The sequence below is a fragment of the Parabacteroides sp. AF17-28 genome (genome assembly GCF_003479205.1).
Lineage (GTDB): Bacteria > Bacteroidota > Bacteroidia > Bacteroidales > Tannerellaceae > Parabacteroides > Parabacteroides acidifaciens.
This window is the reverse complement of the sequence record NZ_QUGV01000027.1, coordinates 1-57,671: the sequence shown is the minus strand read 5'-3', so window position 1 is coordinate 57,671 and position 57,671 is coordinate 1. Positions and strand designations below refer to the sequence as shown.

Sequence of the window (57,671 nt, the reverse complement as noted above, 5' to 3'; positions counted from 1 at the left end):
TAGAAATCAATGAAGGCGAGATCAAATGGGACACATTCCGTTCGGGTGGCGCCGGAGGGCAGAACGTGAACAAGGTCGAATCGGGTGTCCGCCTGCGCTATGTATGGAAGAATCCGAATACCGGCGTGAGCGAAGAAATCCTGATCGAATGTACCGAGACGCGCGACCAGCCGAAGAACAAGGAACGGGCGCTTACCCGTCTGCGTTCGTTCATCTACGACAAGGAACATCAGAAATATCTGGACGATATTGCCGACAAACGGAAAACGATGGTCTCCACCGGCGACCGTTCGGCCAAGATCCGTACCTACAATTACCCGCAAGGACGTATCACCGACCATCGTATCAATTACACGATTTACAATCTTTCAGCCTTTATGGATGGGGATATACAAGGATGCCTCGATCAGCTGATCGTGGCAGAGAATGCTGAACGACTGAAAGAGTCTGAACTATAACATTATTTTTAGACTAATTTTTTACACGTAACAACATGAACAAGCAGCAATTATTCGAAAACATCAAGAAAAAGCAATCCTTCCTTTGCGTAGGACTGGATACTGATATAAAGAAGATCCCGCAGCATCTGCTGGATGAAGAAGATCCCATTTTCGCATTCAATAAGGCAATCATCGACGCTACGGCCGACTATTGCGTGGCCTACAAGCCGAACCTCGCTTTCTACGAAAGCCTGGGTGTGAAAGGTATGTTGTCTTTTGAAAAGACAGTCGCTTATCTGCGTGAAAACTATCCCGACCAGTTTATCATTGCCGATGCGAAGCGCGGCGACATCGGTAACACATCCGAAATGTATGCCCGTTCGTTCTTCGATCATATCAAGGTAGACGCCGTAACAGTGGCTCCGTATATGGGCGAAGACAGTGTGAAACCGTTCCTGATCTATCCGGAAGCGTGGGTTATCCTGCTGGCGTTGACCTCCAACAAAGGCTCACAGGATTTCCAGATGACGGAAGATGCCAACGGCGAACGCCTGTTCGAGAAAGTACTGAAGAAATCGCAAGAATGGGCTACCGACGAACAGATGATGTATGTGGTAGGCGCAACGCAAGGCAAGATGTTCCTCGACATCCGTAAACATGCTCCCAATCACTTCCTGCTGGTACCGGGCGTAGGCGCTCAGGGCGGAAGCCTTGCCGAAGTCGCACAATACGGTATGAACGATCAATGCGGACTGTTGGTCAACTCCTCCCGTGCCATTATCTATGCAGACAAAACAGAGAATTTTGCGACCGTAGCACGCGCTGCGGCAGAGGCCGTACAACGCGAAATGGCAGGTTATCTGCATGATAAAGGAATTATTCCTTGTAAAGCATAGGCTATCCCAATAATTTTCACCATTTTTGCAAAATGCCTTGGTGCAAGTCAGGTTATTGCATTTGAAATATATATAAAAAAATAAGTAATGGAGTTTTCAGCCCAACAAATAGCAAGTGTTTTAGGAGGAACCGTTGAAGGCAACCCTGAAGTGAAAGTGAACAACTTCTCTAAAATAGAAGAAGGTAAACCGGGAACATTATCGTTCCTGGCCAATCCCAAATACGAACATTTCATCTACAACACTGAAGCAAGCATTGTTTTGGTAAACAATGATTTCACTCCTTCCGAACCGGTGAAAGCGACCTTGGTAAAGGTTGCCAATGCCTATGCTTCGCTTGCCATACTGCTGAATATTGTGGAACAGGCGAAAGCGAAAAAGGCTGGAATAGATGCCACAGCTTTTATTGCCAGCTCAGCAACAGTCGGCGAAGACTGCTATGTCGGGAACTTCGCCTATATCGGTGAAAATGTGAAGATCGGCAAGAACTGCCGGATCTATCCGCACGCTTACATTGGCGACAACGTAACGATCGGAGAAAACTGCACGATCTATCCGCACGCAACTATCTATAACGGATGTGTGATTGGCAACAACTGTATCCTGCACGCCGGAAGCGTAATCGGATCAGACGGCTTCGGATTTGCTCCCGAAGGCGATAATTACAAAAAGATTCCCCAGTTGGGCAATGTCGTTTTAGAAGACGATGTCGAGATCGGCGCCAATACGACGATCGACCGTGCCGTTATGGACTCGACTATCATCCGCCGGGGCGTGAAACTGGACAACCTCGTGCAGATCGCCCACAATGTGGAAGTCGGCGAAAATACGGTTATGGCAGCCCAGGTTGGCATTGCCGGTTCCGTTAAGATCGGCAGCCATTGCATGTTTGGCGGACAGGCCGGATTATCCGGTCATATTCATGTAGCCGACCATGTCGTATTCGGTGCACAATGCGGTGTGATCAGTGACGTAAAAGAACCGACGACTCTGCTGGGAGCTCCGGCCATCAACGCAAAGGCGTTCATGCGCTCGAGCGCCATCTTCAACCGTTTGCCGGATATGTACCGCCAGATGGGACAGATGCAGCGTGAGATTGAGCAATTAAAAAAAGAACTTAATAAATAAATCAGATAAACGTATGCAGAAACAGAAGACGCTTGCCACGAGTTTCTCTATGCAAGGAAAAGGGTTGCATACGGGGTTGGACATTCAAATCACATTCCACCCTGCGCCCGAAAATCATGGATATAAGATAAAACGTGTTGACCTGGAAGGAGAACCTGTAATCGATGCCGTAGCCGAAAATGTAGCCGGAACCCAGAGAGGGACCGTGCTCTCCAAAAACGGCATTCAGGTAAGTACCATTGAACATGCGATGGCAGCCTTATATGCCTACGAAATAGACAACTGCCTGATAGAAGTGAACGCTCCCGAATTTCCGATCCTGGACGGCAGCTCACGTTTCTTTAGCGAAGAGATACAAAAAGCCGGTGTCGTAGAACAGAACGCACCGAAAGATTATTACATAGTAAAGCATAAAATCGAAGTAAAGGATGAAGAGACCGGTTCTTCGCTCATTATCCTTCCGGATGATAAGTTCAGTGTCAATGTACTGATTTCTTTCGATTCGCCCGTGCTTTCCAACCAATTCGCCACCTTGAACGATTTAAGCGAGTTCCCGGCTGAATTGGCGGCTTCCCGTACATTCGTATTTGTCCGCGAAGTGGAAATGTTGCTGCAGAACAACCTGATCAAAGGCGGAGACCTCGACAATGCGATCGTGATCTACGACCAGAAAGTGTCTCAGGAAGTACTCGACAACCTGGCGGACAAGCTGAACATCCCGCACAAGGATGTGAAAGACCTGGGCTACATCAACAACAAACCGTTAGTGTTCGACAACGAACCGGCACGCCATAAGCTGATCGACGTGATCGGCGACTTAGCATTGATCGGCAAACCGATCCGGGGCCGGGTGATTGCAACCCGCCCGGGACATAAGGTCAACAACCAGTTGGCACGTATGATCCGCAAGGACATCAAGCTGAACGAAGTACAGGCTCCGATCTACGATCCGAACAATGCGCCGGTGATGGACATCAACCGCATCCGCGAGTTGCTCCCGCACCGTTACCCGTTCTTGCTGGTCGACAAGATCATCGAGATCGGCGGCAACTATATCGTAGGTGTGAAAAACATCACAAGCAACGAACCGTTCTTTACAGGCCATTTCCCACAGGAACCGGTTATGCCGGGCGTATTGCAGGTGGAAGCGATGGCACAGACCGGAGGACTGCTCGTTCTGAATTCGGTTGACGAACCGGAACGCTACTCTACTTATTTCATGAAGATCGACGGCGTGAAATTCCGCCAGAAGGTTGTTCCGGGTGACACGCTGATCCTGCGTCTGGAACTGCTGGCTCCGATACGCCGGGGTATTTCCACCATGAAAGGTTATGTCTTCGTAGGCGATAAGTTAGTGAGCGAAGCCGAATTTATGGCACAGATTGTCAAAAACAAATAATTATATAAGGTAATGAGTATATCCCCCTTAGCAGTCGTTCATCCCGAAGCAAAGATCGGTCAGAACACAACGATTGACCCGTTTGCCGTAATCGAGAAAGATGTCGTAATCGGTGAAAACTGCCGTATTCATTCGCATGTAACGATTCTGGACGGCGCACGAATCGGTAATAATTGTAATGTATTTCCGGGAGCCGTGATCGCCGGCATTCCCCAGGACTTGAAGTTCAAAGGAGAACAGACAATCGCCGAGATCGGCGATAATACGACGCTCCGTGAATGTGTGACTATCAATCGCGGAACAGCCTCCAAAGGGAAAACGGTCGTAGGCCGCAACTGTCTGATCATGGCTTATTCCCATATTGCCCACGACTGCGTGCTGAAAGATAATATCATTATCGGTAACGCTTCGCAGATTGCCGGGGAAGTAGAGATTGACGACTACGCCATCGTGAGCGGCGGTAGCCTGGTCCACCAGTTTTCACGCATCTCCAAACATGTAATGGTACAGGGCGGTTCACGCATCGGCAAGGATATTCCTCCTTACACGCTGATCGGACGCGACCCGATCGTCTACTGCGGTATCAATATCGTAGGCTTGCGCCGTCGCGGTTTCACCAATCAGCAGGTATTCCTGATCCAGGATATCTACCGGACACTTTACACGCGCGGCCTCAACAATACGGAAGCATTGAAAGCAATCGAAACGGAATACGAACCCAGCGAGGAACGTGATTTGATCCTCAACTTCATCAAATCATCTCAGCGCGGTATTGTCAGAGGTTCGATTGATGAGTAAATAATGTGATAATATGGCAATGTGCCAATGTGCCAATTAAATTCATACTCCCATTGGCATATTGGCACATTATTTTATTGGCACATTATTTTTATTTTACTACTTTTGAACCAACAAAAAACTAATAACGATTATGGTATTTAGATTTCTAATTCTATCAGATGAAGTTGACGACTTCAAACACGAGATAAAAATCGACTCGGAAGCTACATTCCTGGATTTGTACAATGCCATTATGGACTCTGTTGGGTACACAAAAGATCAGATGTGTTCTTTCTTCATCTGCGATGACGACTGGAGCAAGAATACGGAAATCACCCTGGTTGAGATGGACACCACTTCCGAAGTGGACAATTATATAATGGAAGATACACGTCTGGAAGAACTCCTGGAAGACGAACACCAGAAGTTGCTTTTCGTCTTCGATTATATGACCGAACGCGCTTTCTTCATGGAACTCCGCGAGATCATCCCCGGAAAGGATCTGGACAAACCCGTATGCAGCAAGTCTATAGGCGAAGCGCCTGTGCAAATCATGTCGTTCGACGATATGGACCCGAAAGCCGGCAACACCGAAATCGGCGAAGATTTCTATGGTGATTCCGAATACGATATTGATGAACTCGACAAAGAAGGTTTCGACGGACTCGGCGACGGACCGATGGACAATCCGTACGACGACGAGCGTTTCTGATTAATGAACTCCCTTGTCATCCTATTGGGGCCGACAGGAGTCGGCAAGACGGAACTGAGCCTGCGCATAGCAGAACATTTCGGTTCACCGATTATTTCTTCCGACTCCCGTCAGCTCTACAAAGACCTCCCGATAGGCACGGCCGCCCCTACGGCTGAACAAATGGCACGTGTACGGCATTATATGGTCGGCACCCTGTCACTCACCGATTATTACAGCGCAAGCAATTTTGAAGAAGATGTGATGGTCCTGCTCCGGGAACTTCACCGCACACATCCGACCGTCGTCATGACGGGTGGCAGTATGATGTATATCGACGCTGTTACGAAAGGAATCGACGACATCCCTACCGTCACACCCGAAATACGGGTTGCCATTTACAAAGAATTTGAAGAAAAGGGCCTTGCCCCTATCCTTGCCGAATTAAAGGAAGCCGATCCCATACATTATGAAGAAGTAGACCGCAACAACTACAAACGCGTGATCCATGCCGTCGAGATCTGTCGGATGACCGGCAAACCCTATTCATCTTTCCGCACCAACACCCGCAAAAAGCGTCCGTTCCAGATCATACAGATCGGGCTGACCCGTGACCGCGAAGAGCTGTACGACCGCATCAACCGCCGCGTAGACCAGATGATGGCCGACGGCATGCTGGAAGAAGCACGCCGCGTCTATCCTTTCCGTGAGCTGAACTCCCTCAACACGGTCGGCTACAAAGAACTGTTTAAATATTTGGACGGTGAATGGACTTTGGACTTTGCCATAGAAAAGATCAAACGCAACTCCCGCGTTTACGCCCGCAAGCAGATGACCTGGTTCAAGCGGGACACTGATATTAAATGGTTCCACCCGGATAACGAAGAAGCAATACTCGCTTATTTAAATCAAAAAAAATTCTAAATAATGCCGGAGTTCTGATAGAACTTCGTCGTTTCGTTGGCAAATATATGTAAATATTTACACCCGTAAATTATTCTTGCAAATAAATACTGGTTATTAATCAAAATTAACATAAAAAGTTTCATTCTCACTTCCGGTTTTTACTCAAGTCGCATACCGACTTTTATCAATCCGATTATAACAGTCAGAATACAGCCATTTTGGCTTTAGTTCTATCAGAACCACGTATAAAACAAAAACATAAATCGCCAAAAATATTCTCTCCTTTATTGTATTCGAGATATGATGGCATAAAAAATCGGACAGTATTCTTTTTAATCTATAATCCTATGTTGAAAAAGTTAAATTTAGTAAGTACTATTTTGCTAACGGGAGCTTTGGCTGTTCCGGGAGGAGCTTGGGCAGATACAGCCCCGGTAAAGCAAGGTGTCAGCATTTCCCAACAGAATGGGAAAGTAACATGTACAGTGGAAGACTCTTTCGGCCCTGTGGTTGGAGCTTCCGTAGTAATAAAGGGTACGACTAACGGAAACGTATCTGACAGTAATGGTCAGGTCGTTTTAGAAGGTCTGAAACGAGGCGATATCATCCAAGTCTCCTTTATTGGCTATATGACACAAGAGATCCCCTACACCGGACAGGCCAGTATCAAGATTGCCTTGAAAGAAGATTCACAGGCCTTGGACGAAGTAGTAATTGTCGGCTATGGTGTACAACGCAAAGAGAGTCTGACAGGAGCTTTGCAGACACTCAAAGATGAAAAACTGACCGACATCACGACTCCGTCGGTTGAAAACATGCTGAACGGAAAAATATCCGGCGTTTTTGTTGCTCCGGGCTCGGGACAGCCGGGTGCAAAAGGCGCTGTAATGGTGCGTGGTAAAGCCACGTTGAGCGGCTCGACAGCTCCCCTATGGGTAATCGATGGCGTAATTGTCGGAGATGGAGCCGGTCTGTTGAATCCTGCGGATATCGAGACCATGACCATCCTGAAGGATGCAGCCTCTACCGCCATCTATGGTTCCGAAGGTGCTAACGGTGTAATTCTTATAACAACCAAATCAGCCAAAAGCGGTAAAATGCAGATCAACGCTTCTGCTAAATTGGGTGTCAGCACACTGAACAACGGTAATCTGAAAATGATGAACGGTGCCGAGTTGTATGACTATTACAATTCTTTCAACAACCCGGAAATGGTCAATTTCACACGTTGGAATCCGGAATTACGTAATTCCAATTTCGACTGGTGGGATCTCGCCACACACGCCGGATTCACACAGGATTACAATTTATCCATTTCCGGTGGGAACGAAAACTTAAAATCCTACTTGTCTGTAGGTTATTATGATGAAGATGGTGCCGTAAAAGGGTATGATTATTCACGTTACACGTTCCGCTACCGTTCCACCTATACCCCGTACAAATGGCTGACTATTAAACCTTCTATTTCCGGCGCCATGCGCGATGTAGAAGATGCGCAATATTCGGTTACTGCCATGTACTCCATGCTTCCCTGGGATAGTCCTTATGATGAAAAAGGGAATTTAGTTCCGGACCGTTATCAGGGATGGGTGAATAGCCAGCAGACAAACTATCTGAACGACCTCTCGTATGGCAACCATACGGATTATAAAACATACGAATTCCTCGGTAATCTGGATTTTGACATCAAGATCACAGATTGGCTGACATTCCGTTCAACCAACAGCTATCAGTACACGAACTACTATTACCATTCCTACTCTGATCCCCGCAGTAACGGAGCCTTAGGCGTAAACGGACGTATCGAGGAATATCAAAGCAACACAACCCGCCGCTACACCAACCAGTTGCTGAACTTCAATAAGATATTCGGCAAACATTCGGTAGAAGCCATCTTGGCCTATGAGTTCAAAGACTATCAAGGCAAAGCGACAAAAGCTATCGGTACGGGATTCGCCCCGGGCTTTGAAGTACTGGACGTAACAGCCCTGCCCGAAAAGGTCGGAGGCAGTTTGAGCGAATCGGCAAGCCAGTCTTTCTTTATGCGCGCCAACTATTCGTACGACAACCGCTATGTAGCTGAATTATCTCTCCGCCGTGATGGGGCCTCTAACTTCGGAACAGATGCTCGCTACGGTAATTTCTACTCCATCAGTGGCGGTTGGAATATCCACCGGGAACATTGGTTTAATGCGGATTGGGTAGATGCATTAAAGCTGCGTGCCTCTTACGGTACGATGGGTAACAGACCGGGTGAACTTTATCCGCAATATGCCCTCTATTCCGTCTCCGCCAACTACGACGGCGTACCGGGAACACTGATCAGCCAAGTAGGCAATCCGGATCTGACATGGGAACAAACTTCCACATTCGGATTGGGTCTGGATGCAAATCTGTTTGACAACCGACTGCATATCGTACTCGACTATTATAATAAATACACAACTGACGTACTTTACCGGACACCGATATCCGGTATTACAGGTGTAACCAGCCGCTGGCAGAATGTCGGTGAAATCAGTAATAAGGGTATCGAATTGACCATCGGCGGAGATATCATCCGTTCGAAAGACTGGAATTGGAGCTTGGAAGCCAATTTGGGACACAATAAGAATACTGTTGAAAAATTGTATGGCGATGATCCTGATTTGGAAATCATAGGAGGAGGCGGTATCGGTATTGCCGGTGAAGCAGACAAAATCCTCAAAGTAGGTTACAGCAGCGATGCATTTTACATGCAAGAGTGGGCAGGCGTTAACCCGGAAACCGGAGCTCCACAATGGTACACGACAGACAAAGATGGCAGCCGCGTCATCACGGAAGATTATGCGAAAGCTGACCAGATAATTTGTCCGCCCTCCACTCCGAAGCTCTTCGGTGGATTCAACACCACGTTAAACTGGAAAAACATAGATTTGAATGCCGTATTCGGTTATTCGATCGGAGGTAAGATTTATAACTATTCACGTCAGGAATATGACTCCGACGGTGCTTATACCGACCGTAACCAAATGAAGCTGAAGGACGGTTGGAGCCGCTGGGAAAAGCCCGGTGACATTGCAACACACCCGGTTGCATCCTATAACAACCAGTCCGGCTCGCAGAAAGCATCTACCCGTTATCTGGAAAACAGCGACTTCTTGAAACTCCGTTCATTGACGATCGGCTACAACCTCAGCTTGCCGCAATATTACATTCAAAACATGCGTATATTCTTCGCTGGGGAAAACTTGTTCACCATAACCGGTTATTCCGGTGTCGATCCTGAAATTCCTGCTAAAGACGGTACGACCGTAATTGGTTCCGTAGGACCATCTGTTTACCCGTCTACCCGCAAATTCATGTTTGGTCTTAATTTAACATTCTAACACGCAAAGCACGTATGAAAAAGATTATATCAAAATTTCTTATAGTAACTGCCTGCGCAGGTGTAGCATTGACTTCCTGCGACATCGAACGGTTGCCGAATGGAAGCATGGCTGCCGAAGACATTACTTCGGACCCGAACACTTATCTCGACGGTCTGGTACGTGGCGCATACGCCCAATTGAAAACATGGTCCGACCCGATGCACCGTTTAGGTGAGTATGCCGGCGACAATATGATGATTCGCGGTTCTTCCACGGATGCCTTCTACGAATTCATATCCTATTCACGCACGGCCAATAACTACCGTTTGCAGAGTTTCTGGGATTCCGGCTACAAAGCTATCGCCCAGACTTCCAACGTCATCAAAATGATCGAAGAAGGACAAAGTACCGAGATCGATAATAAATTAGGCGAATGTTACTACATCCGGGGCATGATGTATTTCTATCTGACCCGTGCCTTCGCCCGTCCTTACTATCAGGCTCCGGACAAAAACTTAGGTGTCCCTATCGTCAACGGTACGCCGGACGACTTGAACAACTTGCAATTGCCCGACCGTGCAACCGTCACACAAAGTTACGCACAAGCGATCGCCGACCTCCGAAAAGCAGAAAACATGCTGACAGTCAACGATGGTCCCGCCTATGCCTCCAAAGGTGCGGCACAAGCCATGCTGTCGCGCGTATATCTTTATATGAGCGGTACCTATTTGAATCCGAACACGCAATATGCCGATTCTGCCGCTTATTATGCAACACAAGTGATCAATTCCGGCGAATACCAGTTATTGCCGCGCGAAGAGTTCATGTTCTACAACACCTATGTTCCAGAAAACAACAAGGAATCCATCTTCGTCGTTAAACGGGTTGCTTCCGAATTCTCCGGCGATGACCACTATTACGGCATCGGAGGTATGTATGCCAATATCGGAGGTATGGGCTGGGGTGAAATGTTTGCAAGCGCCAAATATATAGACTTGCTGAACGAAACCGGTCGTAACGACTGGCGTCCGGATCAGAAAAAGATTGTCGATGCCCGTGCGAACTTTATCGAACCGCAATATGTCGAAGACGACAACGGTAAATACACCGAAGTATTCCGTTTCATCAAGAACGTTTACGACGCAAGCGGCAAGCATACGAACTACAACTACGTACAGGCCGCATTGAACAAAAACGGGAACCAATACACCTGCTCGGAAACAGTTGGAGACGTAACAAACACTTATCCGATGACGCCGGTCAATGAAGCCCAGCAAATCTATTCAATCAAGTATTCCGACGGTAACACCTACACCGGTGTAATCGACTACCAGATGTCACTAAACCGTGTCTATCCGGAATTCTACATTACAAAATGCTCACGTGAAGGCGAAGACTCGCATCTGTACTCTCCGCTCATCTCCCGCCTGGGCGAACTTTATCTGAACCGGGCCGAGGCTTACGCAAAAATGGGACGTTACGGTGAAGCATTAAGCGACCTCAACACGATTCGCGAACGCTCTATCCCCGGCGCAGGTTATTCTTCACTGGATGCAACGACCGCCCCGACCTTGATCGATAAGGAACGTCAGTTGGAATTGGCCTATCAGGCAGAACGCAGCTACGACGTATTTCGTAACGGCGAAGCACTGACACGTCATTATCCGGGTCCGCAAAACGCGATGGAAGACATACCGGCAACAGAATACCGCGTAACCTATTTCATCCCGCAAACGGCTATAAACTCTTATCCGAGCGGTAGCAAACTGACACAGAATCCGTTGGATAACAGCGGAGTTATCCTGAACTAAATCTTTATATATAAGAGAGTATGCCTGACACACTTGGCATGCTCTCTTTTCTTTTCCGCACAACCCGGCATCACCCGGTAATTAATCCGCCATTTTGCCGACACCAACCGGCTTTTCTTCAGCAAAACAACACTATTCAGGTATGCACAAATGATGATTTAACGGTTCATTATTTCTTAAAACTTAAAAACTCGTCAAGATCGGCTGCGAAATGGTATTGCAGTACTTCATGGGGTTATAGTGCCGTAAAGGAATGAATAACCCGGCAGATAGAATGAACGATGCGGGATGTGTGCTACTTCCATACCTACCCGCTATTCATGTTACAGCCGTGAAACAAAAGAAATCCAACTGTAACAGAGAAGGAAGACAGTTGTGACATGCAAAGAATACAACCGTAACATGCAATAGAGGACCGGTGTTTATCCGTTATTGATTTGCTATTTGCCAGATATGAAATATTAGTCCTGCAGTTCTTCCCTGTTTACTTTTTAAACACCAGGTAGACAGCCGCCACCAGGAACAGGAACGCTAACGCATGGTTCCATTTGAATGATTCGCCTTTGAAGGCAATCGTGCTGAATCCGACAAAGACAACCAGCGTAATCACCTCCTGGATCACTTTCAACTGGATCAGGTTAAACGGGCCGCCGTTATCACGGAATCCCATCCGGTTCGCCGGAACCTGGAAACAATACTCGAAGAAAGCTAAAAACCAGCTAAACAAGATAACGCCGATCAACGGCAGATGCTCGAACCAACTGAACTGCTGTTTCATCTTCAGATGTCCGTACCAGGCACACGTCATAAAGACATTGGACACGACCAATAACAGAATAGTATAAAATCCCTGCATAATTTATTTTAGTTTGTGAGGCAGATAATCCTCCTGAATATTCGACATACTGCTCCAAAGGCTGTAGCGCGCCTCCGGGTTAATCGCTTCCAGACACGACAAAACCTCCTTCATATCCGAACGGCTGGAACCGGATTCGTACGGACAATTCTTGATCTGCTTCCTGTAACCCCGCCACGCCGCAATGCGGATCAGCTCCTTCTCCTCCACTAAGCACATCGGGCGAATAATCTCCATATCGAACTTATCCATCTTCAGACGCGGAGGCATCGTCCCGATTGCCCCCTGATGGATCATATTCATCAGAAGCGTTTCGAGAATATCGTCCTGGTGATGTCCTAATGCAATCTTGTTGCAGTTGTGCTGCCGGGCAATGTCGAACAAGGCTTTGCGCCGTGTCCAGGAACAAAGGAAACAGGGAGATTTGCGGGTGTCGGTCGAGGCGTCGAAACTCGTCTCGTGCACGAAAAAGGGAAGCCCGTGCTCTTCGGCGCATCCCTTCAGGTAGTCGAGATCCGAACGGTACGGGATGTTCGACATGACAATATGCGTCACGACCACTTCGAACCGGGGCCGGAAGATTTTGGAACGCCGTCCCAGCAGGTCTACCAGCGCCAAAGAGTCCTTGCCGCCCGACAGTCCGATCAGGATACGGTCGCCATCCGCAATCAGGCCATATTCGAATATTGCCTTCTTAACCTTCTCTTCTACTTTTCGAAACAGGAGTTCTTCTTCCGTCAGCTTTGCCATACTCTTTTTTAATCGGGCACAAAAATACATATTTATCCCGCGAATTGCATCCTCTACTAAAAATATTATTATCTTTGAAACGGTATAATTATATCATACAATTAAGGTACTATGAATTGGTTATCACATAAACTGTTTTATACAATAGGAATTACGTTACTCTGCGGCGGGCTGCATGCGCAAAGTCTGGCCGAAGCAAAGAAATTATATAATGAAGGGAAATATGCGGAAGCCAAGCCGGCTTTTGAAAAGCTGGTCAAGCAGGCTCCCAGTAACTCATCTTATAATCATTGGTACGGTGTCTGCTGTTACGAGACCGGAGATTTGGCGGGTGCCGAAAAACACTTGCAAGTAGCTGTCAAGCGCAAAGTGCAGGAGGCTTATAACTATATGTCCAAGATTTATTACGAGACATATCGTTTCGATCAGGCAGCCGAAATGCTGGAGGACTACATCGACCTGTTGGCAAAAAAGAAACAGGACCCGCAAGCGTTCGAGGCAAGGCTCGACCTGGCGAACAATGCCCAGCGCATGATGGAGAAAGTGGAAGACGTGCAGATCATCGACAGTCTGGTTGTCGATAAAGATGATTTCCTCTCCGCCTATATACTGAGTGAAGAAAGCGGAACGCTCGAAACCTATAAAGATTTCTTCCAGACGAACGAGCCGGTGGGCTCGACGGTCTATAAGAACCAGAAAGGCGACAAGATATACTACGCCCATCCTACAGACGGCGACCGCTACTGCCTCTTCACCCAATCCATGCTGATGGATGAATGGGGAGACGAAAAACAGTTACCGATGAACATCAACAGTAACGATGACGACAACTATCCGTTTGTCCTTCCCGACGGTGCCACGATCTATTACGCTTCCAAAGGGAACGGCTCGATAGGCGGTTACGACCTGTTTGTCACCCGCTATAACATCAATTCCGATACGTATCTGGCCCCGGAGCAGTTGGGCATGCCGTTCAACTCGCCTTACAACGACTATATGATGGTGTTCGACGAGGTGAAGGGATTGGGTTGGTTCGTTTCCGACCGCTTCCAGCCGGAAGGCAAAGCCTGCGTCTATCTCTTTATTCCGAACCCGGAGCACAAGCGGGTGGAGAGTGAAGACATCGATCTGAAGCGGGCCCGCGCGGCGATCACCTCTATCCAGGATTCCTGGAAGGAAGGTTCCGACTATGCCGAGCTGATCCGCCTTTCCCATACGGAGATTCCTTACGGGGAAGAAAAAATAGAAAAGGATTTCGAGTTTATCATCGGCAATGACATTGTCTACTATAAGTTAGACGATATCAAAAGCCCGGAAGCAAAAGGATATTACGAAAAGGTGGTCGCCCTCAATAAGCAGATCAAAGAGCTGAACGGAAAGCTGGACGGCCTGCGCGCGTCATACGCCCAAGGGAACAAGGCCCGCAAAGACCAGTTGAAACCGACCATCCTCGAAGCGGAAGAGCAACTGAACTCGCTCATGGATCAACCCGGCGAACTGGAGAAGAAGGCTCGTAATGCAGAAATCAAATATTTGACAAACAAACGATAATACGACTCTTATGTTATTCGAAACGCTTATCATCGCTTTCCTAATGATTGTAGCCATCGTGCTCGTCCTGCTGGAAATATTCATGTTGCCGGGAATCACGGTGGCAGGTGTAGGAGGATTCCTCTTTGCAGCCGGAGGACTGATCTATGCCTACTCGGTAAGCGTATGGATGGGAAATATAACGTTAGGCGTTTCGCTTTTGGTGTTTATCGCTTCATTTGCATGGCTGCTGCGCTCCAAATCGTTCAACCGGGTGGCTCTGAAAACGGATGTAGACTCGAAGTTAGTGTCCAGCCGGGATTTGGGAATCGTACCGGGTGACGAAGGGATAACGCTTTCCCGCCTCGCTCCTATCGGCAAAGCCCGTATCAAAGGGATCACGGTGGAAGCCAAGTCGATGGACGAACTGATCGACGAAGGCACGCCGGTCGAGGTGATGCGCGTAGACGGTTACAACGTACTGGTAAAAAGGAAAAATAATTCATAATTCATAACTCATAATTCTATTCACATGGAAATGACCTTTGTTCCGATAGCCCTACTGGGCGCAGCGATACTGCTGTTGGTAATATTCTTTTATTATGTGCCGTTCCTGCTGTGGATCTCGGCAAAAGTTTCGGGTGTCAACATCTCGCTGATACAACTCTTCCTGATGCGTATCCGTAATGTACCTCCTTACATCATCACCCGTGCCATGATCGAAGCCCACAAAGCCGGTCTGAAAACATTGACCCGTGATGAGTTAGAAGCGCACTACCTGGCTGGCGGACACGTGGAAAAGGTCGTCCATGCCCTGGTTTCGGCCTCCAAAGCAAACATAGACCTGCCTTTCCAGATGGCTACCGCTATCGACCTGGCCGGACGTGACGTATTCGAAGCCGTGCAGATGTCTGTAAACCCGAAAGTGATCGACACGCCTCCCGTAACTGCCGTTGCCAAAGACGGTATCCAGTTGATTGCCAAAGCGCGCGTGACGGTTCGTGCCAATATCAAGCAGTTGGTCGGTGGTGCCGGCGAAGAAACAATCCTGGCCCGTGTAGGCGAAGGTATCGTTTCGTCCATCGGTTCGTCCGAAAGCCACAAGACGGTATTGGAGAATCCGGATTCCATCTCCAAGCTGGTACTCCGCAAAGGATTGGATGCCGGGACTGCTTTTGAAATCCTTTCCATCGACATCGCCGATATAGATATAGGTAAGAACATCGGTGCCTTCCTTCAGATGGACCAGGCACAGGCCGACAAGAACATTGCCCAGGCAAAAGCCGAAGAACGCCGTGCGATGGCCGTTGCACTCGAACAGGAAATGAAAGCCAAAGCGCAGGAAGCCCGCGCCAAAGTGATCGAAGCCGAAGCACAGGTTCCGCAAGCTATGGCAGATGCATTCCGTTCCGGCAACTTAGGCGTCATGGACTACTATAAAATGAAGAATATCGAGGCTGACACCAGCATGCGCGAAGCAATCGCCAAGCCGGCAAGTACGCCTTCCAAACCGTTAAAGGACTAAAAGAATCATGATTGCACCTTCTGAACTCATTATCAATCCCGATGGCAGCTGCTTTCACCTGCATCTGAGACCGGAACAGTTGGCCGACAAGATTATTATGGTCGGCGATCCTGATCGTGTGAATACGGTTGCGGCTTACTTCGATACGAAAGAGTGCGAAGTGTCGAGCCGCGAGTTCCATACGATCACCGGAACATATAAAGGGAAGCGTATCACAACGCTTTCCCATGGCATCGGGACTGATAATATCGACATCGTCCTGAACGAATTGGACGCACTGGCAAACATCGACTTTGCCACGCGTACCATCAAACCGGACTTCCGGCAACTGACAATGGTACGTGTCGGTACTTCAGGAGGCTTGCAACCATTCGTCCCCGTCGGCACATACGTGGCAGCCGAAAAATCGATCGGCTTCGACGGGGTGTTGTATTTCTATGCCGACTCTGCCAAAGTACGCGACAGGGCGTTCGAAGCGGAACTCCTTAAACAGTTGGAGTGGAAACTAAGCGGCATCCAGCCGTATGTCGTTTCGGCCGATCCTTCGCTGATCGAACAGATCACGCAGGGCGACATTATCCGGGGTGTAACGATTGCCGCCAACGGTTTCTACGGTCCGCAAGGCCGCCAACTTCGTCTGCCGCTTGCCGATCCTGAACTGAACCGGAAAATCGAAGCTTTCAACTATAACGGCATCCAGATCACGAACTTCGAAATGGAAAGTTCATCGCTTGCGGGACTGTCCGCCCTGATGGGACACCGGGCAATGACTGTCTGTTGCATCATTGCCGGACGGGTTGCCAAAGACATGAACACCGAATACAAAGGTTCCATGACCGGCCTGATCGAAACAGTATTAGACCGGATTTGAGAACCGAATCTTCCCGCCGGTTGTTGACATTATATATAATGTATATGGATCATGGAATGGGGAAAGACTATATTATCATCTTTGGAATGGGGTAAATCCATCTCCAACAGAGAAGAGAAAGAGAGAGTTGCGGAGATCATTTCCTCTATGGTGGATGACGGGGATATTATCGGTGCAGGTTCCGGCTCGACCGCTTACTTGGCATTAACAAAGATTGCCGAAAGGGTCAAAAACGAACAGCTGCACATCCGCGCTATCCCGACCTCACAGGAGATCCGTATGACTTGCGCCCGCTTAGGGATTCCCGTCACCAGCCTGTGGGAACATAAACCGGACTGGACATTCGACGGCGCTGACGAAATAGATACGGAGCACAACATGATAAAAGGGCGCGGCGGAGCGATGTTTAAAGAGAAGCTATTGATCAGTTCCAGCCCCCGGAGCTATATTATCGCCGATCCTTCCAAGATGGTCACGAAGTTAGGCACCCGCTTCCCGGTTCCCATAGAAATATTTCCCGAAGCACTTACTTACGTGGAAGAAGTACTCCGGGCTTATAATCCAAAAGAAATCAAATTAAGAATGGCAGAAGGGAAAGATGGTCCCATAATCACAGAGAATGGAAACCTGATTCTCGATGCCTGGTTCGACAACATCCCCGATAATTTAGAGAGATCGATCAAATCGATTACCGGGGTTATCGAAAGCGGGCTGTTCATGCACTACAACGTGCAGATCATTTCATAAAGCCCTGGTCTTTCAAGACCTTCAGCAAGACATCCGAGAAATATTCATTGTTGGCCTTCGTATAGCGTACATCCGTAAATACCTGGGCCAATGTTTCTTTCTCATTTTCCCGTACGAATTGCTTGTTGACCTCCAGTTCTTCTTTGTCGCGGTACAACGCATCGATAGAGGCAGGCGTATAATCCGTATAAGTTTCCTGATGGATAACAGCGTCGAGCGGCAGGCGTTCCACCTGTTCAGGCATTCCATCCGGATAACCGACTGTCACTGTTACGATAGGCACAACCAAACGGGGAAGCGAGAGGGCTTCAATAATCTTATCCGCATTATAGGCAGTCGTTCCCAAGTAACAGATTCCCAACCCTTTTTCTTCCGCAGCCGTGCAGAAACACTGTGCAAACAGCATCGCATCGATCGTAGAAGCGATAAAAGTCTGGAAGTTGTCGAAACCGGCCACAGCCTTACGTTGCTCCGCCCACTTGACAAAGCGGTTGGCATCGGCACAGAAAGTCAGCACAACCGGAGCAGTCGTAATCATCGGCTGATTGAAATGGGCGGGAGCCAGCTTTTCCTTATTCGCCTTATCGTGGGTAATGACGACGCTATATAACTGCATATTTCCCGTATTGGAGGCACGGGCTGCTATTTCCAATAATTCATTCAGCAATGTATCCGGGATGTCCTGAGTCGTATATTTACGGATCGTCCGTCTGTTCTTCATATTTTCCAACATAACTTAGTCTATTTAGTTTATGACACAATCTATTAATAGCAAAGGCCGAGCGCCCAGATAGGGATCTTGTTTCCTACGCTCTTCGGCTGTCCGTGAATGGCGGCAAAGGCATTCTCCACATCCTTGATCCGATCATAATCCATCAACGGATCGCCGATCATAAATGTATATTTATCATTTACCCGGTAATCGCCATTCTGCAAAAGCTCAACCGTCCCGCAGTTCGACATCTGATCGACAAAGAAAGTTTCACCGAGATAAACGCGTTCCATTTCCCGGAAAAGGCTTGCCATCAGATTGGTGTTTGCCGTGAACGACCGGTAGGCACGGGACAGGCCGCCTTCTTCTTTCGTTGCCTGCAAAAGCCGGAGGACGCCTATCTCTTCCGCATAATCCAGCAATTTATGCACACGCGTATTATCTAATTCATACTTTGACGACAAAGCTTGCATGCGGGGCACTTCGGGTGCTTCTTTACCAAGCTGCACCAGCAGTTGTTTCATCTTACGGAACATTCCGAAATTCATCGGGTGGACAGAAACCAAGTCTATATCGACCGAGTCACGGACCATATCTTGCAAACGGAAAATAAAAGCATCCGGATCTTCCCAATAGAAAGGATAGCAACCATGTTCCAGGTAATTCCGGAAGATCGGGACGACATTAATCTCATCCATCACCTGCTGTGTCACTTCCGCGTGGTTAAGCAGCAGTTCATCCAGAGGGACCGGCTTAAGATCAAGCGCTCCCTCGTAGGACAAATATTCACGGAACGACATCGTATGCAATTTGTACCAATCTCCTTTCCCGGCAAAAGGCAGTTCCGCCTTATCACCCTCAAGCAATAAAGGTGCGGCAAATACGATCTGCATCTCAGGGTAAGTTTCATATAAATGCACTATCGCCCGCTCCCAGTCACCATAGCGGTGGACACTATCCAGAAAAAGGTGCCTGCCGCCATCCTCGTAAAACGTCCTCACGATCTCGGGCAACATTTGCTGTTCCTGAAACCATATATTGTCGAGTGGCAAATACAATGCTTCATCCGAATCCCCATAAGCGGATTTGATATGCTGAAGCAACAAGGTTGTTTTTCCGACACCTTTTGCACCGAAAATACCGATCAACCTCTTGTCCCACTTGATCTGCCGGGATAAATAACGTTGGAAACCCAAATTGACACCCTTGAGCAATTGCTCATGGTTTAGCCGATACATGTCCATACTATAACTGATTTGAGACAAAAATACTATATTAAAGCCAATCTACAAAACCAACAACTCACAGGAAGAATAGTTTTTTTCGTACCTTTGCATTTCTAAACCAATAAACAAATGGAAACATCTAAAGTTTATTTCACCAATCTCCGCACGACTCCGTCCAGTAACCTGCTGGACAAGATGGAACGTCTTGTAAAACGTGCCGGGATAGCAAACATTGATTTCCAAAATCAATTTACAGCGATTAAGATCCATTTCGGCGAGCCGGGAAACCTGGCATATATTCGTCCGAACTATGCTGCCCGGATGGCAACGTTACTTCGCAGCCTCGGGGCAAAGCCTTTCCTCACGGATTGTAACACCTTGTATTCAGGCCGTCGTGCCAATGCCGTGGATCATCTGGAGAGCGCTATGGAAAACGGTTTCAATCCTATTTCCGCCAAATGCGATGTGATTATCGCAGATGGCCTGAAAGGAACGGAATACCGCGAAATTGAGATTAACGGTGAGTATTGCAAAGCTCCTAAAATCGGTTCTGCCATTGCAGATGCGGATATTGTCATCACGATGAACCACTTCAAAGGGCACGAACAGACCGGATTCGGAGGCGCTTTAAAGAACATCGGTATGGGATGCGCCAGTGTCGGCGGAAAGCTGGAACTTCATTCGGCTTCGCAGCCCAGAATCGACATCGAAAGTTGCAAAGGTTGCAATATCTGTGTCAAGCATTGCCGCCACGATGCCATTCATCTGAATGCGTCGCATAAAGCGGAGATCGACTACACGAAATGCGTCGGTTGCGGCCAGTGTGTCGCTCTTTGCCAATACGACGGCGCCGTCATGGGTGAAGGGGATACTTCCGAACGTCTGAATTATAAGATTGCCGAATATTCCAAAGCGGTATTATTAGGTAAAAAGCATTTCCATGTCAGCTTCATCATGAACGTATCGCCGGAATGTGACTGTTGGAATCATAATGACGCGGCTATTATCCCGGATTTGGGTATCGCAGCCTCTTTTGATCCGGTAGCCCTTGACAAAGCGTGTGCCGATATGGTGATCAAAGCTCCGATCCTGGAAACGGGCAACCGTCTTTCAGACGCTCCGCACCATGATCATCTGGAAGATTGCGACAAGTTCCACATCATGCACCCAGAAACCAACTGGCAAGCAGGTCTGGAACATGCCGAAAAGATCGGTCTGGGAACACAACAGTATGAATTAATAACCGTATAAAACCGTAGGGGCGGTTCGCGAACCGCCCTTTATTATTTATTTTTCACATGATCAATCAAGATACCATCTGCGCCGTATCAACCGCCCCTGGAGCCGGGGGAATTGCTGTAATCCGTGTCTCCGGGCCGGAAGCAATCACGATCTGTAACACGATATTCGTACCGCGTACAGCAGGAAAAGACCTGTTGTCACAGAAAGCCTATACGTTGCGCTATGGTAGTATCCGGCGTGGAGAAGAACTGATAGACGATGTCCTGATAGCCCTTTTCCGTGCCCCCCACTCTTTTACCGGAGAAGATACGATTGAAATCACGTGTCACGGCTCCGTTTATATCCAGCAGCAAATCATGCAGCTTCTGATCGAAAACGGTTGCCGCTCCGCCCTGCCCGGCGAATATACGCAGCGTGCTTTCATGAACGGCAAAATGGACTTGAGCCAGGCGGAAGCTGTTGCCGACCTGATCGCATCGACCTCAGCCGGTCAACATCGCCTGGCACTGAACCAGATGCGCGGAGGTTTCAGCAATGAATTAAAAAATCTGCGTGAACAGCTTCTGCATATTACATCCCTGATGGAGTTGGAGTTGGATTTCAGCGACCACGAAGAGCTAGAATTTGCCGACCGCAGCGAACTAAGCACTTTAGCGGCTCATATCGAAACGGTCATATCACGTCTGGCTAATTCCTTTAGTGTGGGAAACGCAATCAAGAATGGTATTCCGGTTGCGATTATCGGTGAAACGAATGCGGGGAAATCCACCTTACTGAACGTCTTGCTGAACGAAGAAAAAGCAATCGTAAGTGATATTCACGGCACAACGCGTGACGTAATCGAAGACACGATCAACATCCAGGGCATCACATTCCGTTTCATCGATACCGCCGGCATCCGTGAGACGCATGACGCTATCGAGAGTATCGGCATCGAACGTACATTCCAGAAACTCGACCAGGCAAATATCGTCCTTTGGATGATAGATGCGGTCGATGCACCCCAACAAATCGCCCAATTGTCCGAAAAGATTCTACCTCGTTGCGAAGGGAAGCAATTGATCCTTGTTTTCAATAAGGCCGACCTGCTTGCCGATACAACTGGCCTCATCCCTGCCAACCTACCCGAAAATGTCCAGTCCATCTTTATCTCCGCCAAGAAAAAAGAGAACATTAACGCGTTGCAGGATCTATTAATCCAAGCCGCCCATATCCCTTCTCTATCCCAAAACGATATCATCGTCACCAACATCCGCCATTACGAAGCCCTAACCCACGCCCTCGACTCCATCCACCGCGTCCAGGAAGGCCTCTCCTCCAACCTCTCCGGCGACTTCGTCTCCCAAGACCTCCGTGAATGCATTTTTCATCTTTCAGATATCGTCGGCGAGGTTACGACGGACCAGGTGCTGGGGAATATATTTGAGAGGTTTTGCATCGGCAAGTAAGTGGTGATTACCAATGATTAGCATATATCATCAATGATTATTAAGGCGTTCATTTTGAGCGCCTTTCTTTTTAGCCTTATAAGCGATACTCATCGTTTATAGGGCTTTTTCAGCTCATTTTTGTACCGTATTTGTTGCTCGCTTGTTACACTCCGGCTTCAGGGGCGGAAAGGTCGTGGATACACTGGTACGTCATGGTACGTGGTGGTACGCGATGAAACAGATTTGGCGAAATAAACGGAGAAATAACAAAAGAAAATGAGTAGTAAAATCGACATTCAGAAGAGATGCAAGTGGTGTGGTGCTATCTTTACAGCCCATAAGACAACCACAGAGTATTGTTCTCACCGATGCGGCAACCTTGCCTATAAGGACAAGGTCAGGAAACAGCGCATTGAAAGCCTACAGCACGAACTTGGAAAAAGCATCAAGACACCTCCAAATTTAAACAAAGAGTACCTAACGCCATCAGAAGTTGCAGAGTTGTTGCACATAGGGCGAACTTCCATTTATCGCTACATCCGCAATGGAGCTATTAAAGTAATCCGCTTTGAACGGAAGACACTTGTTCGTAAAGCAGATATAGAGGAAATGACATCCTATATTGAGCAAGTGGCAAAGGACAAACCGATTAAAGAGAAAGTTCCCATCACCGACTTCTACACCACAGCCGAAGTCAAAGAGAAGTTCAATGTAGCAGAGTCATGGATATTCGCCATAGCCAAGAAGAACAATATCCCTCGGACTTTCAACCGTGGTAAGACCTACTGGAGCAAGAAGCACATGGATGCATACTTTGCAAAGAAAGCACCGAACCCGGACATCGCAGAATGGTACAGCACCCAAGAAATGCAGGAGAAGTTCGGCATGACCTTATCCGCCATCTACACCTTCGTTTCCAAGAATGCCATTCCGAAGAAGAAAGAAGGTATCATGGTGTACTATTCCAAAAAGCATGTGGATATAGCCAAAGGAGTATCCGCACCCGAAGAACCGCAGTATTATATGGTAGCCGAAGCGATGGAGAAGTTCAACCTCACTCGTGACCAACTCTATCACTATACGAAATATCATAACATCTCCAAGGTGAAGAAAGGCAAATACACGCTTATCTCCAAATCTGAATTGGATAAACTGCTTGCAGCCCCAAAGATAGAATAAGTTATTTATCGGTGAATGTTGCCACCATTACATCACCTTATTCCTTTGCAACAAACAAATGTAAAACTCTAAATATCAAACAGCATGACACACACGTGTACAAAAGTAACAGTTCGTCAGAGAGCGATTCGGAACAATCGTTTCTCCTTGTATCTGGATTATTATCCGGCAGTCCGTAATCCAGAAACCATGCAGATGAGCCGCAGGGAATATCTCGGCATCTACATCTATGCCCATCCGAAAAACGAAATGGAACGGGAATTCAACAACGATATGCTGAACAAAGCAGAGGCTATCCGTTGTATCAGAGTACAATCACTCATCAATGAAGAGTTCGGTTTCTTGGATAAGACCAAGCAGAAAGCCGACTTCCTTGCCTACTTCAAGAAGATGTGCCGAAGCAAAGATCAGAAATGGCAGTTTGTCTATCAGCACTTCTACAACTTTGTCAAAGGTCATTGTACGTTTGGCGATGTGAATGTGGATTTGTGCAAGAAGTTTCGTGAGTATTTGCTGAATGCCAAGCAACTCAAGCACTGCAACCGCCCCATATCCCTCAATTCGGCATCCGGCTACTACTCCACTTTCAGAGGATTGTTGAAGATTGCCTATCGAGATAAATGGTTTCGGGAGAATATCAATGACTATCTTGATAAGATTGAACCGCAAGATGTGAAGAAAGAGTACCTGACACTGGACGAAGTGAAGCAGCTTGCCGCCACTCCTTGCGATATCCCCGTTCTGAAAGCCGCTTCTTTGTTTGCTTGCCTGACAGGGTTACGCATCAGCGATATTCTCAATCTAGAATGGGAAGACTTTGCCATCGCTCCCGACCAAGGCTATTGTTTGCGTATCAGGACACAGAAAACCCAAACGGAAGCAACACTCCCCATCAGCTACGAAGCCTACGAACTATGCGGTACGCCCGACACGGGTAAGGTATTCAAGGGGTTGAAACGAAGTATGATTAACTATCCGCTGAAAAACTGGCTCAAAAAGGCAGGGATTACAAAACCGATAACCTTTCACGGATTTCGCCACTCCTACGCAGTCATACAAATCTCTTTAGGTACAGATATTTACACGGTCTCAAAGATGCTAACCCACAAGAACGTTTCCACAACTCAAATATACGCAGATTTGGTAAATGTGAAGAAACGGGAGACTGCAAATAAGATTTCACTGAAATAAATACAGCTATGAAACGAGGAATCATAACAAACAACGGACAAGGTATCCATATTTCTGATGGCGAAGTATGGATGACCGCTTGGGAGATTGCCAACTTGTTCTATACAACAGTTGGAGCAATCAATTCCCGCATAAAAGCGATATTGAAAACCAACGTCTTAAAGGAGTATGAAGCTTACCAATGTATAAGGTTAGAAAATAGGAATAGCGCTGATGCGTATAATCTCAACATGATTATTGCCCTATCCTATCAAATAGACACTGGACATTCCGCTGCATTCAGGAAATGGGTTATCAATAAAGTTACCTCCAAGCAGAAGAACATATCACTATTTATCCCAATAAGGTCAGCTAATACTTACAATTGCTGATACCCACAACTTAAAAGTCCGATGTAGGCTAGTCCCATGTCGGACTTTCCTTTGCTATTGTGGCACAGGTGGCATAGAAAAATGCTACCTACCTGTGCCAAAAGCTGCCACTTCCCGGGAAATGTATCTACACATCTTGCAAATGATATATATTTGCACACAAACGATTAACATATATCATTATGGAGCAGAAAAAGATAGAACATATTACCTTGCATCTGATTGTTTTCGGGACAATCGTCATCATTGGTGTTTTAGCCCGTCAGACCGTACTACACTATGGTTGGGACGAGTTCAGTAGCTACCTTATTTTTGTGGTATGCTCCATTGTCATGGGAGCAATCTATCTTAATCTGCAAATGGTATTCAGGCAACTTCTTTCACCAACAATAGAGAAGTACTTTATGAGATTTGAATGTTACCGCAATAAGGCTGTGGTGGTAAAAGCTCCAATAACGCACCCTGGACTTGCCGAAGGTACCATTATTTCAGAACCTATCATTTCTGAATCTAAATCCAAAATCGAAATAGAAACCACATCTGACACGTCAGAAGAGGTTTCAACTCCCTCTCTATCTGAATCCAACGAAGGAGTGGCTAAACTTCAAAAGGAAGACGCCACACCTTCTATCATTGGTAATACTTCTGTTGAAGAATCCATCCAGCCATCAGAATACGAGATACTTCGTGCCAATGCGATGGCAGAAAAGGAACGTGCATCCCAAGAAAGACTTGATAAAGTCCTCACATACACGAAGCGGACTTTTGTTCCTTATCTTGATGAAGCAAGCCTTAATCGCCTATGCGGGTATATTACAGAATACTATCTGTCCGATTCCCTGCCAAAAGTTGAAGCAATAAAACTCAGTTCGCAATTAAAGACCATTGATACCATGCACTTTGGATGGAACATCGGCAAAGCATTTGGCAAGCCACGTTTACAAACAGCTACATTCATTAAAAAGGTATTTGCCCATACTCTTCATGATGTGGAAATATCTACCATTGAGCGTAAGATGTCGCACACGGAATCAGAGTGTAAGATTAGATTAGACAAGAAGATAGCTTAATATCACTTGCCTAATATCTTTCTTAGTTCCTCTATACTAAGTTTGCCTTTATGCAACATTGCATGGCAATTAGGGCATACAGGAACAAGACTATTTTCCGGATCTATTTTATGCACCTCTCCTTTCTGTGCTGAAATGGGAACAATGTGGTGTACATGAATAAATCCATTACCCAATTCTCCATAAACTTTGCCAAAGTCCATTCCACAAACTTGGCATATACATCCGTATTTTTCAATACATTTTTTACGAGCAATAGGATTACGTTCGTATCTATTAACTAACGCCTGTTGCAAAGAACCCTCATAATATTCCTCTGCATATATATTGTTCTGTTTATTGTCTAATAACCAATATTTTCTTTGAGTATCAACCATATGTTTCGGAGTAATACCCAACCTATCACAGAATCTTAAATATTCATTTTCTAATGCCTGATTAAAAGTTCTTGTATGTCCAATAATACTATCAATAGCTGGTGATGTATACCAACCGTGCTTCCCATTATTTTTTACAAGATGTGTTAGCAAATCATTATTTAGATACCCGACAAATCTACTTGGTGCAAAATGATACCGTCCTTCAGCCTTATATACAACGAAATTTGTTCCGTTAGCAATAAGACGAACCATATTTTTGTAGTTCTCTTCATTATCGTCATTCAGATATATATCAACTTGACATAGATTATTCATAAGTTCCGATATATCTCTGATAATTCTACCTAATTTTCTCATATTATTTTTACGCTATAGGATACAAAAGTATTTAAATTCCTTGTAATCACCACTTATAACCATCAAAAAGTTATATCGCAGTTATATTTTGGTGAATGATTCCACCATTGAAACACCTGTTTCCTTTGCCGTCGAACAATTAAAAACGATTGGCGTATGCAAAACGAAACAGTAACATTTGATAAGCTACCCGAGGCGGTAGGTTATCTGACCGAACAGGTCATTGAGTTGAAAAGAATGGTGTCGGAACTTCAACCTCCTGCATCAGACAAGCACGTGTTGGTTGAAATTGAGGATGCTTGCCGCATTATCAGGAAAGCCAAGCCTACCATATATACATTGGTACGCAAGGGGCTGCTCCCTGCTTACAAGAAAGGCAAGAAACTCTATTTCTACGAGGACGAACTGTTGACTTGGATTGACAACGGGCGGAGAAAGACGGCGGAACAGACTTATGAAGAGATGCTTGCCAATATGCAAAGCGGTGTCAAGCATAAGCCTAAATCCAGTATTAACTTCTAATCGCTTGGTTTATGAATACAACTTCTATCAATCCGGTATCTATCATTGATGAAGCGATCGATTTGAGTACAAGGTTGGCTGGTACAGAATTTCCCATCAGCATATTCCCTACTCAGATTCAACGCATCATCCATGAAGTGCATGAATGTCACAATTATCCTACCGACTATATAGCCGCAGCAATCCTTACAGCAATAGCGGTTGGCATCGGGAACACGCACCTTGCCCAAATCAAACAAGGCTGGATAGAAAGCCCTATCCTGTACATGGCATTGATTGGAAGACCTGGAGCAAACAAAAGTCATCCTCTCAGTTTTGCCATGAAGCCCTATCTTGATTATGACTACCAGCAAAACCAAGTGTTTGAAAAGGCACTTGCAAAGTATGATGAGCAGATGAGTATGAGCCGGAAGGAACGTGCGGAAAGTGGTGGGGAGCAATTTCCACAAGAACCTATCCGCAAACGCTTCTTGGTATCGGATGTAACACCCGAAGGTTTGAGCCTCATTCATGCGCAAAACAAACGGGGATTGTGTTTGTGGGCTGATGAACTATCCGCTTGGTTCAAGAACTTCAACCGTTACAATAACGGTTCGGAAGAACAGTTCTGGCTATCGGTATTCAGTGCCAAGACAACTATATCCGACCGCAAGAATGCCAAGAGTTCCATCTTTATCAAGCGTCCGTATATATCAGTCATTGGCACTATCCAAAAGAAAATTCTGAACGAGTTGGCAAAAGGTGAACGCTCCAGCAATGGATTCATCGACCGTATTCTGTTCGTGATGCCCAATCTGCAACAGAAAGCACGCTGGAACGACAAGGAGTTGCCGGAGAACATCGAAGAGGAATGGAATGCCATCATTGGCAGACTGATACAACAAGAGTGTCCACTCAATGAATTTGGAGAGATTGAACCGCATATTCTTCTGTTCACAGAGGAAGCAAAGAGAAGGCTTTACGACTGGCAGCACCATTTCTCCGAGTTATGCGACCGAGAGACCAACGACACCATCGTAAGTATCTACTGCAAGTTAGAGATATACATCATACGCTTCTGCCTGATTATCCAACTGGCACGATGGACTTGTGGAGAGTGTGACAAAACACATATTGACTTGTTGACGGTAGAGCGAGCCATCAAACTGACGGAGTATTTCAAGGATTCCGCTTTGGGCGTACAGAACATCCTCAATGAGAACACCCTCACCAGCCAGCAACAGACGATAGTCAATCTGCTGCCTCCATCTTTCACAACTTCCCATGCGATAGAGTTGGCCGAGCAGAACGGAATGAAGGAGCGGACACTTCAACGCTTTCTCAATGACAACATTGGGACATTGTTCCGTAAAGAGAAGCATGGAGAATATTCAAAAATAAACCCGTGACATTTTTGTCGGTTTTGACACTTTCCAAACGAAAACGACAATAACGACAAAAATGCCACACAAAAAAAACATACAATGAGTACACATAGATTCATATTAGAACCATACAAAGGTGTTAGCACCCGGCACACTTGCCCGAACTGCCACCGCCAAAGATGTTTCTCCAAGTATATTGATACGGAGAAGCAAATTCAGTTCCCCGAGTACGTGGGGCGTTGTGACCACGAACAGAAATGCGGTTACCACTTCACGCCTCGTGATTACTTTGAGCAGAACCCGGAAGAAAAAGAAAAGTTCTCAGAGAGGGATTTCTGGAATTACACGCCTATTAAAGAGGCTCAACCGAGAGCTACCTCTTACATTGATTTGGATATAGTCAACCAATCATTACGAGGCTATCCGTCGAACAAATTGTTCCAATTCCTATCCGCTCAGTTCGGAGAGACCGAAACATTGAAACTCATGAAGAAGTACAAGGTGGGTACATCCAAGCATTGGGACGGTGCAACCGTATTCTGGCAGACGGATAATCAGAACAAAGTTCGCACAGGTAAGATAATGCTTTACAATCCCGAAACAGGTAAGCGAGTAAAAGAACCATACAATCATGTTACGTGGGTACACTCCGTACTACACAAAGGCGACTATAATCTGAGGCAATGCTTCTTTGGTGAGCATCTGCTTTCCGAGAATAAATGCCGACCTGTTGCACTGGTCGAAAGCGAAAAGACAGCCCTTATCGCATCCTATTACCTATCCCAATTTCTATGGATTGCCTCGGGTGGCAAGAACGGTTGTTTTAATGCCAACAGCCTATCCGTGTTGGCGGGAAGAAACGTTGTCCTGTTCCCCGACTTAGGTGCAACCGACTATTGGCAGAGTAAAATCGGACTGATGAAAAGCTACGGAATTGAAGTGCAGATGTTCGATTATCTAGAGGCCAACGCCAGCGAAGCTGAACGGAAAGAGGGATTCGATATTGCCGATTATCTGCTCAAAGTGAAGCCAGACGAAGCCGTACTTCAACAGATGATAAGGAAGAATCCCGCATTGAAAATACTGATAGGCGCACTCGATTTGAAGCTCGTCAGTGTGCAGCGAGGCATCCCTCAACCGAAAGTTTCACCACCCAAGAAACGAGGTTTCAGACTATGACTAAAAGGGAGAAAATGGAGACTTTTTTACTGTAGCAAGTTAATGTCGGTGTATTACATTCCCCGACCACTTGCTCCTCAAAAAGTCTGAGGAGACAGCTCCCGACGGTCACAAATTATTCACTAAAAAGCAGAATCAAAATGGAAAAGAAATATACGATAACGCTCCGTCTGACAGATATGCAGTACACATTACTCGGTGCAATTTGCAGACGGACAAAACGGAATCAAAGTGAGGTCATCCGCTCGTTCATCGAGAACGGTTCGGTACGTGAACGGATTTCACAAGAGCATATCTACATCATCCGACAGTTGATTGGCGAAAGCACCAATCTCAACCAGTTGGCGAGGCAGGCCAACGCATATGGGTTTTCTGCCGTTGCCAAGCGATGCGAGGAGATGACTGAACGTATTAACCAACTTATAAGACGACTGAAAGATGATAGGTAAACAAACGAAAGGAACATCATTCGGAGGATGTGTCTGCTATGTTCTGAAAGAAGAGAAATCTAAATTACTGGAAGCGGTCGGAGTGAATGGTACACCCGAACAGGTGGCAGAGCAATTTGAGCTACAATCATTGCTCAATGATAAGGTAAAGAATATTGTCGGACATACCTCGCTCAACTTCTCACCGGAAGATAGCGAACGCTTGAAACATGATGATACGCTGATGTTGCAAATCGCTCACGACTATATGAAACTGATGGGGATTGAGAACACGCAGTTCATCATTGCCCGACACATCGACCGGGAACATCCGCATTGCCATATCGTCTTTAATCGGGTGGACAATGATGGCAAGACGATTAGCGACAAGAATGACTTCCGCAGAAACGAGAAAGCCTGTAAGATGCTGACGGCTAAATATAGATTGTACTTCGCCAACGGCAAAGACCACATCAAGGAGGAACGACTTCGCCCATACGACCGAGCAAAGCATGAGATATACAAAGCGTTGAAAGAGGAACTGCCCAATGCTACGACTTGGAACGGGCTGAAAGATGCTCTTGCTGACCGAGACATTGATATGAAGTTCAAGGTCTGTCGAACTACACGAGAAATACAGGGTGTCAAGTTTGAGTATAACGGTTTTTCTTTCTCTGGATCAAAAATCAGCCGAGAGTTCAGTTACATGAATATCGACAACAGGCTGGAGCAAAATGCTTTTGACTCTTCATTTGAATACCGCAAACAAGAGTTCAATCATAAGGAAGAAGAAGTGCAACAAACCGTTTCCCACTCCGGTGATTGTTCAAGCATTAGTCTTGGTCTGTTAAACGGTGGTCCTTCTTACGATGCTACAGCCGTAGAAGAAGCAGAGTTCAATCGCCTGATGAAAAAGAAAAAGGCTAAGCGCAAGCGAGGCTTCCATTTATAATTCATTATTTATTAACTTCTTAAATTCAATTATTTATGATGTACAATGATTTGATTGCAGATTTCAATCTCTATCTGTGTGAGAAATTCGGCTACAGAGGTAGCTGTAGTGTTATGAGAAATGCTAATGGCATCTGTGTAAGTGTCAGTGAGCGTGAGTTGGATCTCTACATCCGCTTTTGGGAGTACAGCGGAGGTGTAGGCAATTTCCCCGACTGGTCTATCATCATCGTGCGCAGCAACTTCAAGAAGAAGCAAGATGAGAACCTGAAAGACTTGGCTCGTTTCTTCAAAGAGTACATGCCACATTACGGTTACAAATACCTCTGCACTGAAGGAGATGGGTACAGGTATTACCATACACTCGGTTTGAAACTCATCAAGAAAGAGTTTTTTGGACACAATTATGCACTGGCACTGAAAGATTTGAATGTTTGAGACAAGATTTGGAAGTAAGGAGGGGAAGTTTTCCTCTCCTTTTTCGCTATTAAAAATTAGTTCCAGTGTTGTTACTTATGGTTCTCAAGCCATTGCTTCAACTCTTTCTCTTGTTTAAGATATGCCTCTTCAAATATCTTAGCAATGTGGTTCAATATGGCAACTTCCGAATCGTCAAGTAATGTATTAGTTTCTATGTAGGAGTATTTATCGCAAATTCTAATTCTCGAAATATACGAGCTATTTTTGAATGGGATATTAAAATTGTTGTTGCCTTTATTAGCGAAAAATTCTTCATAAAACGAAGTACCAATAACAGTGTCTGTATGTGTCGCCTTAACATCAGAAGTGTAATGGAAGCAACCATCAATATACACTTGCGGAATTTTCACAGATGCCATCATTATAACTACTGCTAATCTATCCGTATACGACAGTAAATGTATTTGTTTGGTTATCTCTTCAAATTTGCCGCGGTCTATTATTTGCCAATGGATAATGTTAAAAACTGCCTCATTTTGTTTTTCATGAGACATTATACTCTCTTTAAATCCCTGATAAATATCGGTTTGCTTGTATAATTCGATATTTTCTGAACCTATGTATTTGTTTACAAATTCTTCTGAATAAGGTTCCGTTACAAAATCTCCGGAACGCATCATCAACTCTTCATCCATTAGTATAATTGGTAGAGGATCGATTGCCAAACGATACATGGCAACAGCACCAATCGCCACTTTCAAAGTTTCTTCAAAATCTGAAACTATTTTAAGATAGACTTTGTTTTCACGGTGATCCGACCAAGAATATCGTTGTGTTGTATAAAAAGATGAATAGCCTTGTTTATGCACGTATTTATTTGTCTTTTTCTGGACAGCACGTATGTTATCAAAGAAAGCAGGTATTTTGGCTCTTATTTCTTTGAAGACCGGTTCATGTTCTTTCAGAAAGTTAGCCATTTTACCAGATTCAAAACCAGGCTCTAATTTCTTCCACTCTTTCATTTTTTCAGGATTCGCTGTTAGATACAGTGTGCCTATTGAAAGCTCGATGGATTGGCGTAATGAATAAAACGCAACATCAAAAAATCCTTTCTGAAAAAGGAATATTGAATTGGCGATCATTTGGGAAGCTTCATCAAAAAATCTATTTGCTCCAAAAGCATCAATTAATCCTATTTGAGCCCATGTGATATTCTCTATGTCCCAAAGATAATCGGATGCATTTGGCAATACAAATTTTCGAACCTTCCAACGGCCTGCTTCAAAGTCCTCATGAAAATTATCCAATGTATGTGTTCCCATATTGTCAAATAAATCCAATTAGTTCAAGGCAAAGATACAGAAAACAATTATTGTAAACTTCTGTTTTGTGATTTTTCTTGAACTAATCCGCAATTTTAATGGAAAATCATATTATTTGAATGATACTTGAATGAAATAAATTCATTACTTTTGCATAACAAGGTGAATAATACAATCCAAAATGGAAGCTACGAAAGATATAAATCGAATCAAAGTGGTTCTCGTTGAGAAGAAACGAACCAACAAATGGCTGGCCGAGCAATTGAGAAAAGATCCGGCTACGGTTTCAAAATGGTGTACGAATACCTCTCAACCGGGACTTGAAACATTGCTGCAGATAGCTAATGTCTTGGAGGTGGATGTAAAAGAACTTTTGAACTCCTCTTTAGATGAAAATATCCAAACGGTGAGGTTAGTCAAATAAGTACACCAACTAGGAAACAATACAATCATGGACAAGAAAGAATTATATACCAAGATATTGCAGCTTGATGGACTGACCAACGAAGAAAAGTCAGAGCTATTGGGGCTGCTTCGCAAACAAAAGAAATACGGATTGGTGTGGGAAGACAAACCCGAGGATGTGGAGGAGCGCCTGCGTGATGAACTGCCCGTACTTATTGAAGACACATCAAAGGCGATTATAAGCCAAGAAGCCGATGCCCCCAATCATATACTCATAGAGGGAGACAACCTCGAAGCCCTCACAGCCCTTGCTTATACCCACGAAGGGAAGATTGATGTTATCTATATCGATCCGCCTTATAATACTGGCAACAAGGATTTCGTCTATAACGACCACTATGTGGATAAAGAAGATTCTTATCGCCATTCCAAATGGTTGTCCTTTATGAATAAGCGTCTGCGCATTGCCAAGCAATTGCTTTCTGACAGAGGTGTGATATTCATTTCTATTGATGATAACGAACAGGCGCAATTGAAATTGCTATGTGATGAGGTGTTTGGTTACGATAAATTAATTTCAAATCTTATTTGGCAAAAAAAAACAGGTGCAGCCGATGCCAACGGTATAGCAACTATTACAGAATACATACTTGTTTATTGTCAAAATCCTGTTTTGGCCAAAACGATATTTAACTATAATAAAGAGGCTTTTGATGTTAAAAGATACAGATATAAAGATGAATATATAGAAGAGAGAGGCCCCTTTTATTATGATTCATTGGATAGAGGAAGTATTCAATATAGTGATGGATTGAATTATGGCATTAAGGCCCCAGACGGAACTATGATATATCCAAATGGACGGACTTCTTTTATGAATGACGGTTGGACATGGAAATGGAGTAAAGAAAAGGTAAAATGGGGTATAGATAATAAGTTTATTGAAATTGTTCCTACAAAGAAAAAAGGTAGTGGATGGGCAGTAAAGTATAAAATATACCTCAATGTAGATAACGAAGGACATATAATTGAGAAGTCTGTGCCATATAAAAATCTCATAACTGGTGTACTCAATGCTGATGCCGCTAATGATATTAAATCAATATTTAATTCTAAGGCTTTTAACTATGCAAAACCATTAGATTTAATTTTATTGTTTATTAAACTAATCAATAATAGAACGGCAAACATTCTCGACTTCTTTGCTGGCAGTGGCACAACCCTTCACGCTACTATGCAGTTGAACTCAGAAGATGGCGGACACCGCAAGTGCATCCTCGTTACCAACAATGAAAACAATATCTGCGAAGAAGTGACCTACGAGCGCAACAAGCGAGTTATCAACGGTTATACTACACCCAAAGGCGAAGCTGTGGAAGGACTTACAGCAAATACCCTCCACTACTATCGTACCGATTTTGTAGGTAGAAACCGCTCAATGCGCAATATGCGCAAACTGATGTCGCTCTCCACCGATATGCTCTGTATCAAGGAAGACCTATATACCGAGCAATCGGAGTTTGCCGGGCAAAAGACATACGCCAACGTGTTCCGCTATTTCTACAATGGCACAAAGCGCATGATGGTTATCTATCGCGAGGAAGCCGTAGGGCAGTTGGTGGAACTCATCCTTCGTGCTGACTATGAGGGCAAGATGAAGGTATATGTATTCTCACCCAGCGAAGACCCATGGGAGGGTGAGTTTGAAGAAGTGGCAGACAAAGTGGAACTTTGCGCCCTGCCCCAAGCCATATACAACGCCTATAAACGTATCCTGCCAAAGAAAAAAGATGTCGCTTTTGAACAAGAGAACAACGCTACTGACAATGCCGACAAAATATTTGACGGTATACTTCACTTTGACGAATAGGAGGACGAGCAATGAACGAGCAGGGCAAAAATAAAAAGAAAAAGGAACAAGTATCCGTGCGAAGCAGTGCTGCGGAATACTTAAATTACATAGCTTGTGTAGGCGATGACGAACAGCAGATAGAAATACGTTATGAAGATGAAAATATCTGGCTCTCACAGAAGCTGATGGCGACTTTGTATGATGTTGAAGTACCTACCATATATTATCATATAAAAAAGATATTGTCAGATAGCGAGTTACAAGAAAAATCAGTTATTAGAAAATTTCTAATAACTGCTCCTGACGGCAAGCATTATAATACGAACCACTACTCTTTAGAGATGATTATTGCCGTAGGTTTCAAGGTAAACTCAGAGAAAGCCGTACAATTCAGAAAATGGGTAAATGGCATTGCCAAGGAATATACCATCAAAGGATGGGTAATGGATTCGGAAAGGCTGAAAAGGGGAACATTCCTGACAGACAAATACTTCGACGAACAACTGGAACGCATCCGCGAAATACGTTCCAGCGAGAGGTTGTTTTACCAAAAAATAACTGACCTGTATGCCACAGCTGTTGATTACGACAAAACCGCATTGGCAACACGCCGTTTCTATGCCACAGTACAGAACAAGATGCACTATGCCGTACATGGCCACACCGCTGCCGAACTGATTGTAGAGCGCGCTGATGCGGACAAAGAACACATGGGATTGACCACTTGGGCTGATGCTCCGGACGGGAAAATACGGAAAAGCGATGTAGTGATAGCAAAGAACTATCTTTCAGATACCGAATTAGGACAATTAGAACGTATGGTAACGGCTTATCTTGACTTTGCCGAAACGATGACCATGCGCCATATTCCTTTGACAATGGCAGACTGGGAACAACGCTTGAATAGTTTTATCAATCTTTTTGAATACGGCCTGCTAAAAGATGCTGGACGAGTTACAGACGAAATTGCAAGATTACACGCCGAAACGGAATTCGAGAAGTATCGTATCATTCAAGATCAGTTGTTCATGTCAGATTACGACCGTTTCCTTTTGGAGATGAAAGAAGTTGAGCAAAAGAACCAAGACAGCAGAAAAGGAGGAAAGCAATGAAAAACTTAGCATATCAACAAAAAGCCGTAACCGAGTTGGTGGACAAGACTATCCGTCTGCTTAATCTCGGTGGCCATCGTAACAAATTGGTGTTTGAGGCAACAACCGGTGCCGGTAAAACTGTTATGGCTTGCCAAATGCTTGCCGGACTTATAGACGAACTGCGCGAGCGCGGTGACAGTCGTTATCAGGAGGTAGCATTCATCTGGTTCGCCCCTCGAAAGCTGCATCTGCAAAGCTATGAAAAGCTGAAAGATGCTTTTGACGAAACACGTACTCTGCGCCCCGTGATGTTCGATGAAATAGACCAAAACGAAGGCATCCGCCCCGGCGAAATACTCTTTGTAAACTGGGAAAGCGTAAACAAAGAGACCAACGTGATGGTGCGTGAGGGCGACACCTCGCTTTCGCTCTACGAAATAACCGACCGAACCAAAGAAGAGTTCGGATTGCCAATCGTTGCCATAATCGACGAGGAACACATGTTCTGGAGCAAGACAGCCGACAAATCGGCAGCAGTGCTCGACAAGATAAACCCTGCGGTGGAAATCCGTATTTCAGCCACACCTAAAACCAGCAATCCAAAAGAGAAAGTGACGGTGTATCGCCAAGATGTCATCGCTGCCGAGATGATTAAGAAAGAGGTGGTGCTCAATCCGGAGATAGAACTCAACTTCAGTGATGAGCTGGAGCTTAATGCCAATCTTATTAAAGCAGCATTGGAAAAGCGTAACCAGATGGCCGAAGCATATAAAGCATTAGGTGCGAATATCAATCCGCTTTTGCTTATCCAGCTTCCCAATGACACTAAAGAGTCTATGACAGCGGACGATACCGCCATTGCCGAGCAAGTAAAACAGTATCTTGAAGTGATGAATGGTATCACTACTGCCAATCATCGTTTGGCAATATGGCTCTCTGGTGAAAAGGAGAATCTGACCGATTTAGAAAAGCCGGATAATATGACCGAGGTACTTCTGTTCAAAGAAGCCATTGCCCTTGGATGGGATTGCCCTCGTGCTGCCGTGTTGTTGATATTCCGAAAACTGCAAAGTGACCAGTTTACTATACAAACCGTTGGCCGTATTATGCGTATGCCGGAGCAGAAACACTATCCCAAGGATCTGCTGAATGTGGGTTATGTGTTTACAGACATTGCAAAGGATAAGATTCAAATAGTAACAGCCGATGCCGGATATATCCTGAACAACACTCTGACGGCTCACCGCAGAGAGAAACTGAACAATATATGGTTGCCTGCAAGTTATTCAGAACGTCCGAATGTAGAACGCAACTATTTGGGACCCGATTTCAAGAAAATCCTTTACGATGAAGCAACTCATTTCTGGAACTTCGAACACGGACAAATGCTGTTCTCTCTTGAAGAACTTGCCCGTTTGGATAACGACTATGAGGATGGAGATTTGCCCGACAGTGAGGAATTGCAGATAAACGAGAATCGTAAGAAAGTGGCTAACTCCTTGCGATTAGATGTGAAAAACATCAATGTGGAAATACCACAAGATGTACATTTCCAAAACGAGGAGCAGACCATAAATGTAGATACAATCAAGTATGCAAGAAAAGCAACGGAGATAGACCGTGTGTTCATGGCTTATATCTCTACCAAAGGTCATCAATTTGAAAGTAAAGGACGTGCCGACAAGATAGCATCTTACCTTTTGGAAATCATTGCTGACTTCTTCGGCATCTTCGATACAGATGCCAAAAAGGTTGTGCTGTACCATCAGAACCGTCCGAAATTCGACCGCATCATTGACACTGCGTTAGAGAAATATCTCCGTAAACGTAATGCGGCAAAGAAAATATCGGAAGCAACAAGAGAGTTTAAGAAATATAACTGGGAAGTGCCGGAAGAAAGAATATACGACAGCGAAACCAATCACATAGAAGAAGTAGGAAACCATGCCCTACTTCCCTTTGTTCAACTTAATCAGGCTTCAAATCCGGAAAAGAATTTTGTGGCATATTTGGAAGAGAACAAAGAATACATAGATTGGTGGTATAAAAACGGAGACAAAGGCAAACAGCATTATGCTATTGAGTACAGTCAAAGTGAAGGCGGTGCTAAATCCTTGTTTTACGTGGACTTTGTAGTCCGCATGAAAAGCGGTCATGTATATCTGTTTGACACAAAAAGTATAGATAGTGATTTGCTTGCACCCGAAAAGCACAATGCCCTGTTGGAGTATATCAAAGAGAACTCTACAAATGAAACACCGCTTTACGGTGGTATCATCATACAAAAAGGCGAAAACTGGTTGTACTCTCCTCTCCCTATCGAGAATACAACTGATACACTGAACTGGAATTGTTTCTACCCTCAAAACGCATAAATTATGGCAAAAGGAATAGACCCCAAATTTGTACACTATGGCATCCGCAAGGATGACTTGGCTATGATAGAGGCAATCTGCGAAAAAGAAGAGATTGACTTCGACTGGCTTAGTGAAGATATACTGAAAGCCTATCACGCCAAGAAAGTAGATATGATAGAAATGAGCGACAGCGATACGGAAGATATTATCCGTAATGCCATTCAGAAAATACATCAATAAAAAACAGGTGCCATGCTCATACAGAAAATAAGAATCAGCAACTATAAAACCTACCTGTCACTCGACCTTGATTTGACAGTAGATGATGACCGACCTATCATCCTTATCGGAGGAGCGAATGGTGGTGGTAAGACAACTCTGTTTGAAGCCATCAGCGGAGCTTTGTACGGATTGAAGATAGAAAACAAGGAGCATTTCATGGAATTGCTCAATCAAGGTGCCATTAACACGGCAAAACCAGAGATAAGTCTGCAAATAACATTTGTGGGTAAAGTGTTGGGACAACAGCAAAAATACATTTTGAAAAGAACATACGTGCTCAATCCCCAAGGAAGACCTCTCGAAAGCGTTTCTCTCAACATGAACGGCAATATGTATGTGTATGGTACCATGACTGCTGCCAAAGACAGAGTACGTGCAGAGCAGGAGATAAACAAGATTATCAAGGCTAATCTGCCACAGGAACTGAGCCAATACTTTTTGTTTGATGCTATGCAATCGAGTGAACTGCTGAAAAAGAATGTCTTTCAGCAAACAATCCGCGATAACTTTGAAAATGTACTTGGTTTCAAAAAATATCTGCAACTAAAGCACGCATCTGAAAAACTCCAGCAGGAATGGGCGCAACAACGCTTGGAAGCCGAGAAAGAGGCAAAGGAATATAATGCTTTGTGCAGTCAGAAAGAACAACTGATAAGTGAGCTTAACGGCTGTCTTGCCGAACAGGACAGACTGTACAAGTATATGGCTTCGGTAGAAGAAGAATACCAACGGGCTAAAGAGGGAGCGCAACAAACTGCCAATCTGAACAAACGCATACAAGATCTTGACGGCAAAATAAAAAACATCACAGACGAAGCTGTAAATTATGCCGAGACCTTGAAATCGTTTGTTGAGAATATAGAAATCAATGTATTCCTGCCTAAACTGGCTTCAAACCTGTCACAAGAAATCAACAATCTTCTCCGTGTAAAAGAGCAACTACAAAAACAGAATACTGGTGCCTATCCGATAGAAACTTTACGTGACGTTACCTCCAAAATTATAGAATATCTGAAAGAACTGTCCCTATGCAGCCATGAGGTGGATGAGGAAAATGTAGTGGCACACATGGTTGCATTACAGAATGCTACCAATACAGATGATCCATACGATTATTTAGACGATTCGGAAATAACAGCTCTTCGTGAACTGCCCGGCAAAGGCGGTCATAACCAGTTTGTATCTATTGACAGGAAGAGGCAGGAATTAGAGGTTCATTTGGCGAATATAGATAATTTGAAATCTGAAAAACGTACATTGGAACAGACCCGTTCCGGTGGAAACAGTATGTTGATAGCCAATTACGAGGAAGCCAAACGCAATATTGAAAAGCTGAAAACGCAGGAAGGCAACTTGAAAGGTGAAATCCAACGTTTGGAGAAGCGCATCCATCAATACGATGTACAGATACAGCAGGAGCCAGATTTGAAGTATGACACATTGATGAAACTTCGCCCATTCTTCGACAAGGTGGCTGATATGCTTTTGAAAAAGAAAAAAGCGCAGATTGAAACGGAAATGCAGGAACAGCTCAACAAGTTGCTTGTTTCCTATAAAGGACATGTGGGGCGTGTTGAATTATCCGACAGCATGGAAAATTTCAACATTAAAATGTACCATACGGCAGGTAATGAAATCTACTTGAATCAATTGAACGCTGCATCCAAGCAGATATTCATTCAAGTCCTTTTGAAAGTGCTTCGCAATTTGGGCGACTATAATCCACCGGTGATGATAGACACGGTAATGGGTGTACTTGATAATGAAAGCCGTGACGCTCTTATGGAAGAGTATTTCCCACAGCTTGCCGAACAGACCATCCTGTTGTGTACCACTTCGGAAATCAGGACGGACAGTGACTATGTGAAATTAGAGCCATTCATCTCAAAGACCTACACTCTGCATAGAAATGTGGAAGAGCAACGAACAACCATAGATGAAGGCTATTTTGGTATCACGCTTAATCAGTAATAAAGACATGGGTATCATCAATTTTTCAAATACACGCCAAATGGAAGGTCTGCTGGATGAAATAAGTCCGGTCAAAGATTTAATGGAGAATAAAATCAATCTGTCTCGCATTGTGGATAGAGAGAAGCGTGTAAGCCTTACTCTCAATAAAGTAATGAGAATCTGTTTCATTGTGGGATTAAGCATTTCTGCCGAACGAAAAGAAGAGGATTTTAAGGACATCCAACTTTCAACAAGTTCTGCACGTATTGTACCCAGCTTCTTCACCATGCATGACTTGTCAACCCTATATTCATCTCTTTTGAAATTGCGATATTCAAACCTGAATATTGACTGGACACAAAATGCCACCCTTTCGCGTATCATCGCTGCGGAAATGCTTCGCGGCCGTGATTACTTGATGAGAGAAAACAATTTGGATACATACCTATATTCTATGGGTAACAAAGTGGCTATGGCAAAAGATATTCCGGTGCTTAACCTGCTTATTGGTAATTATGGCGACGAGGAAATGGAAGCGAACCTTGACATCAACAGTCGCAATATTACCAACTCTCAAATCATCATAGCCGGAGCTACCGGGTCAGGAAAGACGAACTTGTTAGCTGTGCTGATGCAGCAATTCAGGGTATTGTCTTCCGAATCGCAATATCCTGTTAATTTCCTGTTGTTCGACTATAAAGGAGAGTTTAGCGATATTCAAAACAATCATTGGCTGTCCCACTTTGATGTAGATCGCAGTTGCATACTTGACCCTATTGAGCATCCGCTTCCCTTCACTCCGTTTAAGGATTTTTCCGGACGACCCATCAACGAAATTAATCTCTATTCATCTGAAATGGCTTCTGCCCTCTGCTCTATTGACAGAGTATCAGCAAGTGCAAATATGACCAATAGGTTGAGTGAGGCAATTGTAGAAGCCTATAAAGAAACGGATGGAGCACCGATAACTTTTTCCAAAATGCTGGAGGAATACCAAGCAAAAATGGCCGATTCATCCAAAGATGATACTATTTCATCCGTACTCAAACAGTTGGTACGTGCTAATATATTTGAGGAAGAAGACAAGGCTGATTTGATTGGCGATTGCTACATCATCAAGATGGATGGCTATCCCAAGGATGGGCCTATTGCCAAAGCAATCGTGTACTTCTTAATTTCTAAGCTAAATAACATTTATGAGCAGTTAGAAAAGCAAGCTACAAACGACGAGGTTGTTCAAATTCGCCATTTCTCCATCATAGACGAGGCTCACTATATGCTTGACTTTGACAACCGTCCGTTGCGCAATCTGATTGCCGTAGGTCGAAACAAAGGTTTAAGCATCATTCTTGCCACACAGAATATGAGTAGTTTCAAGAGCAAAGGATTTGACTTCTATGCCAATGCTCAATATCCGCTTATCATGAAACAGCAAACTATTGACGACAAGGTTATCAAGGATTTGTTTGGGGTAAGCGGAAACGAACTTCAAGAAATCCGTACTGCCATTGCAGGGCTTCAGAAAGGAGAATTGATTATCAAAGACCAAATGGCTTTCGCTCTTGGTATGGGCAAAAAGTATAAGAAAATAAATGTTACACATTTAATATAACCAATTTAATTGCATTAAATTATTAAGAAAAAATGTGGCAAGATAATGAAACAACGCAAGATTTGCTTGGCTACCAGGTTCATGCAGATCTACTTAAAAAGATAATTTTGAATGATGCAATGTTGCCAATATCCATAGGAGTATTTGGAAATTGGGGGTCTGGTAAAAGCAGTTTGATGCTCTTACTTCAACAGTCTTTGAAAGAATGGGAGAAATCTCCACTAAATGAGCATCATAAGATGATACTTCAAATCTATTTTAATAGTTGGCAGTTTGAGAGCTATGACTCGACAAAGCTGACAATGATAGAAAGTATATTGGAAGCAATTAACAAAGACATAAATAAGCGAAAAGATGTATTTGAACGAGCTGATGATTTTCTTAAGCGAATTGACTTTTTGAAAGCAGGCGTATTTATCCTGAAGAAGGCCTATGACAATCTCACTCCTGATTGGCTGAAGAAATGGCTGCCTACAAAGGAAGACCTTGATAAAATAACAGATAATGACAACTACCAAAATCTACTTGATGATGTGACCAAAGGTAATACATCTAAATTTATCGCAACGTTTAGGGAACTCTTTGAGAAATTGGTTGATGATATAGGTTATAAGGCTGTTATTGTCTATGTTGATGATTTGGACAGATGTGATCCTAAAAGAATTATTGGTTGCTTGGAAGCAGTCAAGTTGTTTGTAAATGTGAATAAAACTGCATTTATCATAGGTGCAGATGAACGTATTATTGAATATGCTATTAGCCAGCATTATCCTATCCCAATGAAGAAAGAAGATATATCCAGTCCATTTTCAGACTATCTGGAAAAGCTCATCCAATTGCCATATAAACTGCCACGTTTGTCGGACAACGAGCAAGAGACTTATATCACACTTCTTTTATGCAAAAATCATTTAACTAATATACATTTTAATGAAGTACATCAGAAATATTTAGAGTTCAGAAAAACAGACAAGCATTCCAAATATAATATAGATGACATCAAAGCAAATGTCCCCCAAAATAAAAACATAGACTTTCATGCAGTAGAATATCGTTTGCCAACCGTACCTCTTATTAAGCGTTTTTTAAATGGTAATCCAAGGCAGCTAAAACGTTTTCTAAATACCTTATATGTGCGCCAAGAGTTAGCGGAGGTAGCAGGGTTTACAGATATACTTCCTGAAGTATTAACCAAGCTTATGGTATTGGAGTACAATACCCTGTATAATTCTCGTTTTGAAGAACTTTATAAACTTCAAAATGCTAATGGAGGCGTTTTGCCATTGGATGATGTTGAGCAAGAAGCAAAGACTGAAAATGGCATTCAAAATCCACAATGGAAAGACAACTGGTCGTCAGACTATTTAAGGCAATGGCTAAGCTCAGATCCGTCATTAAAAAACATAAATCTACAAAACTACTTTTGGGTAGCACGAGATGCATTGAAAAATGAAAAGCCAATTGCGTCGTTAGTCACAAACAAAGTCATGTTATTATTCCGAAGATTATGTACTTTACAAGCAAATGTTACGATGAAGCGAGACTTGCCAGGAATTATTAATACTTGTGATGACTCAGAAAAAGACATGATTATTCGCTTGATTAATGATAGCCTAAAAAAAGACCCGAAGTCGGAAAATTGTTGGAGAATACTTAATTGCGATGAGAATAATTTATTAATCTGTGACAAAATAGACAGGTTAAAATTATTGTTTAACAATATAAAGACAGACAGTATAGATACAAAAGCTGATGTGTTTTTTGCTAGAATGCTTCCATTAAACGATGAGATACATAATTACATAGAAACATTGCCCAAAGGAAATCCTTTGAAAAATGCTATTGAACGAAAAATGCGAAAATAATAAATATGGGTACATCACAATCACATAATTTAAAATCTACTCCTAATTGGTCTGCTGCAAAACGAGCCATGACGAGTTTAACAAATGGAACAGATAATAAGTCTGCAACAAATGCTAAATTCTTTGGGAATTTTGGTACAGCTCTTGGCAATGGATTATATAGAGGCGGTAGAACTCGTGGAGGACACAGAGGCAGTTCATTTGGTCGTGCTGGAGGACAGGCTGTCAGAGGGCTAACTACAGTTTTAAATAACGCTAAACAATACGGTCTTATATTAAGTTTGGGCATTGACAAGTTGCCTGATGCACAAAAGCCCAAAACGCCACAGGATTTTAAGGAATTGCTTCTTCATGAGATTATTGGAGACAATGATTCCACAATGGATGATGCGGCAGCAACTTATGCAATGGATAAAGTGCTGAATGATATCTTGTCAGATTGTAAAGATGGACAAGAAATTGAAGATAAACTTCAGAATGCAACAGATGACGAGCTTCATGAATGGATTATAACATTTGAGATTGAGTACATACTGGAATATTCTGCAGAATTATTTCAAAGCCACATATTTGACAAAGGGAGTAATCCTGAAGAAATAAAAAAGGACATGAGAGGTTGGCTTCATAACGAACTAGATGAGAAATTAAGTAAAGAACTAAGACAAATCGACTTCAATAGTCTAGAAGGGAAAGAATATCTGGATTCTTTAACATCAGAAATATTAGATATATGGAAACAAGAATAAATATCAATTATACTCCGTCAGATAACTGTGAAATCTTTGGTACTTTTACTCTTTCATTTCAAGGAAGTGACGGACGAATTCGTTCTGTAGATACCAAATTTAATCTCAAACAATTATGGGCATTCTCACGAGATACAACATCTGTCGCTTTTGATTTTTTGGTTTTATCCATGATTGTATATAATGTGGATAGAGCTGTACATCGTTTATCTTATTCTATTGATGGATGGAAGCGAAATTTGATATTGTTAGATATCCCAGTTGTCAATCTTGACGATATGAATAAAGGACGTGAAGCTTTTAACCGTGCTATAAGTTTCCTTACTGGTGACAATTGGGATATTCACTTTGTTCAAGCGGCTCCGTACTCCTATAATCCAACTAAAAAAGTAACGGAATATAATATTCTGTTGTTTGAAAAGGTTGCATTATTTTCTGGAGGTTTAGACTCATTGATCGGATTTATAGACGAAGCAAGTACTCTTGATGCTGATAAAAAGATACTACTTGTTTCACATATGGAATTAGGCAAAGAGCATAGTGACCAAAAAGGCATATTGGGATATTGCAGAGAAAACAATATTTTTTCGAATAAATACGAGCAAGTATTGTTAAATGCAGGACTTAAACCTAATTCATGGAATATTAAAAGAACTCCAACAGAGAGCACATTCCGTTCACGTTCCTTATTGTTTTTTGCTGCGGGTATATATGTTGCAAACAAAATATCCCCACAATGTCAATTGATAGTTCCAGAGAATGGAACTATATCAATAAACATACCTCTTGATAGTGGAAGAAGAAGTTCCTGCAGTACTCGAACTACGCATCCTACTTTTATAAAGCGCATTCAAGAGGCCTTGTATGCTATAGGTATACCAAACCCAATATTTAACCCATATCGTTTAAAATCAAAAGCTGACATGGTCATAGAGTGTTGCCAAAACACATCGAAAAAAGCAATCTTGGAATCACTAGTTGATCTGTCATGTTCTTGTGCAAAACGTGGTCACAATGTTTTTTGGGACAAAAACGGAATAGAAATACACAATGCCAAAATCAAGCATTGTGGTATGTGTCTTCCATGCCTATACAGAAGAGTAGCACTAGATACTATAGGTATGGATAATGAGACATTACTTGGTACAGATGTTCTTCATGGCATTAAATTCAATCTTGACAATAAGAATCAAAAAAGGAATAGGGATTTTAATGCTCTTCTGTATTTTCTAAAAAACAGAATGAATGAACGTACAATTCGCCAAGAACTATTCTTCAACGGAATTATAGAAAAACATGAGTTAGACGAATACACATCATTAGCCTTACATTCGTATGGTCAAGTTATCAATTGGCTTAAGAAAAAAGCTACAAATGAAATACAAATAAGAGCAGGAATATGATTATAGATACGCATTGTCATATTGATATGCTTCCTTCTCCAGAATCATATCTGATGGAAAAAGAACGAAGTGGCGACATAACTCTTGGCATGACTAATTTGCCGAGTCATTTTGCTATGGGGATTCCATACTTTAATAATTTAAAGAAATCTCGATTGGCATTAGGATTTCATCCTCAATTCGCTCAAACACATCAATCAGAATTGAAAGATTTTCCAAAATTCATTTCAAAAACATCATACATTGGAGAAATCGGTTTAGATTTTAGCAAAAACTATATAGATAGCAAAGACATTCAACTTAGTAGTTTTGACTTTATTTGTCAATGTATTCGGGGTACAAATAAAATAATAAGTGTGCATTCTCGTAAAGCAGAAAAAGATGTTTTGGATATTTTAAAAAAATATGCCATAAAAAATGTAATATTCCATTGGTATAGTGGTCCATTAGGTTTAATTGATGATATAGTAAATGAAGGTTATTATTTTTCAATCAATGAGGCAATGACAAAATCAGTATCAGGAAGAAACATTATCAATAAAATTCCAAGGAACAGAGTTTTAACAGAATCAGATTCTCCATTTAATAAATTATCAAACATTTCCAATGCCATTTTAAATTGTGGTTTGACGGAAGTTCATATTCAGTCCAATTTTAGGACTCTAATTTTGAAAATTACAAAAAAGGAAGTATAAAACTCAATTGCACATGACCAAAATATCCATCAGATTCTATAATGACCGTGAGGTGCGGGCGGTTTGGGATGAAGAAAATTCCAAATGGTGGTTTTCTGTACTTGATATTGTCGGAGTATTGAACGACCAAGATGATTATCAAAAGAATAGGAACTATTGGAAGTACCTGAAAACTAAGCTAAAGAAAGAAAATAACGAACTGGTTAGTGCCACTAACCAGTTGAAATTGTCAGCACCTGATGGCAAAAGAAGATTGACAGATGTGCTTGATAATGATGGCGTAATCCAGCTTGCAAGGAGTTTCCCAAATACAAAAGCAATGCGTTTTGTGGAATGGTTCACAAACAGCGATGAGACTATTGATGGAAAGAGCAAGTCAAAGGCATACGCTCTGTTTGAAAGCAGCCTGATAAACAATATTGAGGTAGGTACGGTCAAAGGTCTGCAACAGATTCACGCTTATCTCTTTGGCGGCTTGTATGAGTTTGCCGGACAAATCCGTAATGTCAATATCGCAAAAGGAGGGTTTCAGTTCGCTATGGTACAATATCTTCCTCAAACACTTGAATCTATAGAGAAGATGCCAGAGGATTCATTTGACCAAATTATAGACAAGTATGTGGAAATGAATATCGCCCATCCGTTCCGTGAGGGCAATGGGCGTTCAACTCGTATTTGGCTTGACCTGATTCTAAAAAAGCGTCAGCAAAAGTGCATTGATTGGAGTCTCGTCAATAAAAACGATTATCTCCAAGCTATGCAAACAAGCGTTGCCAATACCACAAGAATAAAAGAACTTCTCCAAGCTGCATTGACTGACAAAATCAATGACCGAGAAACCTTTATGAAGGGTATTGACTATTCATATTACTACGAACAGGAGGATTAAGCATGGAAATAATCAATCTACTTGAATTCACAAAGCGTAGCGAACTAAGAAATTGGCTAATGGAAAACCACAGTCGCGAGAAATCGTGCTGGGTTATTACTTCACGCTCTAAGCGGCAGACATACGAATGTGTTCCTTACATTGATGTAGTTGAAGAAGCCTTGTGCTTCGGGTGGATTGATTCAACTGTAAAGAAATTACCTGACGAACGACTTGCACAGCGTTTATCTCCTCGTAGAAAAGGAAGCCATTGGACAGAATTGAATAAGGAACGTTGCATCGCTCTTGAAGACCAAGGGCTTATGACCGATGCTGGGCGACTGGCATTTGAGAAGGCTTATCCATATCAAATTGTTCTCACAGGCTCTCCTATGGAGGAAAAAATCAAACAGTACAATATGAATTTAAGACCTGATTTATATAAATAGCATGGGATGTCAGAGAATTTATGATAAAGAGAATAACAACTAATCAATTATGTCAAAAGCAAAACTAAAGAAGCACCTGTTATCACTTACTAAAGAACAGATAACCGACATCGTCCTTGAATTGTACGATGCCCGTAAAGAGGCAAAAGAGTATTTGGAATTTTATCTTGAACCAAATTGCGATGCAGAGTTGGAGAAATGTAAGAAAGCGATTCAAAACGAATTCTTTCCGACTCGTGGATTCTCAGATAAGCCCTCATTCGCCAAATGCCGAAAGGTTATTTCCGATTTCCAAAAGCTAAAGCCTGATCCCACCTTTGTGGCCGATTTGATGTTATTCTATATCGAACAAGGATGTGAATACACGATTGAGTTTGGTGATATGTGGGAGCAGTTCTATGCCACATTAGAGGGGAATTTCGACAAAGCTATGCGTTTTATCTTCCTCCACGGACTATTAGCTAATTATTACAAGCGGATTGAAAAACTTATTGATAGCGTATCGGGTTGCGGCTGGGGATTCTACGACACGCTGCAAGATATTTATTCAGAATATCGGTAGCGATTCCAACTTATTCACACTTTTTCCAACGAATAAGCCCTAATTCGGTACATTTCCTACAGATACTGAAAAAAAACAGACAATTCAAACGGTATGCCGAATCAGTACGGTAGTGAACCTCATTCAGTACCGTACTGAATGCAGGCATATTTAGCCATACTGAGAATCAACAAGTTACCAATCGGATTAAAACATCAATAATTTGTGACAAATTACGGCAACATTTCCGGCATTTTTCAACCTTTCAATATATAACCTTCCTGGTCATAGGCTTTTCTCTTCTGGCAAATAAGGTCAATTAACTGCTGTAATTCGCATACATCTGACGTAATACCTTTATAACGGGAATACTGTTCATCGTATCTTTTTCTGGAACCTGAATTCAAACGGGTTTCAATATCGTCCGGGATTAAAAATGAAGAACGCTCCTTGCCCAAATATTGCTGAAATTCAAAGAGGAATATATTTACTCCCGCCAAATCAAAATCACCAAAATGGAGATAGTGATTAGGAATAGCACATAGCCATCTTCTTAGGTCTGTCGATTGTGGATATCGGGACACAAAAAGCACCCTATTTGAAAGCTGATGCGTTTGGAGGTATTTCTCAAAGAATGTTCTTTGTTTGCGAATCATCCTGAAATTTTCCATATTCTCGATACCGAGTACCACTACATCTTCAGGAATTGTAAACATCTCCCATTCTGCGACAAAAAGGAAACTTCCTTCTTGCGGATTTACCATAAAAGGTTTTCCATCAAGAGAGCACTCAATAGGTTCATAACTGTTTACTGGAAATCCCGGGCAAGAACGAACCATAGCAAGTTTGGAGTTTCCTGTTTCTGCTGCCATGGAAGCACGGGAATCTGAAACATCTATTTCAAGCATACGGTAACTCTCATCCTTATCAATAAGGTATCTTTTCAACGCCTCCGTATCACGGGCACGATAGGAGTTTCTTGAGCCATGCGATGCAACCAACAGCAGTCCTTCCGCCAACAGTTCATCACGTAACTTACTGCTTAACTTTGAACCGGCGACTTGTTCGCCAGCCAGCAACGCTTGTATAGACGCACTTATTGCCATATATCCAAACTATTTGGTTGTCCGTTTCAACAATTTGTCCACCCTCGTTTTCACCCCATGTTTACTCAAGAGATAGGTATATCGGTAGTCGTATGGATTATATGACGTTGGAGAACTATTGATGAGATAGATATTGCGTGAATTGGCAAACTGTAAAATGCCTTTGATATTGTTGGGATGCAGGCGCCCTATTTCATCCATCATGCAGTGCACAATGAAATCACCGTTTTTCCGGGCAGCCTTTTTCTTGAATACGTTGATGAGCATGATATTGACCATCGCTTTCACCAGAATATCCGTACCATCCGAGCCTACATTATTGATACGTTCCACCCAATTCGTGTCATTGTCGTTCTCCTTCACACGGAACTGCAAACGAAAAGCATCACCTAATGATACCGATGGACGATTGGGCTCGTTCTGCAACTGGTGGGACAGACTTTTCAGATAATCCACAACTTTACGGTTCACATCATCCCGATTGTTGCTTGAAAAAAGATTGAGTTCACCCATAGAGAGAGCGTTTTCTACGGTATAATCATGAATGGACATAAGCAGTTGCATAAGTTTGTCGGATGATTCATTCGCTCTCAGTTCGATGCTCTTGATTACTCCGGCGAAATTCTTTTCCACAAAATCACGATTGATGTCAAGTATCACCCCATCTACATCCGACCGACGTTTCATCAGTGAACCGATTTCCGTAGAGATACGTCCCAGAATATCTTTATAATGCTCACTGGTGCGCCTGCGGAACTCCTCGATTTTATTATTGTCCATGAAGTCCTGCAAATCAACCGCAATTTGCAGATAGTCATTGTCTGTCACCGGCATCGTGTTGAAATGGAAAGCATTTTGAGGCTTGAAGTTGCGGTTGAAACCTACAACTATATCTTTAAGCTTGTCTATTGATTCGCGCTTCTGGTTGATAGTACCCCTAAGTTGACTTAAAAGTTGCTGACAATCCTGCTGCGTCTTCATCGCCTTATCATCAGAGAGGAAGGTGTCAGGCACCAAATGCTCATTCTCAACCATCTGATGGTAAAGGTTCAATCCCTCTTTCCTATATTTCAGTTCATAAATGACTTTCTTCTGACGTTCTTCCTTTTCCTTGCATTTCTTCTCGATACGTGTCCGTTTGTCTTCATAACGCTGACGTATCATTGAGAGCCGTTGCTCGATGTCCTTAATGGTTTTCTTGATTTCCGGTTCCTTGGCAAAAAGATTTTGTTCAGCGTCGCGATATTTGATAACCATCGGACGTTCATCTTCAATCCTCCGCAACAGTTCCTTCAAATCATCCAGAGCTTTACGATATTGTCCCAGCAGATTCATATCAACGCCCCTACCTGCAAGCTCCGCCTTCTGCTGTTCATCAAGTTGTTTCTTCTGTGTTGCGAACTCCCGATTACGGGTGGCAGCTTCCGCATCTTGTGATTCTTTGAAATTGCGCAGCTCCTCGTCAAGTGCTTTTGAAGCCTTGTTGAATGAAGCGTCAAGTTCTTTAAGGTCCTTCTTATTTTTTGCTTCATTTCTTTCACGGGCATCTTTCTCGGATTGCACTTTCAGTAATGCCTCGTTGAAGGCTCGTTCACGGATTTCTTTTTCCTGTTCAATCTGCTCTTGTTCTTCCATCTCCAGCTTATGCCGATGGTTTTGCAGATTCTGCCGTTTGACCGGTATCTGTCCTTCTTCAACTTTTAACAAGGTTGCTTTCTGCCGAAGCGGGTTGAGCTGTGCCGCACATTTCTTTCCAAGTTTCGTTATCTCATCCTGAAGGGCAATGGGCAGTTGCGTAAGTTGACGGTTAATTTGCCGCACTTGCTCTTCCAAGTTCATCTTTTCCAATCTATATTCGTCAGGTGTACGATGCACCGAGGCAATATTATCCAAGTTCAACCTTATGCCGAACAGGTTGTCAGAAGCGACATCCAACTGCGGTTCAAGCCCTTGAGCATATAGAATACGTTCCTCATCAACCACTTTTCCGATTGTATTTTCCCAACCTTCCGTATGCTCACAAAGCCATTTGTAAAGAGATCCGTCAAAATGAGCCAATAAGTCATCAATCTTTTCAATTTGCGCCCGAATGTGTGTACGGTCTGCCTCAAGCCGTTCCTGCTCACGCCGAGACGCTTGTTTTATCTCCGTCTCTCTCATCTCATACTCAGCGGTAATCTGAGTTATCTGACTTTTTACGGCGGTCTGTTGTGCCGCATTTTCCTTCTCAGTCAAACTCAACTGCAAAAGCTGTTCATCCAACTGCCTTATCTCGTCTGCCATAGGATGCCACTGACGAAGCTCCTTCAGCGTATTTTCAGCCTTATGCTGTTCAGTCAACAATGATTGTAAACGTTCGTCAGACTCATATCGCCAGCTGTTAAAAGCCTCCATTATCTGATTCCTATCCTTAGTGCGCTCTTCATCCAACTTCTTACGTTCCGACTGAAGCGTGGCTTGTTTCTGATAATATGCCTCCTTTTGAACATTCCTGAATGCTTGATGCGCATTTTCCAGTTTACCCCTTGCTATGTTGTACTTTTCCTCAATCGATTCATTCATTTTCAATAAATCATTCAATAGCGCCTGTTTCTCTGCTTCTTCTTGTTTGATTGCAATCTCACGACCGGCAAGGGCAAGTTTGTCATCCATACCCATAGCGGCAAATTTCTTCCTTTCCTCCGCTATTTCTTTCAATTTACTCTTCTTGGCACCAAGCTCCTGATTAAGTGAATCTTTCTCCTTATCATATTCTGCCGTAAGTTCTTTCTCACGGTTGTGTTCTTTCTCTATGTCTGCTTTGACTTCCGCAGCTTCCACTTCCAATAGCGGAATGCGTTGTTCGCTATCAGCTACGGCATGATTGAGCATACGCCATACATCCAGTAATTGCTGGTCAAGCGCCACAATTTTGCGACCCTGTTCGGCAATTTTCAATGCCTGTTGCCGCACCGGATAATTACCATCACGTGTCTGACGGAACCAGCAATCTATCTCCTCATACTCCCGCTCGAAGTCTGTCACAAGTCGTCTATAGGTCTGCAAGTCGATTGGCAAATCCTCATCTGTCATGGATTGTATGATGGTGTTCTTCACAAAATCCGCATCCAATTTTGTATTCAGAAACACGTTTTGAATGCTTCGCGGGATGTTCTGGTAATGCGAACTCTGCACCAACGCATAACGTGTATATTTGCTGTCATGCGTGTTGCCGAAAATAACATCCTTGAACATCACACCGGATTCTATTCTTGCCGAAACAGCCACATTCTTGCCGATACGTTCACGAATTTTCACCCAGTCACTCAATACCTGCTTGTCATCGGAGATAAGCCATTCGCGCTGATAGGGCGCATCAATGAATCTCCATGAAGCACGTCCCTGGTATCTGCTGACAAGTATCGTATAGGCATCCTTATCACGCATCACCTCATAAAGTATATAAGAGTTTGACTGGCGGAAATAGAATTCATCAAACGGTTTCTGTCCCTGTTGAATGCCCAAACGCTGTTTGTCGGCATTGTAGAAAAACAGCAAAGCTCTCAATACCGTACTTTTACCCACGCCCTGGGTTCCCGTAAAATGCACATTACCATCCACAGAAATCTCGGCGTAAGGGATATTGGCACTGTTGATAAAAATAATCTTATTCAGGTATTTCATCTTCGTTGGCTATTTGAATGATTTCAACCAATTCCTCGGCATAACGGAATGCCGAAGTAATCTTATAAGTCTCGTCCTGTTCGCTGATGCACTCAGCAAATCCCAAACTCACCATCTCTTGAAGCAGTTTGTTTATAATCTCGATATTAGACCCCACACCATATTTTTTGAACAGATGGTGCACCTTCTCCTTCAGCTCAATATCCAGACTGACCTGTTCCATCAAATGGCTTTTGCGGAATTGGTATCCGGCTGTAAACGACTGGCTGTAGCACTTCAGGAAGTCCAGATAATCCAGCCATTTTGAAAAGCTGTCCAGTTTCTGCCCTACCGTTTGCTTGCCCTCTCCTATTCGTGAAAAATAGAAGTAGCCATTGCCTGATTCCAATCGCAGACCGATTTCCTTGAAATAATCGGCATAATCCTCTACATTCTCCTCGATGTCCTCATACAAGTGACGGATTGCGGTATCTGTGCTGTCCACCGAAAGGAATTCCCCCCGGCTTAGCCGCTCGTATATTCTTTGAGTATTATTTCGCATAAATTATAGGATATTCAATGTCTTGATAAATTGCATATTCTCCTGTCATCCTACATTCATCAGGATGCAAGATAACCAGTTGGCAAAAAAGAGTTGCATGGTCTTCGATATTGCGTTTAGCTTTATAGTCATACCTCAGAATGAACTCAAACAGATGATAGCTTGATGCCAAAAACGCATTCCATACTTCCGCTGCATCCACCTCCTTCAGGGATTGGATATGCTCTTGCAAATCCTCCTCTGTCAAGGGTTCAGCTTCTGTCCTTGCCGTTTTCTGTATGCCATTGCGCTCGGCAATCCGTCTCAGCAAATTCACCACTTGCTCGTTTTCCCTCAGCATCTCTAAAGACAGACGAATCTTATTGTATTGACGGGATTCCATCCATAGAGGATTTCTCTCTTCCAAGACCTGCATAAGGTTCGTATCAGTCTTGATAAGGAGTTGGTCTTGCAGATATTTCAGCTTTCGTATTTTCTTGTAAAGTTGATTTTGCCGGTCAATCTGATTGATGTAGGAAATAATCTGCCGGTCAATCTCCATAAGTGCATGATAGGCTTCCACAAAATCATGTCTCACGTCGCTACAGGTCTTAGCTACATGTGGGTCATTGGCCATAGTGAAGAAAGCGTGCTCATTATCCATCAGCTTTTCACACTCACGTATCATAGCGCGAATGCTATGGCTCTTCTCATCCAGATTTTGTAGTTTCTTCTTTTTGATGATGTAGTTGGGTTCCTGCTTATAGGCATTGTCCATATTACGCTTCAAATCCACCACATTTTTCAACGTCCTGAATCCGGTCTTCTTTAAAAGCTGCCGCACACTGTCCTGATATCCCACCTTACGATTGACATTCGTCTCTTGCAGGAAATATCCGATATACTCCTTCAAGGTGTTGATACATTCCTGCACGCTCAACACGCTAATCTCCTCATTGACATTCAACACCTCCTCGAAGAAGTTCAGGTAGTCGCTCTCTATCTCAACCGCGTTTCCTGTTTCCACCAGCACACCATAGTCAAGCAGTTTTTTCAATCTGACTTCATTTCCTCCGACAAGTTCTATGGCAAGCCCCAGCGGGAACTTCATCAGTTTCCGTTTCTCAAACATCTCACTCAGCAATCCTTGCTCACGTGAGAGTGTCTTGGTCAGCTCTTCTATACTCCTAAAATGCGTCAGAATATCCATATATTCAAAACTCTTTATTTATATTACTGACCAATGCACTCAAATCAATCTCAGGAATAATTGAATCCGTAAGTTTGTCCTGTATAAGAAATCCCATATAGAGGGGAATGGTGAGTACATTTCCCTCACGCCCGACATTGTATTGGCCCAACTTGATGGCACAGTTCACGTGATATACATTCTTGTTTTTCAAAACTGTGGCCATGCTTTTCGCTTTCCCAGCCTTTACTTTCACTTCAAGGATTACGCATTCTCCTTTGAAACGTACTAAGAAGTCAAGTTCAAGGCCGCTTTCCTTATGGAAATAGTAGAGCTTTTGCCCGGACTTGCAGAGAAAATCCGCCATGAGATTCTCAAAGATGGCACCCTTGTAGCCAAGAAGATTGCCTTTAAGGATGTCTGCCTGTGTGCCATAGTCCAACATGGCCATGAGGATTCCTATGTCAGTGGTATATACCTTGAAGCATTCCTTGATGGCATTTCCGTCCAATGGCAGTTCCGTTATGGATGTATTATAGCACCGTTGAACTATTCCGGCATCCTCCAACCATTGGATGCTACCGATGTATTGCGAAGCCCGTCCACCTTTCTTTACTACGGAATACTGAAATTTCTTGTTCTCTTTGGCTAATTGCTTGGGAATGGACTCAAAGCATTCGCGGATGTTGGGCTTGTCGGCATCATCCGCATATTTCACCATATCTTCCTCGTATTCGGCTATCAGGTTGCGCTGCACCTTATATATAAGTTCGATATTCTTGGTTTGAAGGAAGCAATTCACCACTTCCGGCAAACCTCCAACGATGACGTACCTATATAGCAGCTCCATCATCGCTTTGTGAATACCATCGGGAACAGCGGTTTCGTTCTCGAAGCTCGATTTTACAGAATCAATCACCGTATCATTGATGCCGTTAGCCCAAAGAAATTCTTCAAAGTCCAGTGGATACATATCTATTACCGTCTCATATCCCACGGGAACTGAATCTTGCCCCTCCTCTTCGTGGTTCTTCTTGCTTTTGCCGTACCCTTTCACTCCTAAAAGCGAACCTGTGGCAATAACATCGAAACGGCCATCTATATGGAATGATTTTAATGCTGTCCTTGCTTCCTTGCATTCCTGTATCTCGTCAAGGATGATGCAGGTCTTACCATCAATGAAACGACTGCCCGGGATCAAAGCTGAGAGGTTGAGAATGACGGTATCCACATCTATATTGCCCGTGAAAGCCGACTTCTTGTCTGGTTCAAGAATGAAGTTCATATAGACCACATTCTCATAGTTCTCCCTTGCGAACTTCTGGACAATGTATGTCTTTCCACATTGACGTATGCCCTTAATCACAAGAGGCTTCCTGTCCTCTGCCTTTTTCCAGTCGGCTAAATATGTTTCTATCTTTCTTTTAAGCATGATTTTCCCGATTTATCTAATGCAAAAATACACTTTTCCAAGCGAATCACCAAGGATTATTACACTTTTCGGAACGAATAACCACACAATCCACACACTTTTCCAAACGAATCAAATCTTTCTAAGCAACATTTTGTGCTGAATTTAGAAACTATTTCCTCGCAAATCACCGAAATTCCAAGAAAAGCACTACCTTTGTATTCAGCAAGCGTTCTGTAACATCCATGCGGAAATACCCTATCATTCAATACTTTGTATTTGATAGCGGACATTCAATAAATGGGCTGAAAAAAGGCGGTACAACACGTATATGCAAAGCCATGAAATACAACGGTTTGCATTTGTCCCTACATTCTGTGTACTTGTAAAAACGGAGGTTGTACCGATTAAAATGAATAGTCACTGATAATCAGTGATGTAAATATGCTGCATCGGGAAATAATTGGTGATTACCAACGATTAGCACACATTACTATTAATTAATAAAGCACTGAATTTCAACACTTTTCTTTTTGCGCTTACTATTGATGTTTATGGCTCACCCGATATTTCATGGGGGTAACTCTTTTACATTTTCCTTACAATGCTTACATTTGTCTCATGACAGATCCGACA

The 57,671-nt window shown here is 43.6% G+C and carries 51 protein-coding genes (1 of these 51 running past the window's edge); 40 read left to right on the top strand and 11 right to left on the bottom strand.

The window, feature by feature from the left end; genetic code table 11:
- From prfA to DWW90_RS16810, 9 genes are all read left to right on the top strand, one after another.
- Positions 1-458 carry the 3' portion of a peptide chain release factor 1 gene (gene prfA, locus DWW90_RS16850; RefSeq protein ID WP_115500014.1) on the top strand. It extends 652 nt beyond the left edge of the window, so the window shows 458 of its 1,110 coding nt (coding positions 653-1,110); its start codon lies beyond the left edge, outside the window; it ends in the stop codon at positions 456-458.
- A 35-nt stretch (positions 459-493) separates the two neighbouring features.
- Positions 494-1,336 carry an orotidine-5'-phosphate decarboxylase gene (gene pyrF / locus DWW90_RS16845; RefSeq protein WP_122345810.1) on the top strand — a complete coding sequence of 281 codons (843 nt, stop codon included), beginning with the start codon at positions 494-496 and terminating at the stop codon, positions 1,334-1,336.
- An 87-nt stretch (positions 1,337-1,423) separates the two neighbouring features.
- On the top strand, positions 1,424-2,464 hold the full coding sequence (gene lpxD, locus DWW90_RS16840) for a UDP-3-O-(3-hydroxymyristoyl)glucosamine N-acyltransferase (protein ID WP_122345809.1): 1,041 nt from the start codon (positions 1,424-1,426) through the stop codon (positions 2,462-2,464).
- Between the two features lie 13 nt (positions 2,465-2,477).
- The gene (locus DWW90_RS16835) at positions 2,478-3,863 is read left to right on the top strand and encodes a bifunctional UDP-3-O-[3-hydroxymyristoyl] N-acetylglucosamine deacetylase/3-hydroxyacyl-ACP dehydratase (protein WP_115500017.1); all 1,386 of its coding nucleotides are present in this window, start codon (positions 2,478-2,480) and stop codon (positions 3,861-3,863) included.
- Between the two features lie 12 nt (positions 3,864-3,875).
- Positions 3,876-4,661 (top strand): acyl-ACP--UDP-N-acetylglucosamine O-acyltransferase, encoded by a 786-nt coding sequence (gene lpxA / locus DWW90_RS16830; RefSeq protein ID WP_115500018.1) that lies wholly within the window; start codon positions 3,876-3,878, stop codon positions 4,659-4,661.
- A gap of 133 nt (positions 4,662-4,794) precedes the next feature.
- Positions 4,795-5,355, top strand: coding sequence for a hypothetical protein (locus DWW90_RS16825; protein ID WP_122345808.1), 561 nt, complete (start codon positions 4,795-4,797; stop codon positions 5,353-5,355).
- 3 nt (positions 5,356-5,358) lie between these two features.
- Entirely contained in the window at positions 5,359-6,258 is a 900-nt protein-coding gene (miaA, locus tag DWW90_RS16820; RefSeq protein WP_122345807.1) for a tRNA (adenosine(37)-N6)-dimethylallyltransferase MiaA, read from the top strand.
- A 329-nt stretch (positions 6,259-6,587) separates the two neighbouring features.
- On the top strand, positions 6,588-9,608 hold the full coding sequence (locus DWW90_RS16815; protein ID WP_122345806.1) for a TonB-dependent receptor: 3,021 nt from the start codon (positions 6,588-6,590) through the stop codon (positions 9,606-9,608).
- Positions 9,609-9,622: 14 nt separating this feature from the next.
- Positions 9,623-11,401, top strand: coding sequence for a RagB/SusD family nutrient uptake outer membrane protein (locus tag DWW90_RS16810; protein WP_115500022.1), 1,779 nt, complete (start codon positions 9,623-9,625; stop codon positions 11,399-11,401).
- Positions 11,402-11,885: 484 nt separating this feature from the next.
- Here the strand turns inward: DWW90_RS16810 and DWW90_RS16805 are convergent, their stop codons facing one another.
- Together DWW90_RS16805 and DWW90_RS16800 are read right to left on the bottom strand one after the other, a co-directional pair.
- Positions 11,886-12,257, bottom strand: a complete 372-nt coding sequence (locus DWW90_RS16805) for a DMT family protein (RefSeq protein WP_115500023.1) — start codon at positions 12,255-12,257, stop codon at positions 11,886-11,888.
- Positions 12,258-12,260: 3 nt separating this feature from the next.
- On the bottom strand, positions 12,261-13,007 hold the full coding sequence (locus DWW90_RS16800) for a tRNA 2-thiocytidine biosynthesis TtcA family protein (protein WP_122345805.1): 747 nt from the start codon (positions 13,005-13,007) through the stop codon (positions 12,261-12,263).
- A gap of 111 nt (positions 13,008-13,118) precedes the next feature.
- Between DWW90_RS16800 and DWW90_RS16795 the strand changes: the two genes are divergently transcribed.
- The 5 genes from DWW90_RS16795 to rpiA are packed head-to-tail and all read left to right on the top strand — an operon-like array spanning position 13,119 to position 17,680.
- Positions 13,119-14,558 (top strand): tetratricopeptide repeat protein, encoded by a 1,440-nt coding sequence (locus DWW90_RS16795; protein WP_122345804.1) that lies wholly within the window; start codon positions 13,119-13,121, stop codon positions 14,556-14,558.
- Between the two features lie 10 nt (positions 14,559-14,568).
- Complete coding sequence (locus DWW90_RS16790) at positions 14,569-15,045, top strand: NfeD family protein (RefSeq protein WP_122331128.1); 477 nt, start codon at positions 14,569-14,571, stop codon at positions 15,043-15,045.
- A gap of 24 nt (positions 15,046-15,069) precedes the next feature.
- Positions 15,070-16,062 carry a flotillin-like protein FloA gene (gene floA / locus DWW90_RS16785; RefSeq protein ID WP_122345803.1) on the top strand — a complete coding sequence of 331 codons (993 nt, stop codon included), beginning with the start codon at positions 15,070-15,072 and terminating at the stop codon, positions 16,060-16,062.
- Positions 16,063-16,069: 7 nt separating this feature from the next.
- A complete protein-coding gene (locus tag DWW90_RS16780; RefSeq protein ID WP_122345802.1) occupies positions 16,070-16,933 on the top strand; it encodes a nucleoside phosphorylase in 864 nt (287 codons plus the stop codon).
- A 51-nt stretch (positions 16,934-16,984) separates the two neighbouring features.
- Positions 16,985-17,680 (top strand): ribose 5-phosphate isomerase A, encoded by a 696-nt coding sequence (rpiA, locus tag DWW90_RS16775; RefSeq protein WP_122345801.1) that lies wholly within the window; start codon positions 16,985-16,987, stop codon positions 17,678-17,680.
- Here the strand turns inward: rpiA and DWW90_RS16770 are convergent.
- Complete coding sequence (locus DWW90_RS16770; RefSeq protein ID WP_122345800.1) at positions 17,670-18,413, bottom strand: nitroreductase family protein; 744 nt, start codon at positions 18,411-18,413, stop codon at positions 17,670-17,672. The genes rpiA and DWW90_RS16770 overlap by 11 nt on opposite strands.
- Before the next feature lie 32 nt (positions 18,414-18,445).
- Positions 18,446-19,636, bottom strand: coding sequence for an AAA family ATPase (locus tag DWW90_RS16765; RefSeq protein ID WP_122345799.1), 1,191 nt, complete (start codon positions 19,634-19,636; stop codon positions 18,446-18,448).
- 111 nt (positions 19,637-19,747) lie between these two features.
- Between DWW90_RS16765 and DWW90_RS16760 the strand changes: the two genes are divergently transcribed.
- The 6 genes from DWW90_RS16760 (at position 19,748) to DWW90_RS16735 (ending at position 26,101) form a co-directional block, all read left to right on the top strand.
- Positions 19,748-20,869 carry a DUF362 domain-containing protein gene (locus DWW90_RS16760; protein WP_122345798.1) on the top strand — a complete coding sequence of 374 codons (1,122 nt, stop codon included), beginning with the start codon at positions 19,748-19,750 and terminating at the stop codon, positions 20,867-20,869.
- Between the two features lie 50 nt (positions 20,870-20,919).
- Entirely contained in the window at positions 20,920-22,308 is a 1,389-nt protein-coding gene (gene mnmE / locus DWW90_RS16755; protein ID WP_199662209.1) for a tRNA uridine-5-carboxymethylaminomethyl(34) synthesis GTPase MnmE, read from the top strand.
- Positions 22,309-22,566: 258 nt separating this feature from the next.
- On the top strand, positions 22,567-23,469 hold the full coding sequence (locus DWW90_RS16750; protein ID WP_122345796.1) for a helix-turn-helix domain-containing protein: 903 nt from the start codon (positions 22,567-22,569) through the stop codon (positions 23,467-23,469).
- Between the two features lie 84 nt (positions 23,470-23,553).
- On the top strand, positions 23,554-24,660 hold the full coding sequence (locus DWW90_RS16745; protein WP_122345795.1) for a site-specific integrase: 1,107 nt from the start codon (positions 23,554-23,556) through the stop codon (positions 24,658-24,660).
- Between the two features lie 8 nt (positions 24,661-24,668).
- On the top strand, positions 24,669-25,031 hold the full coding sequence (locus DWW90_RS16740) for a lipofamily protein (protein ID WP_122345794.1): 363 nt from the start codon (positions 24,669-24,671) through the stop codon (positions 25,029-25,031).
- 182 nt (positions 25,032-25,213) lie between these two features.
- Positions 25,214-26,101, top strand: coding sequence for a mobilization protein (locus DWW90_RS16735; protein WP_122345793.1), 888 nt, complete (start codon positions 25,214-25,216; stop codon positions 26,099-26,101).
- A gap of 2 nt (positions 26,102-26,103) precedes the next feature.
- Here the strand turns inward: DWW90_RS16735 and DWW90_RS16730 are convergent, their stop codons facing one another.
- Positions 26,104-26,838: an HNH endonuclease gene (locus DWW90_RS16730; RefSeq protein ID WP_122345792.1), complete on the bottom strand. Its 735-nt coding sequence runs from the start codon at positions 26,836-26,838 to the stop codon at positions 26,104-26,106.
- A 156-nt stretch (positions 26,839-26,994) separates the two neighbouring features.
- Between DWW90_RS16730 and DWW90_RS16725 the strand changes: the two genes are divergently transcribed.
- The 6 genes from DWW90_RS16725 (at position 26,995) to DWW90_RS16700 (ending at position 31,720) form a co-directional block, all read left to right on the top strand.
- Complete coding sequence (locus tag DWW90_RS16725; protein WP_122345791.1) at positions 26,995-27,360, top strand: helix-turn-helix domain-containing protein; 366 nt, start codon at positions 26,995-26,997, stop codon at positions 27,358-27,360.
- 11 nt (positions 27,361-27,371) lie between these two features.
- On the top strand, positions 27,372-28,748 hold the full coding sequence (locus DWW90_RS16720) for a DUF3987 domain-containing protein (RefSeq protein ID WP_122345790.1): 1,377 nt from the start codon (positions 27,372-27,374) through the stop codon (positions 28,746-28,748).
- 75 nt (positions 28,749-28,823) lie between these two features.
- A complete protein-coding gene (locus DWW90_RS16715; protein ID WP_122345789.1) occupies positions 28,824-29,903 on the top strand; it encodes a DUF6371 domain-containing protein in 1,080 nt (359 codons plus the stop codon).
- A 140-nt stretch (positions 29,904-30,043) separates the two neighbouring features.
- Positions 30,044-30,352, top strand: a complete 309-nt coding sequence (locus tag DWW90_RS16710) for a MobC family plasmid mobilization relaxosome protein (RefSeq protein ID WP_122345788.1) — start codon at positions 30,044-30,046, stop codon at positions 30,350-30,352.
- Complete coding sequence (locus DWW90_RS16705) at positions 30,342-31,283, top strand: relaxase/mobilization nuclease domain-containing protein (protein WP_122345787.1); 942 nt, start codon at positions 30,342-30,344, stop codon at positions 31,281-31,283. The genes DWW90_RS16710 and DWW90_RS16705 overlap by 11 nt, the downstream gene beginning before the upstream one ends.
- Before the next feature lie 35 nt (positions 31,284-31,318).
- Entirely contained in the window at positions 31,319-31,720 is a 402-nt protein-coding gene (locus DWW90_RS16700; protein ID WP_122345786.1) for a hypothetical protein, read from the top strand.
- 71 nt (positions 31,721-31,791) lie between these two features.
- Here the strand turns inward: DWW90_RS16700 and DWW90_RS16695 are convergent, their stop codons facing one another.
- Positions 31,792-33,024, bottom strand: a complete 1,233-nt coding sequence (locus DWW90_RS16695) for a hypothetical protein (protein WP_122345785.1) — start codon at positions 33,022-33,024, stop codon at positions 31,792-31,794.
- Between the two features lie 181 nt (positions 33,025-33,205).
- On the opposite strand from DWW90_RS16695, the gene DWW90_RS16690 reads away from it, so the two are divergent.
- The 14 genes from DWW90_RS16690 to DWW90_RS16625 are packed head-to-tail and all read left to right on the top strand — an operon-like array spanning position 33,206 to position 49,167.
- Positions 33,206-33,448, top strand: a complete 243-nt coding sequence (locus tag DWW90_RS16690) for a helix-turn-helix transcriptional regulator (RefSeq protein ID WP_122345784.1) — start codon at positions 33,206-33,208, stop codon at positions 33,446-33,448.
- Between the two features lie 27 nt (positions 33,449-33,475).
- Positions 33,476-35,299: a site-specific DNA-methyltransferase gene (locus tag DWW90_RS16685; RefSeq protein ID WP_122345783.1), complete on the top strand. Its 1,824-nt coding sequence runs from the start codon at positions 33,476-33,478 to the stop codon at positions 35,297-35,299.
- Positions 35,300-35,310: 11 nt separating this feature from the next.
- Positions 35,311-36,393, top strand: a complete 1,083-nt coding sequence (locus DWW90_RS16680) for a virulence RhuM family protein (RefSeq protein ID WP_122345782.1) — start codon at positions 35,311-35,313, stop codon at positions 36,391-36,393.
- Complete coding sequence (locus tag DWW90_RS16675; RefSeq protein WP_122345781.1) at positions 36,390-38,750, top strand: DEAD/DEAH box helicase; 2,361 nt, start codon at positions 36,390-36,392, stop codon at positions 38,748-38,750. The genes DWW90_RS16680 and DWW90_RS16675 overlap by 4 nt, the downstream gene beginning before the upstream one ends.
- A 3-nt stretch (positions 38,751-38,753) precedes the next feature.
- Positions 38,754-38,972, top strand: a complete 219-nt coding sequence (locus tag DWW90_RS16670) for a DNA modification system-associated small protein (protein WP_122345780.1) — start codon at positions 38,754-38,756, stop codon at positions 38,970-38,972.
- Between the two features lie 12 nt (positions 38,973-38,984).
- Positions 38,985-40,985: an AAA family ATPase gene (locus DWW90_RS16665; RefSeq protein WP_122345779.1), complete on the top strand. Its 2,001-nt coding sequence runs from the start codon at positions 38,985-38,987 to the stop codon at positions 40,983-40,985.
- A 7-nt stretch (positions 40,986-40,992) separates the two neighbouring features.
- Entirely contained in the window at positions 40,993-42,579 is a 1,587-nt protein-coding gene (locus DWW90_RS16660) for an ATP-binding protein (protein WP_122345825.1), read from the top strand.
- 32 nt (positions 42,580-42,611) lie between these two features.
- Positions 42,612-44,444: a P-loop NTPase fold protein gene (locus tag DWW90_RS16655; RefSeq protein WP_122345778.1), complete on the top strand. Its 1,833-nt coding sequence runs from the start codon at positions 42,612-42,614 to the stop codon at positions 44,442-44,444.
- Between the two features lie 5 nt (positions 44,445-44,449).
- The gene (locus DWW90_RS16650) at positions 44,450-45,190 is read left to right on the top strand and encodes a hypothetical protein (RefSeq protein ID WP_122345777.1); all 741 of its coding nucleotides are present in this window, start codon (positions 44,450-44,452) and stop codon (positions 45,188-45,190) included.
- Positions 45,175-46,593: a Qat anti-phage system QueC-like protein QatC gene (qatC, locus tag DWW90_RS16645; RefSeq protein ID WP_122345776.1), complete on the top strand. Its 1,419-nt coding sequence runs from the start codon at positions 45,175-45,177 to the stop codon at positions 46,591-46,593. The genes DWW90_RS16650 and qatC overlap by 16 nt, the downstream gene beginning before the upstream one ends.
- Positions 46,590-47,288, top strand: a complete 699-nt coding sequence (locus tag DWW90_RS16640; RefSeq protein WP_122345775.1) for a TatD family hydrolase — start codon at positions 46,590-46,592, stop codon at positions 47,286-47,288. The genes qatC and DWW90_RS16640 overlap by 4 nt, the downstream gene beginning before the upstream one ends.
- A gap of 13 nt (positions 47,289-47,301) precedes the next feature.
- Positions 47,302-48,177 carry a protein adenylyltransferase Fic gene (gene fic / locus DWW90_RS16635; protein ID WP_122345774.1) on the top strand — a complete coding sequence of 292 codons (876 nt, stop codon included), beginning with the start codon at positions 47,302-47,304 and terminating at the stop codon, positions 48,175-48,177.
- 59 nt (positions 48,178-48,236) lie between these two features.
- Positions 48,237-48,605: a YdeI family protein gene (locus DWW90_RS16630; RefSeq protein ID WP_233547790.1), complete on the top strand. Its 369-nt coding sequence runs from the start codon at positions 48,237-48,239 to the stop codon at positions 48,603-48,605.
- A 49-nt stretch (positions 48,606-48,654) separates the two neighbouring features.
- Positions 48,655-49,167 (top strand): DUF6155 family protein, encoded by a 513-nt coding sequence (locus DWW90_RS16625; RefSeq protein WP_122345772.1) that lies wholly within the window; start codon positions 48,655-48,657, stop codon positions 49,165-49,167.
- Between the two features lie 236 nt (positions 49,168-49,403).
- On the opposite strand, the gene DWW90_RS16620 is transcribed toward DWW90_RS16625, so the two are convergent.
- Genes DWW90_RS16620 through DWW90_RS16600 form a run of 5 tightly spaced genes read right to left on the bottom strand, consistent with a single transcriptional unit; the run spans position 49,404 to position 57,056 of the window.
- Positions 49,404-50,252 (bottom strand): hypothetical protein, encoded by an 849-nt coding sequence (locus tag DWW90_RS16620; protein ID WP_122345771.1) that lies wholly within the window; start codon positions 50,250-50,252, stop codon positions 49,404-49,406.
- 9 nt (positions 50,253-50,261) lie between these two features.
- The gene (locus tag DWW90_RS16615; protein ID WP_122345770.1) at positions 50,262-53,915 is read right to left on the bottom strand and encodes an ATP-binding protein; all 3,654 of its coding nucleotides are present in this window, start codon (positions 53,913-53,915) and stop codon (positions 50,262-50,264) included.
- Positions 53,899-54,456 (bottom strand): hypothetical protein, encoded by a 558-nt coding sequence (locus DWW90_RS16610; RefSeq protein ID WP_122345769.1) that lies wholly within the window; start codon positions 54,454-54,456, stop codon positions 53,899-53,901. The genes DWW90_RS16615 and DWW90_RS16610 overlap by 17 nt, the downstream gene beginning before the upstream one ends.
- A complete protein-coding gene (locus DWW90_RS16605; protein ID WP_122345768.1) occupies positions 54,446-55,645 on the bottom strand; it encodes a hypothetical protein in 1,200 nt (399 codons plus the stop codon). The genes DWW90_RS16610 and DWW90_RS16605 overlap by 11 nt, the downstream gene beginning before the upstream one ends.
- Before the next feature lie 4 nt (positions 55,646-55,649).
- A complete protein-coding gene (locus tag DWW90_RS16600) occupies positions 55,650-57,056 on the bottom strand; it encodes an ATP-binding protein (RefSeq protein WP_122345767.1) in 1,407 nt (468 codons plus the stop codon).
- Between the last annotated feature and the right edge of the window lie 615 nt (positions 57,057-57,671).

Coding starts and splice junctions, on each gene's coding strand:
- DWW90_RS16705 (WP_122345787.1), top strand. CDS start 30,342: ATGATAGGTAAACAAACGAAAGGAACATCATTCGGAGGATGTGTCTGC.
- DWW90_RS16690 (WP_122345784.1), top strand. CDS start 33,206: ATGGAAGCTACGAAAGATATAAATCGAATCAAAGTGGTTCTCGTTGAG.
- DWW90_RS16795 (WP_122345804.1), top strand. CDS start 13,119: ATGAATTGGTTATCACATAAACTGTTTTATACAATAGGAATTACGTTA.
- DWW90_RS16800 (WP_122345805.1), bottom strand. CDS start 13,007: ATGGCAAAGCTGACGGAAGAAGAACTCCTGTTTCGAAAAGTAGAAGAG.
- lpxD (WP_122345809.1), top strand. CDS start 1,424: ATGGAGTTTTCAGCCCAACAAATAGCAAGTGTTTTAGGAGGAACCGTT.
- DWW90_RS16670 (WP_122345780.1), top strand. CDS start 38,754: ATGGCAAAAGGAATAGACCCCAAATTTGTACACTATGGCATCCGCAAG.
- DWW90_RS16815 (WP_122345806.1), top strand. CDS start 6,588: ATGTTGAAAAAGTTAAATTTAGTAAGTACTATTTTGCTAACGGGAGCT.
- DWW90_RS16615 (WP_122345770.1), bottom strand. CDS start 53,915: ATGAAATACCTGAATAAGATTATTTTTATCAACAGTGCCAATATCCCT.
- DWW90_RS16665 (WP_122345779.1), top strand. CDS start 38,985: ATGCTCATACAGAAAATAAGAATCAGCAACTATAAAACCTACCTGTCA.
- DWW90_RS16695 (WP_122345785.1), bottom strand. CDS start 33,024: ATGGGAACACATACATTGGATAATTTTCATGAGGACTTTGAAGCAGGC.
- DWW90_RS16610 (WP_122345769.1), bottom strand. CDS start 54,456: ATGCGAAATAATACTCAAAGAATATACGAGCGGCTAAGCCGGGGGGAA.
- DWW90_RS16675 (WP_122345781.1), top strand. CDS start 36,390: ATGAAAAACTTAGCATATCAACAAAAAGCCGTAACCGAGTTGGTGGAC.
- DWW90_RS16640 (WP_122345775.1), top strand. CDS start 46,590: ATGATTATAGATACGCATTGTCATATTGATATGCTTCCTTCTCCAGAA.
- DWW90_RS16760 (WP_122345798.1), top strand. CDS start 19,748: ATGGAAACATCTAAAGTTTATTTCACCAATCTCCGCACGACTCCGTCC.
- DWW90_RS16620 (WP_122345771.1), bottom strand. CDS start 50,252: ATGGCAATAAGTGCGTCTATACAAGCGTTGCTGGCTGGCGAACAAGTC.
- DWW90_RS16680 (WP_122345782.1), top strand. CDS start 35,311: ATGAACGAGCAGGGCAAAAATAAAAAGAAAAAGGAACAAGTATCCGTG.
- DWW90_RS16605 (WP_122345768.1), bottom strand. CDS start 55,645: ATGGATATTCTGACGCATTTTAGGAGTATAGAAGAGCTGACCAAGACA.
- DWW90_RS16745 (WP_122345795.1), top strand. CDS start 23,554: ATGACACACACGTGTACAAAAGTAACAGTTCGTCAGAGAGCGATTCGG.
- DWW90_RS16825 (WP_122345808.1), top strand. CDS start 4,795: ATGGTATTTAGATTTCTAATTCTATCAGATGAAGTTGACGACTTCAAA.
- floA (WP_122345803.1), top strand. CDS start 15,070: ATGGAAATGACCTTTGTTCCGATAGCCCTACTGGGCGCAGCGATACTG.
- DWW90_RS16650 (WP_122345777.1), top strand. CDS start 44,450: ATGGGTACATCACAATCACATAATTTAAAATCTACTCCTAATTGGTCT.
- DWW90_RS16740 (WP_122345794.1), top strand. CDS start 24,669: ATGAAACGAGGAATCATAACAAACAACGGACAAGGTATCCATATTTCT.
- DWW90_RS16655 (WP_122345778.1), top strand. CDS start 42,612: ATGTGGCAAGATAATGAAACAACGCAAGATTTGCTTGGCTACCAGGTT.
- pyrF (WP_122345810.1), top strand. CDS start 494: ATGAACAAGCAGCAATTATTCGAAAACATCAAGAAAAAGCAATCCTTC.
- DWW90_RS16805 (WP_115500023.1), bottom strand. CDS start 12,257: ATGCAGGGATTTTATACTATTCTGTTATTGGTCGTGTCCAATGTCTTT.
- DWW90_RS16600 (WP_122345767.1), bottom strand. CDS start 57,056: ATGCTTAAAAGAAAGATAGAAACATATTTAGCCGACTGGAAAAAGGCA.
- DWW90_RS16725 (WP_122345791.1), top strand. CDS start 26,995: ATGCAAAACGAAACAGTAACATTTGATAAGCTACCCGAGGCGGTAGGT.
- DWW90_RS16625 (WP_122345772.1), top strand. CDS start 48,655: ATGTCAAAAGCAAAACTAAAGAAGCACCTGTTATCACTTACTAAAGAA.
- DWW90_RS16750 (WP_122345796.1), top strand. CDS start 22,567: ATGAGTAGTAAAATCGACATTCAGAAGAGATGCAAGTGGTGTGGTGCT.
- DWW90_RS16770 (WP_122345800.1), bottom strand. CDS start 18,413: ATGTTGGAAAATATGAAGAACAGACGGACGATCCGTAAATATACGACT.
- miaA (WP_122345807.1), top strand. CDS start 5,359: ATGAACTCCCTTGTCATCCTATTGGGGCCGACAGGAGTCGGCAAGACG.
- rpiA (WP_122345801.1), top strand. CDS start 16,985: ATGGAATGGGGAAAGACTATATTATCATCTTTGGAATGGGGTAAATCC.
- DWW90_RS16765 (WP_122345799.1), bottom strand. CDS start 19,636: ATGGACATGTATCGGCTAAACCATGAGCAATTGCTCAAGGGTGTCAAT.
- DWW90_RS16835 (WP_115500017.1), top strand. CDS start 2,478: ATGCAGAAACAGAAGACGCTTGCCACGAGTTTCTCTATGCAAGGAAAA.
- DWW90_RS16700 (WP_122345786.1), top strand. CDS start 31,319: ATGATGTACAATGATTTGATTGCAGATTTCAATCTCTATCTGTGTGAG.
- DWW90_RS16710 (WP_122345788.1), top strand. CDS start 30,044: ATGGAAAAGAAATATACGATAACGCTCCGTCTGACAGATATGCAGTAC.
- lpxA (WP_115500018.1), top strand. CDS start 3,876: ATGAGTATATCCCCCTTAGCAGTCGTTCATCCCGAAGCAAAGATCGGT.
- DWW90_RS16630 (WP_233547790.1), top strand. CDS start 48,237: ATGGAAAACCACAGTCGCGAGAAATCGTGCTGGGTTATTACTTCACGC.
- DWW90_RS16810 (WP_115500022.1), top strand. CDS start 9,623: ATGAAAAAGATTATATCAAAATTTCTTATAGTAACTGCCTGCGCAGGT.
- DWW90_RS16780 (WP_122345802.1), top strand. CDS start 16,070: ATGATTGCACCTTCTGAACTCATTATCAATCCCGATGGCAGCTGCTTT.
- DWW90_RS16715 (WP_122345789.1), top strand. CDS start 28,824: ATGAGTACACATAGATTCATATTAGAACCATACAAAGGTGTTAGCACC.
- DWW90_RS16730 (WP_122345792.1), bottom strand. CDS start 26,838: ATGAGAAAATTAGGTAGAATTATCAGAGATATATCGGAACTTATGAAT.
- qatC (WP_122345776.1), top strand. CDS start 45,175: ATGGAAACAAGAATAAATATCAATTATACTCCGTCAGATAACTGTGAA.
- fic (WP_122345774.1), top strand. CDS start 47,302: ATGACCAAAATATCCATCAGATTCTATAATGACCGTGAGGTGCGGGCG.
- DWW90_RS16735 (WP_122345793.1), top strand. CDS start 25,214: ATGGAGCAGAAAAAGATAGAACATATTACCTTGCATCTGATTGTTTTC.
- DWW90_RS16660 (WP_122345825.1), top strand. CDS start 40,993: ATGGGTATCATCAATTTTTCAAATACACGCCAAATGGAAGGTCTGCTG.
- DWW90_RS16685 (WP_122345783.1), top strand. CDS start 33,476: ATGGACAAGAAAGAATTATATACCAAGATATTGCAGCTTGATGGACTG.
- DWW90_RS16720 (WP_122345790.1), top strand. CDS start 27,372: ATGAATACAACTTCTATCAATCCGGTATCTATCATTGATGAAGCGATC.
- DWW90_RS16790 (WP_122331128.1), top strand. CDS start 14,569: ATGTTATTCGAAACGCTTATCATCGCTTTCCTAATGATTGTAGCCATC.